The 51,912-nt window shown below is 38.2% G+C and carries 47 protein-coding genes and 2 pseudogenes; 30 read left to right on the forward strand and 19 right to left on the reverse strand.

Annotation, left to right across the window (positions count from 1 at the left end; translation table 11 throughout):
• Positions 1-343: 343 nt before the first annotated feature.
• Positions 344-895, reverse strand: a complete 552-nt coding sequence (locus ACLBWE_RS18570; RefSeq protein ID WP_348951893.1) for a peptidylprolyl isomerase — start codon at positions 893-895, stop codon at positions 344-346.
• A 157-nt stretch (positions 896-1,052) separates the two neighbouring features.
• Positions 1,053-2,123, reverse strand: coding sequence for an alpha/beta hydrolase (locus ACLBWE_RS18575; RefSeq protein ID WP_348951891.1), 1,071 nt, complete (start codon positions 2,121-2,123; stop codon positions 1,053-1,055).
• Positions 2,124-2,334: 211 nt separating this feature from the next.
• Here ACLBWE_RS18575 and ACLBWE_RS18580 point away from each other — a divergent pair, with 211 nt between their 5' ends.
• Entirely contained in the window at positions 2,335-2,697 is a 363-nt protein-coding gene (locus ACLBWE_RS18580; RefSeq protein ID WP_133748114.1) for a hypothetical protein, read from the forward strand.
• Positions 2,698-2,863: 166 nt separating this feature from the next.
• Here ACLBWE_RS18580 and ACLBWE_RS18585 read toward each other — a convergent pair whose 3' ends face one another.
• Complete coding sequence (locus ACLBWE_RS18585) at positions 2,864-3,094, reverse strand: hypothetical protein (protein ID WP_000733015.1); 231 nt, start codon at positions 3,092-3,094, stop codon at positions 2,864-2,866.
• 392 nt (positions 3,095-3,486) lie between these two features.
• Positions 3,487-4,353, reverse strand: coding sequence for an MBL fold metallo-hydrolase (locus tag ACLBWE_RS18590; RefSeq protein WP_348951889.1), 867 nt, complete (start codon positions 4,351-4,353; stop codon positions 3,487-3,489).
• Between the two features lie 107 nt (positions 4,354-4,460).
• Between ACLBWE_RS18590 and ACLBWE_RS18595 the strand changes: the two are divergent.
• The 7 genes and pseudogenes from ACLBWE_RS18595 to ACLBWE_RS18625 all read left to right on the forward strand — a co-directional run bounded on the left by ACLBWE_RS18595 (position 4,461) and on the right by ACLBWE_RS18625 (position 11,734).
• Positions 4,461-5,389, forward strand: a pseudogene (locus ACLBWE_RS18595) (LysR family transcriptional regulator).
• A 128-nt stretch (positions 5,390-5,517) separates the two neighbouring features.
• The gene (gene grpE, locus ACLBWE_RS18600) at positions 5,518-6,072 is read left to right on the forward strand and encodes a nucleotide exchange factor GrpE (RefSeq protein ID WP_003656003.1); all 555 of its coding nucleotides are present in this window, start codon (positions 5,518-5,520) and stop codon (positions 6,070-6,072) included.
• Positions 6,073-6,190: 118 nt separating this feature from the next.
• Positions 6,191-8,131, forward strand: a complete 1,941-nt coding sequence (gene dnaK, locus ACLBWE_RS18605; protein ID WP_017387642.1) for a molecular chaperone DnaK — start codon at positions 6,191-6,193, stop codon at positions 8,129-8,131.
• 342 nt (positions 8,132-8,473) lie between these two features.
• Entirely contained in the window at positions 8,474-8,917 is a 444-nt protein-coding gene (locus ACLBWE_RS18610; RefSeq protein ID WP_005037720.1) for a hypothetical protein, read from the forward strand.
• A gap of 330 nt (positions 8,918-9,247) precedes the next feature.
• Positions 9,248-10,165, forward strand: a complete 918-nt coding sequence (locus tag ACLBWE_RS18615; protein ID WP_447604239.1) for a matrixin family metalloprotease — start codon at positions 9,248-9,250, stop codon at positions 10,163-10,165.
• 111 nt (positions 10,166-10,276) lie between these two features.
• Positions 10,277-11,258 (forward strand): annotated as a pseudogene (locus ACLBWE_RS18620) (M57 family metalloprotease).
• 101 nt (positions 11,259-11,359) lie between these two features.
• Positions 11,360-11,734, forward strand: a complete 375-nt coding sequence (locus ACLBWE_RS18625; RefSeq protein WP_003656007.1) for a hypothetical protein — start codon at positions 11,360-11,362, stop codon at positions 11,732-11,734.
• A gap of 62 nt (positions 11,735-11,796) precedes the next feature.
• Here ACLBWE_RS18625 and ACLBWE_RS18630 read toward each other — a convergent pair whose 3' ends face one another.
• From ACLBWE_RS18630 to purE, 3 genes are all read right to left on the reverse strand, one after another.
• Positions 11,797-13,089: a lytic murein transglycosylase gene (locus tag ACLBWE_RS18630; protein ID WP_311085397.1), complete on the reverse strand. Its 1,293-nt coding sequence runs from the start codon at positions 13,087-13,089 to the stop codon at positions 11,797-11,799.
• Between the two features lie 711 nt (positions 13,090-13,800).
• Positions 13,801-14,922: a 5-(carboxyamino)imidazole ribonucleotide synthase gene (locus tag ACLBWE_RS18635; RefSeq protein WP_447604240.1), complete on the reverse strand. Its 1,122-nt coding sequence runs from the start codon at positions 14,920-14,922 to the stop codon at positions 13,801-13,803.
• A 9-nt stretch (positions 14,923-14,931) separates the two neighbouring features.
• A complete protein-coding gene (gene purE, locus ACLBWE_RS18640; RefSeq protein ID WP_002115451.1) occupies positions 14,932-15,447 on the reverse strand; it encodes a 5-(carboxyamino)imidazole ribonucleotide mutase in 516 nt (171 codons plus the stop codon).
• 228 nt (positions 15,448-15,675) lie between these two features.
• On the opposite strand from purE, the gene ACLBWE_RS18645 reads away from it, so the two are divergent.
• Positions 15,676-16,134: a hypothetical protein gene (locus ACLBWE_RS18645; RefSeq protein ID WP_132068660.1), complete on the forward strand. Its 459-nt coding sequence runs from the start codon at positions 15,676-15,678 to the stop codon at positions 16,132-16,134.
• A gap of 61 nt (positions 16,135-16,195) precedes the next feature.
• Here the strand turns inward: ACLBWE_RS18645 and ACLBWE_RS18650 are convergent, their stop codons facing one another.
• Positions 16,196-16,558: a DMT family protein gene (locus ACLBWE_RS18650; protein ID WP_080547845.1), complete on the reverse strand. Its 363-nt coding sequence runs from the start codon at positions 16,556-16,558 to the stop codon at positions 16,196-16,198.
• A gap of 238 nt (positions 16,559-16,796) precedes the next feature.
• Here ACLBWE_RS18650 and mpl point away from each other — a divergent pair, with 238 nt between their 5' ends.
• A complete protein-coding gene (mpl, locus tag ACLBWE_RS18655) occupies positions 16,797-18,170 on the forward strand; it encodes a UDP-N-acetylmuramate:L-alanyl-gamma-D-glutamyl-meso-diaminopimelate ligase (protein ID WP_447604241.1) in 1,374 nt (457 codons plus the stop codon).
• Between the two features lie 68 nt (positions 18,171-18,238).
• On the opposite strand, the gene ACLBWE_RS18660 is transcribed toward mpl, so the two are convergent.
• A complete protein-coding gene (locus tag ACLBWE_RS18660) occupies positions 18,239-19,489 on the reverse strand; it encodes a low temperature requirement protein A (protein WP_427962812.1) in 1,251 nt (416 codons plus the stop codon).
• A 135-nt stretch (positions 19,490-19,624) separates the two neighbouring features.
• On the opposite strand from ACLBWE_RS18660, the gene ACLBWE_RS18665 reads away from it, so the two are divergent.
• The 8 genes from ACLBWE_RS18665 to ACLBWE_RS18700 all read left to right on the forward strand — a co-directional run bounded on the left by ACLBWE_RS18665 (position 19,625) and on the right by ACLBWE_RS18700 (position 27,125).
• Positions 19,625-20,221: a phosphatase PAP2 family protein gene (locus tag ACLBWE_RS18665; protein ID WP_045437741.1), complete on the forward strand. Its 597-nt coding sequence runs from the start codon at positions 19,625-19,627 to the stop codon at positions 20,219-20,221.
• A gap of 318 nt (positions 20,222-20,539) precedes the next feature.
• Positions 20,540-21,496: a TerC family protein gene (locus ACLBWE_RS18670; RefSeq protein WP_447604242.1), complete on the forward strand. Its 957-nt coding sequence runs from the start codon at positions 20,540-20,542 to the stop codon at positions 21,494-21,496.
• Between the two features lie 188 nt (positions 21,497-21,684).
• The gene (locus ACLBWE_RS18675; protein ID WP_056484376.1) at positions 21,685-22,044 is read left to right on the forward strand and encodes a hypothetical protein; all 360 of its coding nucleotides are present in this window, start codon (positions 21,685-21,687) and stop codon (positions 22,042-22,044) included.
• A 22-nt stretch (positions 22,045-22,066) separates the two neighbouring features.
• The gene (locus tag ACLBWE_RS18680) at positions 22,067-23,227 is read left to right on the forward strand and encodes a glutathionylspermidine synthase family protein (protein ID WP_447604243.1); all 1,161 of its coding nucleotides are present in this window, start codon (positions 22,067-22,069) and stop codon (positions 23,225-23,227) included.
• A 294-nt stretch (positions 23,228-23,521) separates the two neighbouring features.
• Complete coding sequence (locus ACLBWE_RS18685; RefSeq protein WP_348951871.1) at positions 23,522-24,577, forward strand: aromatic ring-hydroxylating dioxygenase subunit alpha; 1,056 nt, start codon at positions 23,522-23,524, stop codon at positions 24,575-24,577.
• 56 nt (positions 24,578-24,633) lie between these two features.
• Positions 24,634-25,956: a guanine deaminase gene (guaD, locus tag ACLBWE_RS18690; RefSeq protein WP_348951869.1), complete on the forward strand. Its 1,323-nt coding sequence runs from the start codon at positions 24,634-24,636 to the stop codon at positions 25,954-25,956.
• Between the two features lie 217 nt (positions 25,957-26,173).
• A complete protein-coding gene (gene hpt / locus ACLBWE_RS18695; RefSeq protein WP_004640259.1) occupies positions 26,174-26,701 on the forward strand; it encodes a hypoxanthine phosphoribosyltransferase in 528 nt (175 codons plus the stop codon).
• Between the two features lie 172 nt (positions 26,702-26,873).
• Complete coding sequence (locus ACLBWE_RS18700) at positions 26,874-27,125, forward strand: GlsB/YeaQ/YmgE family stress response membrane protein (protein WP_045437771.1); 252 nt, start codon at positions 26,874-26,876, stop codon at positions 27,123-27,125.
• A 48-nt stretch (positions 27,126-27,173) separates the two neighbouring features.
• Here ACLBWE_RS18700 and ACLBWE_RS18705 read toward each other — a convergent pair whose 3' ends face one another.
• Together ACLBWE_RS18705 and dmeF are read right to left on the reverse strand one after the other, a co-directional pair.
• The gene (locus ACLBWE_RS18705; RefSeq protein WP_447604244.1) at positions 27,174-27,872 is read right to left on the reverse strand and encodes a DsbC family protein; all 699 of its coding nucleotides are present in this window, start codon (positions 27,870-27,872) and stop codon (positions 27,174-27,176) included.
• A 95-nt stretch (positions 27,873-27,967) separates the two neighbouring features.
• Positions 27,968-28,972: a CDF family Co(II)/Ni(II) efflux transporter DmeF gene (gene dmeF / locus ACLBWE_RS18710; protein ID WP_447604245.1), complete on the reverse strand. Its 1,005-nt coding sequence runs from the start codon at positions 28,970-28,972 to the stop codon at positions 27,968-27,970.
• Between the two features lie 57 nt (positions 28,973-29,029).
• On the opposite strand from dmeF, the gene ACLBWE_RS18715 reads away from it, so the two are divergent.
• Positions 29,030-29,293, forward strand: a complete 264-nt coding sequence (locus ACLBWE_RS18715) for a metal/formaldehyde-sensitive transcriptional repressor (protein ID WP_003656024.1) — start codon at positions 29,030-29,032, stop codon at positions 29,291-29,293.
• A gap of 49 nt (positions 29,294-29,342) precedes the next feature.
• Here the strand turns inward: ACLBWE_RS18715 and mnmE are convergent, their stop codons facing one another.
• The 5 genes from mnmE to rpmH all read right to left on the reverse strand — a co-directional run bounded on the left by mnmE (position 29,343) and on the right by rpmH (position 33,443).
• A complete protein-coding gene (mnmE, locus tag ACLBWE_RS18720) occupies positions 29,343-30,698 on the reverse strand; it encodes a tRNA uridine-5-carboxymethylaminomethyl(34) synthesis GTPase MnmE (protein WP_127494847.1) in 1,356 nt (451 codons plus the stop codon).
• A 90-nt stretch (positions 30,699-30,788) separates the two neighbouring features.
• Positions 30,789-32,549, reverse strand: coding sequence for a membrane protein insertase YidC (gene yidC / locus ACLBWE_RS18725; RefSeq protein ID WP_005037757.1), 1,761 nt, complete (start codon positions 32,547-32,549; stop codon positions 30,789-30,791).
• Between the two features lie 5 nt (positions 32,550-32,554).
• Positions 32,555-32,875 carry a membrane protein insertion efficiency factor YidD gene (gene yidD / locus ACLBWE_RS18730; RefSeq protein ID WP_045437783.1) on the reverse strand — a complete coding sequence of 107 codons (321 nt, stop codon included), beginning with the start codon at positions 32,873-32,875 and terminating at the stop codon, positions 32,555-32,557.
• Between the two features lie 10 nt (positions 32,876-32,885).
• Positions 32,886-33,278 (reverse strand): ribonuclease P protein component, encoded by a 393-nt coding sequence (rnpA, locus tag ACLBWE_RS18735; protein WP_004640245.1) that lies wholly within the window; start codon positions 33,276-33,278, stop codon positions 32,886-32,888.
• 30 nt (positions 33,279-33,308) lie between these two features.
• Positions 33,309-33,443, reverse strand: coding sequence for a 50S ribosomal protein L34 (rpmH, locus tag ACLBWE_RS18740; RefSeq protein WP_000831329.1), 135 nt, complete (start codon positions 33,441-33,443; stop codon positions 33,309-33,311).
• A gap of 682 nt (positions 33,444-34,125) precedes the next feature.
• On the opposite strand from rpmH, the gene dnaA reads away from it, so the two are divergent.
• The 6 genes from dnaA (at position 34,126) to ACLBWE_RS18770 (ending at position 41,879) form a co-directional block, all read left to right on the forward strand.
• Complete coding sequence (dnaA, locus tag ACLBWE_RS18745; RefSeq protein ID WP_004640242.1) at positions 34,126-35,532, forward strand: chromosomal replication initiator protein DnaA; 1,407 nt, start codon at positions 34,126-34,128, stop codon at positions 35,530-35,532.
• 97 nt (positions 35,533-35,629) lie between these two features.
• Positions 35,630-36,778, forward strand: a complete 1,149-nt coding sequence (gene dnaN / locus ACLBWE_RS18750; RefSeq protein ID WP_003656033.1) for a DNA polymerase III subunit beta — start codon at positions 35,630-35,632, stop codon at positions 36,776-36,778.
• A gap of 14 nt (positions 36,779-36,792) precedes the next feature.
• Entirely contained in the window at positions 36,793-37,875 is a 1,083-nt protein-coding gene (gene recF / locus ACLBWE_RS18755; RefSeq protein WP_003656036.1) for a DNA replication/repair protein RecF, read from the forward strand.
• 52 nt (positions 37,876-37,927) lie between these two features.
• Complete coding sequence (gene gyrB / locus ACLBWE_RS18760; RefSeq protein ID WP_447604246.1) at positions 37,928-40,396, forward strand: DNA topoisomerase (ATP-hydrolyzing) subunit B; 2,469 nt, start codon at positions 37,928-37,930, stop codon at positions 40,394-40,396.
• A 37-nt stretch (positions 40,397-40,433) separates the two neighbouring features.
• Positions 40,434-40,826, forward strand: a complete 393-nt coding sequence (cybC, locus tag ACLBWE_RS18765; RefSeq protein WP_045437788.1) for a cytochrome b562 — start codon at positions 40,434-40,436, stop codon at positions 40,824-40,826.
• Positions 40,827-40,952: 126 nt separating this feature from the next.
• Positions 40,953-41,879, forward strand: a complete 927-nt coding sequence (locus tag ACLBWE_RS18770; RefSeq protein WP_004640235.1) for a hypothetical protein — start codon at positions 40,953-40,955, stop codon at positions 41,877-41,879.
• Between the two features lie 50 nt (positions 41,880-41,929).
• Here the strand turns inward: ACLBWE_RS18770 and ACLBWE_RS18775 are convergent, their stop codons facing one another.
• Entirely contained in the window at positions 41,930-43,858 is a 1,929-nt protein-coding gene (locus ACLBWE_RS18775; RefSeq protein ID WP_447604247.1) for an ATP-binding cassette domain-containing protein, read from the reverse strand.
• A 253-nt stretch (positions 43,859-44,111) separates the two neighbouring features.
• On the opposite strand from ACLBWE_RS18775, the gene ACLBWE_RS18780 reads away from it, so the two are divergent.
• The 4 genes from ACLBWE_RS18780 to erpA all read left to right on the forward strand — a co-directional run bounded on the left by ACLBWE_RS18780 (position 44,112) and on the right by erpA (position 48,194).
• Positions 44,112-45,116, forward strand: coding sequence for a putative solute-binding protein (locus ACLBWE_RS18780; RefSeq protein WP_447604248.1), 1,005 nt, complete (start codon positions 44,112-44,114; stop codon positions 45,114-45,116).
• A gap of 254 nt (positions 45,117-45,370) precedes the next feature.
• Positions 45,371-46,378 carry a putative solute-binding protein gene (locus ACLBWE_RS18785; RefSeq protein ID WP_003656045.1) on the forward strand — a complete coding sequence of 336 codons (1,008 nt, stop codon included), beginning with the start codon at positions 45,371-45,373 and terminating at the stop codon, positions 46,376-46,378.
• A 351-nt stretch (positions 46,379-46,729) separates the two neighbouring features.
• On the forward strand, positions 46,730-47,734 hold the full coding sequence (locus ACLBWE_RS18790; RefSeq protein ID WP_045437800.1) for a putative solute-binding protein: 1,005 nt from the start codon (positions 46,730-46,732) through the stop codon (positions 47,732-47,734).
• Positions 47,735-47,858: 124 nt separating this feature from the next.
• Positions 47,859-48,194, forward strand: coding sequence for an iron-sulfur cluster insertion protein ErpA (erpA, locus tag ACLBWE_RS18795; protein ID WP_003656048.1), 336 nt, complete (start codon positions 47,859-47,861; stop codon positions 48,192-48,194).
• A 59-nt stretch (positions 48,195-48,253) separates the two neighbouring features.
• On the opposite strand, the gene ACLBWE_RS18800 is transcribed toward erpA, so the two are convergent.
• Positions 48,254-49,096, reverse strand: coding sequence for an alpha/beta fold hydrolase (locus tag ACLBWE_RS18800; protein WP_447604249.1), 843 nt, complete (start codon positions 49,094-49,096; stop codon positions 48,254-48,256).
• 127 nt (positions 49,097-49,223) lie between these two features.
• Positions 49,224-50,351 carry an anhydro-N-acetylmuramic acid kinase gene (locus ACLBWE_RS18805; protein WP_004640222.1) on the reverse strand — a complete coding sequence of 376 codons (1,128 nt, stop codon included), beginning with the start codon at positions 50,349-50,351 and terminating at the stop codon, positions 49,224-49,226.
• Positions 50,352-50,412: 61 nt separating this feature from the next.
• Between ACLBWE_RS18805 and tyrS the strand changes: the two genes are divergently transcribed.
• Positions 50,413-51,645: a tyrosine--tRNA ligase gene (gene tyrS, locus ACLBWE_RS18810; protein ID WP_017387717.1), complete on the forward strand. Its 1,233-nt coding sequence runs from the start codon at positions 50,413-50,415 to the stop codon at positions 51,643-51,645.
• The last annotated feature ends 267 nt before the right edge of the window (positions 51,646-51,912 follow it).

Here is a 51,912-nt window from a genome sequence, read left to right on the forward strand (position 1 = left end):
ACTTCGAGTAATTTAAACCAATCAATCAATGATAATATTTCGATCAATCAATCAGTAAAAATCCACACAAGTTGTTCTTCATAATCTCTTAATGATCTTTCTGCTCTTCGTCAGAGACAGAATTCAACGCAATACTAAGCTTTTCATCTCAACCCTGTAAGCTAAGATATTCTCATGTATCGCGTCGGGATGAGTGCATTATAGGGGAAAAAAATTGGTACGCAAGCACTTTTCCAAATATATGTGTTTGATCGATTCTTTTTCACCCAACCAAAATCAAAAAAAGAAAGAAAATCACATCAAACTATTGATAATAAACAATAAATATTAAAATCTTTTATTTTCATTCTTTTTTGATTTTCATTTCTATTATCTTAATAGGTTGTTTAGGAACGTTCTGATGCATTCCATCAGTGATTGTCGGTACTTTTACAATACGGTCAACCACATCCATCCCTTTAATCACTTTTCCGAAAACTGCATAACCAGCATTACCAGCAGAGCGATTTAGAAAACTATTATCTGCGACATTAATAAAGAACTGGTTAGTAGCAGAGTCAGGATTTGCGGTACGAGCCATCGCTAAGGTTCCGCGTGTGTTAGCAATCCCATTTCCAGCTTCATTTTTGATTGGTGCTCGAGTGGTCTTTTCCTGCATATTTGCAGTAAGCCCACCACCCTGTACCATGAAACCAGGAATTACGCGATGGAATATCGTATCTTTATAAAAGTTCGACTTTATATAGCTTTTAAAATTCTTGACGCTGATTGGGGCTTTCTCATCATAAAGTTGTATTTCTATGTTGCCTAAATTTGTTTGCATTTCAACTAAAGTGTCAGCCCAGACTGAATGACTGCTTAAACCCAAGCAACATAGCATTAATAATTTTTTCATATCTTCCTACAGTAAAATGCAAAACTTAATAAAGGTTAAATTTAATCGTCTATATAAAAGAATTCTAGTGAGTATCTATTATCTTTTATTTAAAGCCTTATATTTTAGATTTGAGTATGAGTCCACGTTCCACGTGAAACATGGACCAAACTTTTATTTAGCTATTTTTATCCCAAAATTTTCTAAAGTTTTTACTGAACTCAATGGTGTTACGTTTGGCCTTTTTAGAAATAGGCGTCAAATTTATAAAACCATGCGTTTGATCTGAATATTCTTCATAATGCATTTTGACGCCATTTTGGCGTAGCTTATAGCTATAGATTTTCCCTTCATCATGTAATACGTCATGCCCAGCAGTAATCACAAAAGCCGGTGGATTCTTCTTCAAGTTTCCATAGGTTGGAGAAATAATAGGATCATCTAATTCTACGTTATGCTGGGTTGCATAATATTGAGTGACATTATTGATATCTTTATCTGTCAAAACCAATCCTTCGTTATAGGCATAGAAGGATGGATGTCGACTCTTGAAATCGACTGCAGGGTAAATAAGAAGTTGGGCCTGTGGAGCATAAGGCTTATTTACTGATCTTTGAGCCACGACTGTACTAATGTTTCCACCTGCACTATCACCCGCTACCGCAATTCGACCTTTTAATATTTTTAATTGTCTACGATTTTGATATACCCAAGCCAAAGCATCTTCACAAGACTGGATTAAATGTTGAGGAGAAACCTCAGGCGCAAGAGGATAATCAATACTGAGTACTTGTACTTTTGCATATTTTGCCAATATACGACACGCCTCATCATGAGTATCTAATCCACCCACAACAAATCCCCCTCCGTGATAAAAAACAAGAAGAGGTAATTTTTTATTAGATGCGGGATGATAGTGTCTCGCGAAAACGGTTCCACTTTGAAGAGGTAAACGAATATCTTCTACTGAATCAATCTCTGTTGATTTCTGGCGTATAGCCAACATTTGCGTATCAAACTGCCTTCTGGATTCAATTGGATCTGGACCAATAAAACCGATACGCCCCTGCTTAATTTGTACAGCCATCAGACATTTAGTAAATGAGTCCAAGTCAGGATATTGGTAAGAATACCCAAGAATTTTGGCAAGTGATTCTTGAGCTAATCGAGGTAACTTATCAAGAGCTCGAGCAGCGGGCCCTTGGCCCTTATCTAGCAATGTTTGAATTTTTTGATTAAATGCTGTCATGCCTATCTCCATGAATTCCTCTTATCCTTCATATTTTCTACAGAATTCTGTTGCTGTTTGACTATATTCGCATACAACTCATGTAATCAAGATACAAAGGTAAAAACTAAATTACGCTAATCTGATTTAAAGCAAATGTCATTAACAAATCTGTCGTTTCAAGCAGGAGTTTTTTGCCAATTATTGTTAACAGACAAAAAGAGGTAAGATTATGTCAACAAAACTAGTTGTTACTTTATTAGCAACCAGTCTCTTAACTGTAGGCTGTGTTGCTTATACGGATGACCCTTCTTATCGTGGTGGGTATGGTTACCCAGATACTAATCGCTATGATCGCAATGATGGACGTCGATATAATGATTGGGAACGAAAACGCTGGGAAGAACGTCAAAGAATATATGAACAACAACGAAGAGTTGCTCGCGAACAAGATCGAAACCGTCATGAATGGGATAAAAGACGCCATGACGAGGATAAAAAACACCGTGATGACGATAAAAGACGCCACGAGTGGGATAAAAAACGGGTAGAAGATCGTGATCATAATCGTCGAGATTCTCGTCATGATGACTAAATTCATTACTATATAAAAAGCCCCAATAAGCTACGTCTTTTGGGGCTTTTTTGAGAATTCTAAACTCTCTTAATTATAGAGTAATGAGTAGCAGCTCACTTCATACATAAATCGGCATCTTAAATATATGACTCTATAACCTTTTAACTGTTCTTATCGCTAAGAATTACTGAGCTGTTGCAGAACCTGAAACAGAACCAGAAGCACCAGCATCAACTTGACCTGGTTGTGCTTGACCAGAAACGCCAGCATCTACACCTACACCTGCTTGTACGCCAGATGGGCTAGCACTTGTTTGAGCAGAACCTGATGCGTTTAAACCAGCTTCAGATGCACAACCAACAGCTGTAAAAGCAACACCAGCAAGTACTACAGAGATAAGACCTAATTTTTTCATAATCGCTTTCCTTTCATTACGACAAACACTTAAATGCAAAGTTCATCTTCGCGCTGCCTATAATTCACAATTTTTTTTTCTGGCGTGCGTATCATTGGTTGTCTTTTGTAGTAATAGAAGTACAAATTGTGCAATTTTTTATTAAATTCTCTTCCTTAGCTTCATCTCTATCTTTTATATAAAAGTAGCAACTTAAGCTTTTGTTTAATTTTATCAATTTTTAATTTTTATCTGAGCCTTTTGCTCTACTCAAAAAAATTCTCTTTATAGAAACACTATATAAGGTGCGTAGAATGTTACAGAGGTTTTTTTGATTAAAAATTCCTTTTCGCATTAAAAAAGCCGGGTATAGACCACGGCTTCTCTAAAAAATTATTATATTCCGATTTAAATTACGGCCATTGCATCTCGCCTTTTACAACTTTTGCACCTAGCTCTAGGCTATCCACACTTTTTAATGTTGGATATTGTTTTTGCATGAGCTGACTCAATTCGCTAGCATTTTTACTTACTTTAGCCGCTTTCTCATAGCTCTTGAGATAGTCGATCGAAAAGTTAACCGCATCCAAACCTTGTGGAGCTCCCTCAACCATATGTGCTGGAACAACTGTTTGAGGCTGTAGTGCTTTAATGCTTTCTAAAGTTTGAATTACTTCATTGCGATCTTTAACTTTTGGTGTATCTGCCATCCATAAATGAATACCTGAAGATACAGGAATACCACCTACTACTGCTTTTGAAGAAGGAATCCATAAATAAGTGAGTTCTTTCTTACCTTTAATTTCGATTGACTCATTCTCTAACTTTAAAGTTTTAGCAGTATAAGCTTGAGGCAAAATAATTTGGCTAGGAGCATTTGCACCCATTTGTGGACCCCAATACTTCACTTTAAGGGCTTGAGTATCTTGAATATGTTTAACAGTTTCCGGCGTTGCGATGATTTGTACATTTGGGAAGTACTGTTTAAATACATCTAAACCAAAGTAATAGTCCGGATCACCATAACTTACGAAAATTGTCTTTAGCGTTTTACCGCTATCGAGAATATCGGCAGCAATACGTAATGCTTCAGATTTTGAGAATTGCGCATTAACCAATAGAACTTCTTTATCACCTTCAATTAAAGTAGAAGTCACCCCAAAATGTTCTGGTTTAGCCAGAAAACTTTGGATTTTTAGATCTTGTGCAAAAGTTGAGGAAGCCATCGTCAAAGCTGTAGCAGTTGCTAGAGCCGAAGCAGTTAATTTAAAAAATTTCATTATGTATTCTCCAATTTCATAAGGAATACTTTAAATTGCAATTTCTGTAAGGTAAATGCACTAAACTAAGATAAACTGTTGCATAAATTGTAATAATGATAAAGCATATGGACACATTAAAAGCCATACAAGTCTTTGTTTCTATTGCTCAGCATGGCAATTTAACCAAAGCAGCAGAACATCTTAATTATTCCCGTGCCATGGTTTCTCGCTATCTTGAACACCTAGAGCATACATTCTCAACTCGACTATTTCAGCGGAATACCCGAAAAATATCTCTCACTCCAGCAGGTGAAAAAGCTCTACTCTACTGCGAAAATATTTTACAACAACAACAACTTTTACAAGAGCTAGCAGCACCCGAACAACATAACGGTACGATTCGTTTTACTTGTGGTTTATTTTTATTTCAATTAGGTGTTGGCGAATGTATTCGTCAATTTAAAAAGCAACATCCACATATTCAATTTGATGTATATCTTACTGAAAATACAATTGACTTGATTGATGCACAAGTCGATTTAGCTTTGCGTATAACCCAAAAAGTTGCAGATGGATTAATTGCAAGGCCAGTTTGTCAGATCGAATCGGTATTTTGTGCTCATCCAGACTATTTAAAACAGCACAGCCCTCTCTCTCACCCAAGACAACTTATTCAATACGAATGTTTAGCTCACCATAGCCAGCATCAATACTGGACTCTTTTTGATGAAGAGCAACAACCACAGAATTATCCTTTAAACGTTACCTTTAAAAGTAATGATGTAAATGCTGTTTATGATATGTGTCTACATGCTCAGGGTGTAGCTATGTTGCCTTCACTATTAGTTAAAAAAGATTTAAAAGAAAAACGACTAGTTCCTTTATTTAAAAACTTTTCAGCTCCGGAATTAAGTCTGTCAGTGGTATATGCATCTAGGCAGCATTTACCCAAAATAACTCAGGAATTTATTGCTTTTATGATCGAAAATTTAGATTTTTACTTAAAACCGCAAAATTAAAAGCTTTAAATTGTCGTGTACGCTTGAATTTTTAGGCAGTGCCCATACTTCATACCTATTAATGAATTACAGCATATGCATGGCAGTTCAGATTTTACACAGTAAATACTGATGCCAAAAAGGACTGTACATGTTTAAAAACCCATTTAAACGGAGATCATCAATGGCTAATGAGCAAAACGAGCAAGCTCAAGACATTCAACACGAGCAAGCAGAGCAATCTAATGAGCAAACTCAGGCTGAAGGTGGAGAGCAAGCAAACGACGTTACCGTTGAATCTTTACAAGCGCAAATCACTAAATTAGAAGAAAGCCTTAAACTTGAAAAAGCACGTACAGCGAATGCTGTTTACGAAGCACAAAAAAGTGTAGAGCGTATTCAACGTGAGTCTGAGAAGCATAAGGAAACTGTGCTTGAAAAATTTGCAAAAGAATTGCTGGATTCTGTAGACAATCTAGAGCGTGCAATTCAAGCAGCGGGTGATGAAGAAACTCCTGTACTTGAGGGTATTAAGTTAACCTTGAAGTCACTATTAACTACACTGGAAAAATTTGGTGTTGTAGAAGCTGACACTCAAAATGGTTTCAACGCAGATTTACATCAAGCAGTGGGCATTGCCCCAGACGCTAAAGCGAATGAAATCGGTACCGTTTTACAAAAAGGCTATACCTTAAATGGTCGCTTATTGCGCCCTGCTATGGTTATGGTTGGTCAATAAATAAAAAATTGAGAGTTTTTAGATTTTTTTTCGCTAAAACGCTTGAAAAAAATAGATTCACTCTCATATCGGATAACAAGCAAAAACATTGCAAAAGAATTTTTGAGGAAAACGTCACATGGCAAAAATTATTGGTATTGACTTAGGTACTACCAACTCATGCGTTGCTGTACTTGAAGGCGATAAAGTAAAAGTAATCGAAAACGCTGAAGGCACACGTACAACTCCATCGATCATTGCTTATAAAGATGGCGAGATCTTAGTGGGTCAAAGTGCTAAGCGTCAGGCAGTAACTAACCCGAAAAATACATTATTCGCTATTAAGCGTTTAATTGGTCGTCGTTATGAAGATCAAGCGGTACAAAAAGACATCGGCCTTGTACCTTATAAAATCATCAAAGCTGACAATGGTGATGCTTGGGTAGAAGTAAACGATAAAAAATTAGCACCTCAACAGATCTCTGCTGAAATCTTGAAAAAGATGAAGAAAACTGCAGAAGACTATTTAGGTGAAACAGTTACAGAAGCAGTTATTACTGTTCCTGCTTACTTTAACGATGCTCAACGTCAAGCAACTAAAGATGCGGGTAAAATCGCTGGTTTAGACGTTAAACGTATCATTAACGAACCAACTGCTGCTGCACTTGCGTTCGGTATGGACAAAAAAGAAGGCGATCGTAAAATTGCTGTTTACGACTTAGGTGGTGGTACTTTTGACGTATCAATCATTGAAATCGCAGACCTTGATGGCGACCAACAAATCGAAGTGTTATCAACAAATGGTGATACTTTCCTTGGTGGTGAAGACTTTGATAACGCGTTAATTGAATTCTTGGTTGAAGAATTTAAGAAAGAACAAAGTGTGAACTTGAAAAATGACCCACTTGCGTTACAACGTTTGAAAGAAGCTGCTGAAAAAGCAAAAATCGAGCTTTCTTCATCAAATGCAACTGAAATCAACCTTCCATACATCACTGCTGATGCAACTGGTCCTAAACACTTAGTGATCAATGTAACACGTGCAAAACTTGAAGGTTTAGTTGCTGATTTAGTTGCTCGTACAATTGAGCCTTGCCGTATCGCGCTTAAAGATGCTGGTCTTTCGACTTCTGACATCTCTGACGTGATCTTGGTTGGTGGTCAGTCTCGTATGCCACTTGTACAACAAAAAGTACAAGAATTCTTTGGTAAAGAGCCACGTAAAGACGTGAACCCTGATGAAGCAGTTGCAATTGGTGCTGCGATTCAAGGTGCGGTATTGTCTGGTGACAAAACTGACGTTCTTTTATTAGACGTAACACCATTAACTTTAGGTATTGAAACAATGGGTGGTGTATTAACACCAATCATTGAGAAAAACACGACGATTCCTGCGAAGAAATCACAAGTGTTCTCTACTGCTGCTGACAACCAGCCTGCTGTAGACATTTCTGTTTACCAAGGTGAACGTAAGATGGCTCAACAAAACAAATTGTTGGGTAACTTCCAATTAGGCGACATTCCACCTGCTCCACGTGGTGTGCCACAAATTGAAGTATCTTTCGACATCAATGCTGATGGTATCTTGAAAGTATCTGCTAAAGATAAGAGCACTGGTAAAGAGCAATCAATCCAGATTAAAGCAAACTCAGGTTTGTCTGATGCTGAAATCGAAGCAATGATTAAAGATGCTGAAGCGAATGCTGAAGAAGATCGTAAGTTTGAAGAACTTGCAAAAGCTCGTAACGAAGCTGATGCATTAATTTCAAGCTCGAACAAAGCTGTAAAAGATCTTGGTGATAAAGTTACTGAAGATGAAAAAACAGCTGTAAGTACTGCGGTTTCTGAACTTGAAGCAGCAACAAAAGAAAATGATGTTGAAGATATCAAAGCTAAAACTGAGGCTTTACAAAACATCTTAATGCCTATCACTCAACGTGCTTATGAACAAGCACAGCAAGCTGGTGGTGCAGAAGGCTTTGATCCAAATGCATTCCAAGGTGGCGATGCAGGTCAACAAAAAGCAGATGATGGCGTTGTAGATGCTGAATTCACAGAAGTAAAAGATGACAAAAAATAATTTGTCGCTTTAAAAAAGACCGCGCGAAAGCGCGGTTTTTTTTAAGATAAATCCTGTTATTCTCAAGTATTGGATTTTTAAATTTTGCCTCAGATGATGAAATTGTACTCCATGCTGAATGAGATGCTTCAAGTAAGTATTTTCGGCGTGTAACTTCCTTCACATTTTATTTATCGGTAATCATTTTATTTCAGTATCTTAACTACTGCAGCTGTATACATTGTTGACAAGTAATTGCTAGGATTATGTACATTCAACTTTAGCCAATCAGACTACATCAATTTGATACAGATACAATATTATATATATAATCTAAAACATTAAAATATCACGCTATAAAAAATGAAAATCGAACCAATTATCACAAAAACCAAATTTAGATTAATGCTTATTTTTTCTCTACTCTTCGCCATTTTTAGTGCAACATTTGATGCCTATGATGAAACGTTTATCTCAATCAATGAGACGTTATCAATAGATCCCCAAAACTGGGAATTAGCCATTACTTGTCTTCTTTCAATTATTTTTTTGATCATATTCATTGGTTTGCTTCTATTCAAAGAATGGGCGAGGAAACTATATATTTATACTTTTTTCCCAATTTTACTCATTTATTTATTACCGAGTTACTATTGGACATTAATGTCTGGTCTAAGTGCTATTTTTTATGAGCTAGGCAATATTCTCTCTACACTAATTTGGGGCATTTTAGTTGTACCTAGCCTCTACCAACCTTTATTTAAAAAAGATGCTGAATTCACTGAAGTTAAAGATGACAAAAAATAATTTGTTTCTTTGATAAAAAACCGCGCTTAGGCGCGGTTTTTTATTGGTTACAAAAAATAACAATAGCTTGTTAAAGGAGATTTTTAATTATCTTAATGTCAAAAAGATCAATGATAAAAACTAATCTATTAATTATAAAAAAGATTTTATAAACTAAAAGACATTGTTACTTATTACATTAATTATTCCATTATTGCCAAGTCTAAAAACATCTTTTTAAATTTTTATAGCCAGATCACAAATTCTCCCACTCTCCTGCATTTTTTATCATTTTGACGAAATTAATTAAGTAGCTAACAATAAGATTTTATTTATATTTTTTATTTTGCCATGAAAAAATTTCTATGGTGGGGACTTAGCTTGTGTTTATGCATAGGCTTACAAACGACGAGCTTTGCTCAAAGTAATCTATCAATTGCTTCGTCTAATCAACCGTTAAAGTATCGAATTGCTTTTATTGACCCACGGTTTCAGCTCACTAAAGAACAACTTATTGAAGTAAGCCAACAAGCTGCTGAAATCTGGCACAAAGAGACGGGAAAAACCTATTTTTCTTATGATTCAGAAGCGCAGTTAACAATTAACTTAATTTATGATGATCATCAAATTATTAAAAGTGAACAGCAAGAAAATTTAAATGCTCTTTCACAAAAGCAGGAACAATGGCGCATTAAAAATGAAGAGATTATTTTAAACAAACAAGAAATTGATCAGCTATCATCTGATTTGAACAAAAAAAAGATCAGTCTAAAAGCTGAATTTGAACACTATCAACGAGACGTAACACACTTTAACCAAGGGGAACATCGATACTCTCTTGCCGATGAATTAAAAGAGCGGCAAAACCAACTACAGCAAATATCTGGAAATTTGCAAAATGAATCAAATAATTTAAATTTTAGAATTCAAATGCTTAACAAAAAAATTAAAGAACTAAATCAAGAGCAAAGCGATTTAACAACGTTAATGACACAATTTAAGCTAGAACAAAAAACCAGTATTCAGACCTTTCTTAAAGGCTTATTCAGTCAAAACCAAATTCAAATTTACGGTTATGCTTCTTTAAATGATTTACGTTTGACCCTTGCTCATGAGTTTGGCCATGCTTTAGGACTAAAACATACTACTGATCCCAAATCTTTAATGTACCCCCGTTTAAAAGAGCAAGATATTCATAATTTCAAATTAACAAATTCAGATTTAGAGTTATTAAGCTCAATTTATAGTTCAATTAAGGAAAATCATTAAAGTTAAATAATTAAAAAAACTAAATAAAACTAAACATATTGAATTTTATCTAAAAAATAATTTTGCATTTGGTAAAAACTAATGAGACTAAAGTCGCATTTATTTATCTGAATTGTATGTTTTTTGATTGATTTTTCACTTTATATTCTTATAATACGTTTTTTTTAAAATCTCCCCCTCTTCTATTATGCGTTTAACATCTTTGTTACTAGGCGTAGCCTTTGCTTTTTCTAATTTTCAGGCTAATGCTAATCTTGCCACTCCAGCTCATACTCAAATTCAGCAAAAAGCGGGTCAGCACCTGACTTATAAAATTGCTGAAATTGATCCACGTTTTGGTTTGAGCCAAGATCAATTGATTCAGATTAGCCAACAAGCTGCGGATATTTGGAAACAAGGCACTGGGCAGGATTATTTTACTTATGATCCAAATGCAAAGTTAGAAATTCGTCTAGTTTACGATAATGGTCAAAGTCGTTCTGAACAGCGTCAAAAAATTGCAGCTCAGTTCCAGCAAGAACAGCAACGTGTAATTGATGAACAGCAACAAATTAAGCAATTGAAGCAAACCCTTGGTCAAACTCAATCTGACCTTGAAAATAAAAAGCAGATTTTGAATGGCAAATTGAAAAATCTTGACCAGCAAATGATGCAACTTAACCAAGGCAAATTAGCACCTGAATATAGTGCTAAATCTTTGGCTAAAACCCAGAAAGATTTGCAAAAGCAAACTGTTGCTTTAAAGAAAGAAATTGCTGCATATAATGAGCAAGCTAAAGATTTAAATGTCAAAGTTACTCATTTTAATCAGATTAATAATGAGTTTAATAATTCATTAAACGAATTTAAGCAAAATGCTCAAGCAGATGTCTTTAAAAAAGGTATCTACAACGGCAAACAAATTGTGATTTATGAGTTCAAGTCTATTGATGATTTACGTTTGACGATTGCTCATGAGTTAGGACATGCACTTGGTTTAAAACACAGTGATCAGCCAAATGCATTGATGTACTCAGTTCGTAAAGATGGTGACAGAAAAATCACTGGCCTTACCGATGCTGATCGTGATCTATTGAGTGCTTTACCTCAATAATTAATAACTTGATATAAAATGATGTATCTATTTCTAGATAGATACATCGAAATTCATATCAAAGTCATGTTATTGTGGTCATAAGAGCTAACGAAAATAGAATGGAGATCAAGATGAGTTACTATCATATCCTGATTGAAGTAAATGATCATATCAGCACAATTGAACAAACACGCGATATTGAACTGTTTGATATTATTGAAATCAAACCGTATCTTCATTCTATTCTAATCCCCTTTTTCAATGAGCATGAAATCGAGCTTGAAGATGAAAATATTGAATACAAAGATATTTTGCATCTTGAAGTGAAACAGACTCTGCTACCGATTGAACATTTAATTGAAGAAGAACAAAAGCAATTACCAAGTGATACAGATGTTACGATCACTGCGTATGAAATCTTTAATGATCGAGATTTAAGCCAAGATGTCACTTCAGTTATTTTTGATATATTGGAAGCAGTTAAATTAGATTAGCAATCTTATACAAGTGCTTATAAAAAAGGTCTGCATGCGCAGACCTTTTTATTATTTTCAGTTTATTGCATCATTTTTTGGGCTTGTTCTTGACGGAATGCGCGTAAGATTTGTTGCCCTGCTCGTCCGCTTGGATTTAAACCTAAACGAGTTTGCTCTTGACGAATAGCCACACGGGTTTTATCCCCAATAAGACCATCAACCGCACCAATATCGTAGCCGCGATTAATCAAAAACTGTTGGATTTCACGACGTTCTGCTCGTGAAGTTCCTGGATCATCAGTTGGCCAAGATGTCGCAAAAGGACGAGCGCCTTTTAAACGATCAGATAGATGAGCAATTGCAAGACCATAACTTTCCGCAGCGTTATAACTATAGATAGCATCAAAATTCTTAAATACTAAGAATACTGGACCATTTACGCCTGCTGGTGCCATTAAACCTGCCGAAGTACTACTAGATAAAGCTCCTTGAACAAGTGGAGAGCCATCAATTCGAGTAACACCTCGCGCACTCCAGCTACTCAAAGCTTTCTTTGAGCGTCGCCCTTCTCCATCAATTGACATACCTTGGGGAACTTTTACTTCGAAACCCCATGGCATTCCTGCTTGCCAACCTGCTTTATTTAAGAAATTAGCCGTTGAAGCCAATGCATCAACTGTACTAGACACTAAGTCTCGACGACCATCTCCATCAAAATCAACAGCTAAACGTTCATAGGTCGATGGCATAAATTGGGTATGACCAAATGCACCAGCCCATGAACCTTTCAGTTGATCTTCGGTTAAGTCACCACGCTGTAAAATACGCATGGTGGCAAAAAATTCAGTACGGAAATAACTTTGTCGGCGACCTTCACAACTTAAAGTTCCGAGTGCTTGTAATAAAGGATATTTTCCAGAAATATCACCAAAATTACTTTCAACACCCCACACTGCCACAATTGTTTCTGGTGGTACGCCGTAGGTTTGAGAAGCACGATTTAAAACATCGCGATATTGCGCCAACTTTTGTTTTCCAAGCTCAACACGCTCTTCATCGACTAAGCCAGAAAGATAATCCCAAATAGGCGTCGAAAATTCTGGTTGATAATTTAATTTATCAATAACCGAATAATCTGGAGTTAAGTTTTGAGTATAACGATCATAGGTTGTACCAGAGACTCCAGCAGCAACCGCTTGAGAGCGTAAATTTGCCAAACAACTTTGGAAATTATTATTAGGCGTATAATTTTCGTTAGTCACTGCCGGAACAGTGGCACTGCTAGATATTGTAGAACCATTAATTACGAGCTCTGCTTGAGCCTGAGTCATTGCTAAAAATACAGAGCCAACAATACAAGAAAAACGTCGCATATTATCCCAGTTTCAATTTTTGAATTTAAATTTTTAAGTACCATACCATTATGAGTCTAAAATTTCAGAGAGAAAACGTAAATTTGAATTCATAATCTCTTCTTTAAATTCATTTCCATTGTTTTAAATTCAAATTTTCCACTTTATTTTGAATTTAAAACTTCGACCAGTGTGCACCACCAGTTTTGAATTCAAAATAATAGCGTATAGTTTAAATTCAAAAACCTTATTTTAAATTTAAACTATAAAACAGGTATTTCTGTGGATAAACTTATCCACAACCAAGCAAAAACAGTACTATTTATTGATTCTACTCTATATTTCATCATTCTTTATGACACGGCAAATCCAATCAACCGAACAATCTGTATTTTTAAATTCAAAAATCAGCCCATGTTTTAAATTCAAACTCGCCACGTTATTTTAAATTTAAAACATTTCAACAAACACCATTAGTTTTGAATTCAAAAAATATAGCACTAACCATCTGTTATAAATCAAACTCTCTTGTAGATAACTAACTTTAAATTCAAAACAATGTAAAAAACTTGCTTTCACTTTTTTAAATTTAAAAACACCACCAATATTTAAATTCAAAAATTCACGTAAAAAGTTATCCACAAACCCCAAATACTTATGATTTATTATTTTTTAAATTTAAAAGATAAAAAAAGCGATCCGAAGATCGCTTTTTTGCAAAATCAAAAGTATTTAGAGGGTCATATCTGCTGTTAGAGCGAGTGGTTCTGGCAAAATTTTCGCCAATTGACGGCATAACGTCGTCAATTCATTACTATCCACAGGCATTAAAGTGATATGACCTAACTTACGACCAGCACGTTCTGACTTGTTATAAAGATGTAGATGAGCACCATTTAAGGCAAGTACATCTTCAGTTTTAGGATGCTGACCAATAATATTGATCATGACCGTTGGACGAACAACGTCTGTTGAACCTAATGGAAGACCTGTAACAGCTCGAATATGGTTTTCAAACTGAGAACAGACAGCGCCTTCAATTGACCAGTGACCTGAGTTATGCACACGTGGTGCCATCTCATTTGCACACAAACCTTGTTCTGTCACAAACAGCTCTAGAGTCAACACACCAACATAGTTGAGGTGATTCAACAACCGTGTAATGTAGTCTTGAGCAACAGGCTGTAAAGCTTCACTATTCGGTGCTGGAACAATTGAATGCGATAAAATGCCATTATGGTGGTGATTTTCAGCCAATGGCCAAGTTTTTACTTCACCATTTTGGCCGCGCACCGCAATAATTGAAACTTCGCGAGAGAATTTAACAAAGCTTTCGGCAACTAGACTTTTTGCAGGACCAAGTTCAGCCCACGCGGTGTCAATCTGGTCTTCTGAACGAAGTACAAACTGACCTTTACCATCATATCCACCAGTTGCAGTCTTAAGCACAATCGGCAAACCAAGCTCAGCAACAGCCTTTTTCAAACTTTCTAAGCTATCTACAGCACGATACGGCGCAACAGGAATAGTAAGTTCATCAAACAATGCTTTTTCTGACAAGCGATTTTGCGCAGTCGCTAAAGCAACACGGGGAGGGTGCAATGCTTTGGTTTGTGTTAAAACATCAACATCTTCAACTGGTGTATTTTCAAACTCAAGACTAAAAACATCAGCACTTTCAATAAACTGCTTTAAACCTTGCTCATCTTGGCTAGAAAAGACTTGGCCTAAAACACCTGCTGGACAATCTGTATTTGCTTCAAAAAAAGTACACTGAATATTTAATGGTAACGCCGCTTGAGCCATCATTCGACCCAGTTGCCCACCACCAAAAATACCGATAGTTTTATCCATCTCAGCCTCTTACACCTGACCCGGAATATTTTTGCTTGCAACTTTATCAGTTTGCGCAGCACGGAAATCAGCAACATTTTTTGCGATTTCAGGACGAGTTAAACCTAAGATTTGTGCCGCCATAATTGCTGCATTCGTCGCACCTGCTGGACCAATCGCTAAAGTACCTACTGCGATACCAGCTGGCATTTGTACGATTGAAAGCAAAGAATCTACGCCATTTAAAATTGATGATTTAACTGGCACACCTAAAACTGGTAAATCAGTTTTTGCGGCACACATTCCAGGTAAATGCGCTGCACCACCAGCACCAGCAATAATCACTTGAATACCACGATCACGCGCAGTTTCTGCATATTCAAATAAACGATCTGGAGTACGATGAGCAGATACCACTTCCGCTTCAAATGGGACACCAAGCTGTTTAAGCATATTGGCTGTGTTTTCGAGAGTTGCCCAATCAGATTGAGAACCCATAATAATTCCAACGAGAGGTTGAGCGTCTTGTGCTGCGGCCGCATTCATTGCTAATGTTCCAGAGACAAAAGTAAAAGAAGATAAATCTCGACGAGAGCCAAGTTTTAAATGGTTCGGAAGCCCATTATTATAGACTGATTTTTCATCTCACGAAAATTTAACTGACCAGCTCTGCGAATATTTTTAATCTCATAAAAAAATGTCATGGTTTAACAGTGACACATTCTCAAATTTTATTAATATAACGCGCTTAATGAAATCAATAAGAGCTTAATAATGAAAAAATTTCTTGGAGTCGTAACACTCACACTTTGCACAACAACGAGTTACGCGGCCTTAGTAAATTTAAACATCGGTGAATTTCAAAAAACCATTAAAACTTTAAATAAAGAAAAAGGTTATAACGGAGAAATCAAAAGTGGAGCATTAACTGGCAAAGTCCAAGAGAAATTTATCGTCACGGGAACATCTGCTACTGATGAGAGAGAACCAGTTCTTATGACTGGTTATTATCTTGGTGCAACTGAGGCAGGAAATGTATATTCAATTACTGAATATCGAATTTACTGTGACGATCAGACCTATGGTTATGCCATGTCTAATTTTGAGCCGGACGGCGCTTTGAGTACAACCACAACAGACAGTAATTATGCTTTTGACTATGAAGATCCAACGCCAAGAGATCAACAATTTTCTAAAATTCTAAAAAAAGCGTGTAAACACCCAGCAAGATAATCAGGTATTTAGAAAATAATGGCTTGTATAGAATCAATTATTCAATACAAGCCATTGCAAATTATTGGCTTCTAAATACGAAATAAACACAGCCAAATAGACATAACATCGCCCACAAGTAATCCAGTTTAAATGGTTGTTTAAACAAGAAAATCATAAACGGTACAAACACAATCAGCGTAACCACTTCCTGCGTGATCTTCATTTCACCGAGTAACCAGCCTTGAGCACTCAGCATACGAGTAGCAGGAATCATAAAACTGTATTCAAGCAAGGCAATAATCCAACCGAATAAGATCGCTTGCCAGAGTGGGGCATGGTGCAAAAATTTGAGGTGCCCATACCATGCAAGTGTCATAAAACAGTTAGAAATAATTAATAGCGTAAAAGCTAAAACCGTTGGGCTCAAAGGCACATCCCTCATCATCACGATGATTTAAGTATTATTAAAGATACAAAACATTATAAAAGATAAAACTGTAATTCAGCTTAAATACAAAAAATAAAGCTGTACTTTTATAAGGGCCTCAAACACATAGAACAACAACGATTTTTGACTATCTTTTCCCGTTTAGCCTTGCTATCGTTGCTGCCAAATTTATCAATAATGAACGCGCAGACACTTGACGTGCTGTGTATAGAAGCAGTGGAGAAGGCGAGCAATGCATCTGCATATCTTGGGTATTTGTGGCACTTTTATGGGCTCTTTAGCACTTTTAGCTCGTGATTTAGGGCATAAGGTAACCGGTTCCGACTTAAACGTTTACCCGCCAATGTCTACCCAGTTAGAAAATGCAGGTATTACCCTCATGCAAGGCTATGACCGTAGTCATTTGCAGCCTCATCCAGATTTAGTGATTGTTGGAAATGCCATGAAACGTGGTATTGATGCTGTGGAATATATGCTTAACGAAGGTCTGCCATATATTTCTGGTCCACAGTTCCTTGCTGACCATGTTTTACAAGGTAAACATGTAATTGGTGTAGCTGGTACTCACGGTAAAACCACGACTACAACCATGCTGGCTTGGGTACTTGATCAGGCGGGTTTAAACCCAGGCTTTTTAATTGGTGGTGTTCCACTTGGTTTTAGTGAAAGCGCTCGTTTAGGTGGCGGCAAATACTTCTGCGTTGAAGCCGATGAATATGACTCAGCTTTCTTTGATAAGCGCTCTAAGTTTGTTCACTATCACCCAAAAACGGCGATTTTAAACAACCTTGAATTTGACCACGCCGATATTTTTGATGACCTAGCAGCTATTCAAAAGCAGTTCCATCATCTTGTTCGTACCATTCCAAGTGAAGGCCGTATTATTGCGCCAATTACTGAAACTCATATTGATGAAGTACTTGAAATGGGCTGCTGGACACCAGTCATTCGTACAAGTCTAGAAGCAAATGAAAAAGCCGCCTTATCTGCCGAACTCATTTCAATTGATGGCAGCCATTTTAAAGTATTAGAAAATGGCAATATCGTTGGCGAAGTGAAATGGAGCATGACAGGGCAACATAGCGTAGCTAATGCTTTGGCAACGATTGCAGCCGCTCAGCATGTGGGTGTGGCGCTTGAACAAGCTTGTGAAGCTTTGTCTAACTTTGGCGGTGTGAAACGTCGTATGGAGTTGCTTGGCACAGTCAATGATATTGAGGTTTATGATGACTTTGCTCACCATCCAACTGCAATTGACACGACTTTAGATGGTGCACGTAAACGCTTAGGTGAACGCCGTTTATGGGCCATTATCGAACCACGTTCAAACACAATGCGTATGGGGAGCCATAAAGATGGCTTAGCACACTCAGCACGCTTAGCAGACGAAGTCATCTGGTATCAACCAGAAGGTTTAGATTGGGATTTACAACCCGTGATTGAAGCTGCGTCTAACCATGCTCAAGTTAGCCGTTCACTTGATGAAATTATTGAACGTATTGTCAATGAAGCAGGTGAGGGCGATGCCGTCGTGATTATGTCTAATGGTGGCTTTGGTGGATTACATCAAAAATTAATGAATGCATTAAAAGCAAAAGCTGCTTAACTTTTGCTTTTAATTATTCAATAAAAAAACGGGTTTCAAATTGAAACCCGTTTTTTTATTCAGCCGTTTTAAACCTTCTCTGGCTCTATATTTTCTATAAATTTATTAGAAACCATTAAACGTAAACTATAGACAATACCCATCGCAAAAACGCTATATCCCACGTTATTACAAATAAACGGAATACATAAAATGATGAGGGCCGTAATAGGGTAAAACCATTTGCTGATTCCCTCTAAACATTCAAATTCATATAGCACCCAAATGCAGGTGGTATAGAGCACTACACTCACCGCAACGACTATTCCCATATATAAATCGGAAATATGTGCATGATGGGTTGTGACATCCACAGCAGCAGCAAGCGCAGCACCCACCGTAGCAATACTCACAAAAATAAAGTAATGACCATATCCCCATACAAACGGGCGCACACCTTTCAAATGGTGATGCTGTTCACTACGGTCAAAATAAGCCCACCACATCGCGAACATAAGCATTAACCCACCGATCATTAAGAAAACGGCAGGAATATTAATAGATTGAGCAGTCAGCGCATCGCGGATCGCATTAAAGCTACCAATAATTGACTCACCCAACACAATAATCGTAAGCAGGGCATAACGCTCTACAATATGATGTGGATGCCACGGCGTAGGTGAATATTTTTCTGCATAGTAGGGAACAAATAGCTCCATCGCAGCCAGAAATAAAAATAAAGGGGCCGAAAGTACATGGGTAAAATTGGCAACTAACCAACCAATCTGTACCAGTACAATCCCTATTGCATAACGATAAGCCGTAATACGTCGAGCAGGATCGTATTTTGCTGCACGCAACCACTGGGTAACGAGTGCCATTCGCATGATGACATAACCGATGATCATTACGTCAAAATCCTGACTATGAAATACATCGGGAATGCCTGCTGCCATCACCAATGAACCCACAATTTGTACAAAGGTGAGGCATCGATACAACGCATCGTCGTTATCGTAAGCTGAAGCAAACCATGAAAAATTCATCCATGCCCACCACAGCGCAAAAAATACCATCAAGTAGCTTGGTAACGCATGCCATAGATGATTTTCAATAATGGCGTGGTGTAACTGCTGACCTGCTGTTGCAATCGCGACCACAAAAATTAAATCGAACAATAATTCGAGGGGAGTCGCTGCTCTATGCGGCTGTTCTGGATCTCTTGGAGATAAAGGCCTCAAACTTAATTTTTTCTGTTTTTCTTGAGTAGTCATAAAATAACGTTCTCGAATAAAATGCCAACACGTTAGCACTTTAATATCAACGCCCAGATCACGCATTAAAAATTATCGTTCTAAGCTGTTTAATCTTTACTCACAAACAAACTATATTTCATTTTTGTGACAATTCTTTATCAAGACATTAAGCTTAATTCTTTATCATAGCTCACGTTTTTGTTCTCATTTGGAATATGAATGTCTTTAGAAACACTCAACCTTAGCTTATTCCATGTTATTAATGGGGCTCAGGATGCGAGTCAATTTATCATTCGTCTTGCTATCTTTTTTGCTAATGATCTCCTATATATTCTTTTATTCATCCTTACATTTTTATGGTTCTATGGCGACCAAGATTTAAAAAATAGGGTTGTTAAATCTGTCTTTTTGACCTGCGTGTCGCTTTTAGTGGGCTATGTTATTTCTCTGTTTTACCATCACGCAAGACCGTTTGTGATGGGTGTTGGTACTACTTTTATTGAACATGCACCAACGGCATCTTTTCCAAGTAATCATATGCTGATTTTCAGCACTATCGCCCTGTCTTATTTATTTGCTCAGCGCAAACTGATTGGAATAATTCTTCTATCCTTGTCATTTGTCGTGGCATGGTCACGTATTTATTTAGGTGTGCATTTCCCTTTAGATATGTTGGGCGCTTTTATTGTAGCGCTATTGGTAAATACAGCCGGATATTACTTCTGGAATGCCTACGGCACGCGCTTAACCGCATTCTTTATTCACCTTTACCAGATCATATGTAAACCGCTTTTAGATCGAGGTTTAATTAAATAACCCCTAGAACCCTTTTAGTGTTAAAAACCACGAAATTAAGTTCAGTTGCGTAATACTAAAAAATCTGCCATTCTATACGTAGTTGGATATGTTTTATCCAAAACAGAATTTAGTTTGACAAGGGGAGTAGCCTCCTCCAAACATAACAGCAATGTTATGTGTCAGATATCGTCAATACACTTTTATTAAAAAGTCGGTATCTGAGCATCATGAAATTCATGATGTAGGCAAGACCTTGATCATGTTGGCACAGATGTTTAATTCATCTGGCAACGGGTCAAGGTTTTTTTATGCCCAATTGCCGGATGTGGAGGTTTTATGGAATCGATCGGCAATTTATGGCTGTATGTAGCATTCTTTGGCATTGTCATTATCATGCTCCTGATTGACTTTTTAGGCTTTAAGCAAAAGCAAGGTCAGGATGTTTCAATTAAGCAAGCTGCTTACTGGAGCGTGGCGTGGGTGAGTGTCGCAGCGTTATTTGGTGGTGGTTTATGGCTGCATCTACAGCAAACTGCTGGTGTGACCTTAGCAAATCAAAAAACAATGGAATACTTTGCAGGTTACTTGCTTGAAAAGTCGCTCGCAATTGACAACGTTTTCGTCTGGTTAATGATTTTCGCAGCGTTTGCTATCCCAGCTGCACTACAACGTAAAATTTTGCTCTACGGCGTATTAGGCGCAATCGTACTGCGTACTCTCTTTATCTTTATTGGTGCATGGTTTGTTCAAGAATTCTCTTGGGTGCTTTATATCTTCGGTGCATTCTTGGTATACACAGGCTTTAAGTTCTTAAAAGGTCAAGAAGAAGAAACCAATATTGAAGATATCAAAGTTTTAAAATGGTTACGTAAGCACATGCGTATTACTCCGCAGCTTGAAGGTGACAAATTCTTTGTACGTCAAAATGGTTTATTGTGGGCAACGCCGTTATTTCTAGTTTTGATTTTGGTTGAAGCTTCTGACGTTATTTTCGCGGTAGATTCTATTCCAGCTATTTTTGCGGTAACTAGCGATCCGTTTATTGTTTTAACAGCGAACTTAATGGCAATTTTAGGTTTACGCGCAATGTTCTTCTTGCTTGCTGGCGCTGCAACCAAACTGCATTACTTACCATACGGCTTAGGCATCATTTTATTGTTCATTGGTGCAAAAATGTTGTTGCTTGATGTATTCCACATGCCAATCTGGATCTCGTTAAGCTTTATCGTAATAGTGTTAGCAATTACTGCTTATCTATCCTTACGACACAACAAAAAGCAGTTACAGTCTTAATTCATCAAAACAAGGCATCTACAAGCGAGATGCCTTGTGCTTTAAATTTTAAAAATAAGCTGTACTTTAAAAAAACAGATTAATATTATATGCCAACTTAAAATTTATCTTTCCTAATCAGAAACATAATAGACAATATCTAGTCGACATTGTATGTCGAACATACTTATTAAAATGTGTGGGGGCTCATGCGTTCTAAAAAAATTAATCTTGTCGTGGTGCCTTTATTGCTCACGGCATGTAGTCATAATGATGGTCCTTTAGTACAAGATGTATATAACAACCAATATGACTGTGCTCGCGACTGGAATACTGAAACTTGTGAAGAAGAAAATAGCTCAAGTGGACATAGTTCTGGTTCAGGCCATTATTTAGGACCTGCGTATTATCGAAATAACCGAGAAGTTTCTTATCACGGCAATACCTTACACCCTTATAGCAACTTGAGTGCTGGTCGCCCCATCATTTCAACCACGGCGAAAAGCTCGTCTTTTTCATCGCCAATTCGAGGTGGTTTTGGCCGTAGCGGTTTTTCTTTCGGCGGCTAAGTCATTCAGGCATTAACATAAGATGAAAAGAAAAATCTTTACTCCACGCCCAGACTGGCAAGTGGAGCATCAAAATATTGGTTTTGATTACTTTAATTTACCTTCTCTCGATGGCTCAATTTACTGGTCTGAAGGAGTTGCTTACGAGTTTACCCTTAAGCAGATTGAACAACTTGAAGATGCAGCAAATGAACTGCATCAAATGTGTTTATCTGTTGTAGGAGAACTCATTCAACGGGGTGACTATCCTGCTTATTTTCAAATTCCCGAAGTAGCCTTAAGCCATATTGAAAGCTCATGGAAACAAAATGCACCAATGCTCTATGGTCGCTTTGATTTCGCCTACGATGGGCGAAATATCAAAATGCTGGAATACAACGCCGATACACCTACCGGCTTACTAGAAGCATCTGTAGCGCAGTGGCTGTGGATAGAACAAGTCTCAGGCATTGCGAACCGAGACCAGTTCAATAGCATTCATGAAGACCTGATTAAACGCTGGAAGACGATTTTACCGCGCGGTAGTCATGTGCATTTTGCTGCCTGTCAGGAAGCTGGACGGGAAGACTGGGGCAATTTAGAGTATTTGATGGATACAGCCTACCAAGCTCATCTACAAGTTTCTGAACTCTCTATGGAAAATATTGGCTGGAATGGACAAGATTTTGTTGATCTTAATAATCGCACCATTCAAAACCTGTTCAAGCTCTATCCATGGGAATGGATCTGGGAAGAAGCATTTTCTCAATATATCCACCCACAAACCCAGTGGATTGAACCTTGTTGGAAAATGCTACTTTCAAATAAAGCAATTCTGGTTGAGCTTTGGAAACGTTATCCCAACCATCCTTTATTGGTCGAAACTCATACTTATGACCCACAGCAAACATTGGCTGGCAAATGGGTGAAAAAACCGATTTTGGCAAGGGAAGGGGCTAATATTCGGGTTTTACAAGATGGCCATGACCAAGGTGCAGCTTCTGGTAGTTTCTATTTTGATGACTATGACAAATATGGGTATGTCGTACAAAAATGGGTAGATACCCCTTTATTTTCAGGACAACTCCCTACACTTGGATTATGGATGGTCGGTCATCAATGCGCAGGTATGTCTATTCGTGAAGATTGCTACGACATTATCGGTAATGATGCTCACTTTGCAGCGCACTACTTTGTAGAGTAATCACCCCCCATTAAACATATATAAAAGAGCTCTTAAATAGAGCTTTTTTAATGTGCCTCATTTGCTCTCATAGAGTGCGTTTTAGGTTCATCTTGAAAAACCAATTCAAGCTTCTAAAGATAAATTAGAACAAATATTCAAAAATATAGTCTTTCAACCTTATGTAATTTAAAAATTTTATTCAATTTTTTATATTAAAAACTCATATTGGCAAGCTCTTTGCATCTCCTAAAAAGAAAAAAGCCTAGATTTTAAGGGCTCGTGAGAGCCCTAATTTTTTTAAGGAGTAATGCCATGAATGCTATCCCAACTTTAACGCCACTTGCTATGCCATGTAACAGCAGTTTTGATGCAAAAGATTGGGAAATTTTATCTACTCACTGGTATCCGGTTGCTCGTATTCAAGACGTCTCTACTGCACCCCAGCGAGTGACACTATTAGACGTGAATATGGCCCTGTATGAGACAGAAAGTGGTGAAATTCATCTGGTCCGAGATATTTGCCCCCATCGTGGTGTGCCTTTAACCAAAGGATGGGTAGACGGTGAGGAAATTGTTTGTCCTTATCATGGTCTACGCTATAACACTGAAGGGAAATGTACCCAAATACCAGCTCAACCCGAACTAACCAAGATCTCTGATCGTTTTTCTCTGACCAAATTTCCAGTTATTCAACGTTATGGCCTTATTTGGACCAGTATTCATGGTCATGATGTTGCACAAGCCAATATTCCAGTATTAGATACTTGGAATCAGACAGAGCATCAAACAATTTTGCCACCATTTGTCGATATTGGCGGTTCTAGCGGACGTCAACTTGAAGGTTTTATCGATGTCGCTCATTTTGCTTGGGTACATCACAATGCCTTTGCAAATCGCGATAATCCCATCGTCCCTAAATATCATACTGAACGTACCAACTACGGCTTAAAAACGGTCTATATCAGTAATGTTAGTAACTATCCGCATGAATTAAAACATCTCGAACCAGAAGGCTTTTTGTGGAAACGCACCTTTGATGTTTATCCACCTTTTTCAGCCGTGCTTACGGTCGATTTTCCAGAAGGCGGTGTTTTAAAAATCTTGAACGCCTGTTGTCCTATCTCAAGTAATAAAACTCGTTTATTTGTTCCCTTAACCCGTAACTTTGATCAAACAGGTGATTTAGAAAAAGTATATGCATTTAATGCCCAAATTTTTGCTGAAGACCAAGACATGGTCGAATCACAAAAACCAGAAGAACTCCCGCTAGATTTAATGATGGAAGCTCATTTTGAAGCTGACCGTTCATCAACGACTTATCGTCGGATCTTGGCTGAATGGGGACTAAGTAAACGTTATACCGTTTAAATCTTGGTTAACTGGGGTACAATCAACCGAAAAAAGTGAAAATATAAAGGCTTTCCATGTCATTGATCGCAAATACCACCGTTGTGCGTGGTCGTTTTTTAGATATTCAGCAAACTGTCTCTGAGCCAACTGATATTCCAAATCAAGTACGTTATTTGGAAGATGGTGTATTGATTAGTGAACATGGAAAAATCAAATGGTTTGGTTCATGGGATGAAGCTCAAGAGCATCTTCCTGCTGGGGTTGAAGTTCAACATTACCCAGAACAATTGATTGTACCCGGCTTTATTGATACCCATATCCACTTCCCGCAAACCGAAATGGTTGGAGCATACGGCGAACAACTTTTAAGCTGGCTCAATACCTATACATTTCCAACTGAAATCCAGTTTCAGGACAAAGCATATGCAAGTGAAATTGCCCAGTTCTTTGTTCAAGAACTCTTAAAACACGGTACAACCACCGCTCTCGTTTTCTGTACAGTTCACCCTGAGTCTGTTGATGCTTTATTTGAAGCCGCAGAACACGTTCAGATGCGTTTAATTGCCGGTAAGGTTCTCATGGACCGTCATGCACCTGAAGCACTGTGTGACACACCAGAAACAGCTTACAGCGACACAAAAGCACTCATTGAAAAATGGCATGGCAAGGGTCGTGCACTTTATGCGATTACACCACGTTTTGCACCAACCTCTACACCTGAGCAATTAGAAAGAGCAGGGCAGTTAAAGCAAGAATTTCCTGATGTTTATGTACATACACATTTAAGCGAAAACAAAGATGAAATTGATTGGGTGAAATCTTTATTTCCAGAACAGACTGGTTATTTAGATGTTTATCAACATTATGGCCTTACTGGTAAGCGCTCCGTGTTTGCTCATTGCGTTCACCTAGAAGACGAAGAATGGCAATGCATGCATGATACACAATCCGCTATCGCATTTTGTCCAACTTCAAACCTGTTCTTAGGTAGTGGTTTATTTCCATTGAAAAAAACATGGGAAAAACAAGTGAAAGTTGGCTTAGGTACAGATATCGGTGCAGGTACATCATTTAGTTTGCTTCAAACAGTTAACGAAGCCTATAAGGTTCAGCAATTACAAGGCGATAAACTTTCAGCTTATGAAGCGCTCTATCATGCAACTTTAGGTGGAGCAAAAGCGCTTGACCTGCAAGATCAACTAGGAAACTTCAACATCGGTAAAGAAGCAGATTTTGTTGTCTTGAATCTTAAGCCAACAGCATTACAGCAACTGCGCCAGTCTAAATCCAAATCTGTTGAAGATTCCCTGTTTGCATTATTCACGTTAGGTGATGACCGAAATATTGAGGCGACTTATATTTATGGAAAACGTGCTTATCAAAAAGAAACAGCCTAAACAAAATCGTGCTGTTAAGTTTTTGTTATTATTTGGAATATGCGCACTAGCATTAAAGCGTGATCGACATATTGCTCAAAATGATAAAATTTCTGACTTATCAAAGGGTGCATGAAAAGTCATTTTGCTTTAAAATTTTACCATTAACTCAGATTTTAGAGGTGTTGCAGGTCAACACCTTTTTTATTTTTTCTTTTATATCTTGTAGGAATCTGACATGACTGTTGCAATGAGCATCATGATTTCAACCGAAGAAATTCAAGCAAAAGTCAAAGAGCTCGGCGAGCAAATTAACGCTCACTATGCAAATAGTGACAAAGAGTTGGTCCTGATTGGGCTACTGCGTGGTTCTGTTATTTTCATGGCAGACTTATGCCGCACGATTACCAAACCGCATGAACTCGACTTTATGACAGTGTCTAGCTACGGCGGCGGTACAACTTCAAGTCGAGATGTTAAAATCTTAAAAGATCTTGATGGTGAAATTCGCGGTAAAGATGTGTTGGTAGTTGAAGATATTATCGACTCAGGTAATACCTTAAGCAAAGTTATGGAAATGTTGCAAACTCGAGATCCAAATTCAATTCAATTGTGCACATTGGTGAGTAAACCATCTCGCCGTGAAATTGATCTTGAAGTTAAATTTTTAGGTTTTGAAGTTGAAGATAAGTTTATTGTTGGTTACGGCTTAGACTACGACCAAAAATATCGCCACTTACCATTTATTGGTGAAATTGGTTTATAAATTTCAAAAAAATAGCACTGAAAGGTGCTATTTTTTTATATAACGTTTTAGTTTTGAACAAAAAAGACACAAAAATTCGCAATCTGCTACAGACAAACTAGCAGGCTCTGAAGCACGATAGAATATGAAGCAAAATCATTAACTTCACCAAAAAAACAACTGGAGAACAAATATGTGGTCACTTATTGTTGCTATTGTGGTTGGTTTCTTTGCTGGTTTAATCGCTCGTGCCTTACATCCTGGCGATGATAAAGCAGGTTTTATCGTAACAACCCTCATCGGTATTGCAGGTTCACTTCTAGCTACCTATGGCGGACGATTACTGGGGCTTTACGGAGAAAATTCAGCGGCGGGCTTTATCGCATCTGTTATTGGCGCAGTGCTTATTCTCTTTATTTACAATTTAATTGCACGGAAAAGTTAATTCGTTTTAGGCAATAAAAAAGCACCGAATGGTGCTTTTTTATCTATTTTATAAACCTAACTCTTTCCAAACGGCTTGAATTTCTTCTGCAGAACGAGCACCTACCAGTTTAAAACCATTTGCAAAAATCAGGGTAGGGGTGCCATTAAAACCTAATCTCTTTCCAAGCTCTAAATTACGGTCAATTGGATTAGCGCAGCTCGTAACTGTGGGTTTACCCCCTTGCTGAATCAGTTTTTTCCAAGAGTATGATTGGTTCGGCGCACACCATACTTGTCTAGAAACCACAATAGACTGCGGTTTTAAAGGATAAATAAACGTATAAATTGTCGCATCTTTCAGCTTATCGAGTTCAGGTTCAAGCTGTTTACAATAAGGACAGTTGGGGTCAGAAAATACTGCTAAAACATGCTGTCCATTACCTTTAACCGTTTTAATCGCATCTTTTAAAGGCAGTTGTTTCCAATCAATTGAGTTCTGCCCTAGAACTAGATCTTTAGTCAAATTCTTCTGATCTTTTAACCGGATCATAGAACCAACAAACATATGCTGACCATCTTCGCCCACATAGATGATTTGTTGATCCAGATTAGCGCTATATAAACCTTGCATTTCGGTTTTCTGAATATTGCTAATTTTTAAATTAGGATATTGTTTTTTAATATTTTCTCTGACTGAGTCCACATTAGCGAAACTCAAACTCGCCGTTAAGCTAAATAATGCCAATATTCCTAATTTTTTAAGCATAAAACCAACTCATAGGTAGGAGAGAAGCTCATTTTAATCAGTTCAGCTCATGAAAACAGAACTGCTTACCGAGTTATAACCAAAATCCCACTTAGTTATGCCAATGTTTCACGTGGAACATAAGCAGGTTTTAAATCGTTAATTTCTACCGAAATATGGACGATTTCATCATGAATCGATAAAGCATGACGGATCTGGTCTGCTGTTAAGGAAACATCATCAGTTTCGAGCGCCAAAATACAAGAAAACTTGCCTTTTGCGACTTTCCAGACATGAATATCTGTAATTTCGATGTGTTTAGGAAATTCAGCAATCACTTCACGAATTTCTTCAACCACAGGATGATCCATTTCTGCATCCAGAAGGGTTTTTCCTGTCTCTTTGATTAACCCAAGAGACCATTTTGCAACCAAAATAGCACCTAAAATTCCTAAAAGTGCATCTAAAAAGTCCCAGCCAAAATATTTACCCGCACAAAGCGCAATAATTGCAAAAACGGAGGTCACAGCATCTGCAACCACATGTAAAAATGCGGCTTTTTGGTTTAAATCGTGGTGGTGATCCCCATGCTCGTGATGGTGATGGTGATGGTGATGGTGATGGTGATGGTGATGGTGATGGTGATGGTGATGGTGATGGTGATGGTGACCATTATCATGAAGTAACCACGCACAAATCAAGTTAATTACTAAACCTAAAATTGCAATCGGAATAGCTTCATTATAAAAAATCTCAACCGGATTAAATAAACGCTGAACCGACTGAAATGCCATAAAAATAGCCACAACCATAAGCAAAATTGCGCTGCTATAACCCGCTAAAATCTCGATTTTCCAGGTTCCAAAGCTAAAACGGTGATCTTTTGAATAATGACGGGCCGCACGATAGGCAAAGTAGGCTAAACCGAGTGCCAACATGTGCGAACTCATATGCCAACCATCAGCTAATAATGCCATTGAGTTAAAGAACCACCCACCAAATACTTCTAACACCATCATGGACGCCGTTAAAATGGTTGCAATCAAAATACGTTTTTGTGCAAGTGGATTTCCCTCATCAAACTGATGTTGATGATGACGTGATACACTATGATCCTGCATAAAATTTAAACCCAATATACTCCCTACCAGTATATTGAATTATACAAGAGAACACAGATGAGTCACATTGGTCAGGATAAAAAAATACTTAATCGTGTAAAACGACTAAAAGGACAAATTAACAGTATCGAGCATGCCGTTGAACAGTCGGATCTTTCATGCATAGAAATACTGCAACAAGTTGCCGCAATTAAAGGTGCGATAAACGGTTTGATGAGTGAATTGATGGAACAGCATTTACATCATCATGTGCTCAAAGAAGCACAAGTTGATCAGAATGAATTAGATGAGTTTTTAAAGGTTCTAAAAAGATACGGTTAACGAGGTTACTGAATGACACACTCCTGTGCATCATTCAGAATTTTTTTAATTATTTTCCAATACAAAATGAACCAAAGATTTTGCCTAACAGGTCATCGGCGCTAAAGTCACCTGTAATTTCACCTAAAGCATTCTGAGCAAGACGTAATGATTCAGCAACGAGTTCACCTGCATTAAATACCACAAGTTGCTCATGTGCCTCTGAGAGGTAGAGCTGTGTGCGCTTCATTGCGTCTAAATGACGCGTTCTCGCAATAAAGGTGTCTTCCTCAGGATGAAAGCCTGCATGCGCTGTAATCGCCTCTACGAGGCCTTGTACACCCATCTCTTGTTTTGCAGAAACGGTAATATGACGGAATCCTTGAAAATCACTTATTTCAGCTAATTGACCAGTTAAATCGCATTTATTACCAATTAACATCAAGCGACGCGGCTCAATATGTTCAGCAAAATATTCTTGAGCGAGTTTTAATGGATCATCACCTTGATTTAAGTCATAAACCAACAATAACAAATCAGCTTGTTCAATTTCCTTAATCGCACGTCGAATCCCTTCTTTTTCAACGATATCACCCGTTTCACGAAGGCCCGCAGTGTCTGTTAAGGTGATTGGTAAGCCATTTAAACTAATTTTTTCATGCAAAACATCGCGGGTTGTACCAGCAATGTCCGTCACAATAGCTCGCTCAACGCCAGCAAGCGCATTCAACAAGCTCGATTTACCCGCATTTGGTTTACCGGCAATAACGACTTGTAAACCTTCACGTAATAATTGACCTTGTCGTGCAGATGTTTGAACGGCATGTACCGACTGCTGAACATTTTCAAGTAAAGCTAAAATTTTACCATCTGCCAAGAAATCGATTTCTTCTTCAGGAAAATCAATTGCTGCTTCCACATGTAAGCGTAAATGGATTAGTTTTTCTAAAACGGTATTAATTTTGGTCGAAAAAGCGCCTTGTAAAGAGCGAACAGCAGAACGTGCAGCAGCTTGCGATGTTGCATCAATCAAATCGGCAATGGCTTCTGCTTGAACCAAGTCCATCTTGCCATTTTCAAAAGCGCGCATGGAGAATTCACCAGCTTTTGCAGCAATTGCACCAAGCTCAAATAGACGACCAAGTAAGGCATTCTGAATGACTGGACCGCCATGCCCTTGTAGCTCTACAACATCTTCACCTGTAAACGAATGAGGATTTGGAAAACATAAAACAATCCCTTCATCCATAATGCTTCCATCAGCATCATAAAACTTACGAAAACCAGCCATACGTGCTTCAGGTAAGTTTTTTTGTGTCAGGTTTTGAGCAATTTCATAAGCCTTAGGTCCCGATAGGCGAATCACGCCCACACCACCACGCCCTGGTGGCGTTGCAATTGCGGCAATCGTGGTTTGACTTTGCATATTATTCACCTAAAAACCTAAAATCCAGCCAAAGAAAAATCCGCCTAAGATTACCATCTTAAGCGGATTTATTCAGCAAAAGTTCAACGATTAAGATGCTGATTCAGTCTTACTTAAACGACTTTTCTCAACGCTCTTATTAATAAACGACTGCTGTAAAATAGTAATACTGTTGTTCACAATCCAGTACAACACGAGACCTGCAGGGAAGAACAGCATAAATACCGTGAACATAATCGGCATAATGCGGAACACTTTTGCCTGCATTGGGTCAGCTGGTTGTGGGTTCAACATTTGCTGTGCAAACATGGTAGCACCCATGATTAATGGCAAGATGAACCAAGGATCCATTGCTGACAAGTCTTGAATCCAGCCTAACCATGGTGCATGACGTAATTCCACACTTTCCATGAGTACCCAGTACAAGGCAAGGAAAATTGGCATTTGTAGCAACAATGGTAAACAACCTGAAAGCGGATTCACTTGTTCACGTTTGTATAAAGCCATCATTTCTTGCGAGAAGCGCATACGGTCTTCACCGAACTCTTCTTTCATGCGTTGCATTTCTGGTGCAATCACACGCATTTTCGCCATAGAACGATAACTTTTTGAAGATAAAGGCCACAAAATCATCTTCACCATAACGGTAAGTAAGATGATTGACCATCCCCAGTTGCCCACAATGCTATGGAAGAATTGAAGACCTAAGAACAATAACTTGGCAATCGGCCATAACCAGCCATAATCAACAGTCTGATTCAAACCAACCGCTAAATCTTTTAATTCAGCTTGAACTTTAGGACCTGAATAAAGTTTTGCGTCCACTTCCATTGAAGTGCCTGCTGGAACATTAATCACTGGTGAGGTAAAACCAATGATATTCATATGATCAGCAGATTGACGAGATTCAAGTTTAGCTACATAAGGCTGACCATTCGCTTGAGTCAGTTTAAGATTCCCAGGAATCCAAGCACTTACAAAATAATGCTGAACAATCGCAACCCATCCACCTTTAGCTTCAGTGCTTACTTTTTCTTCTGAGAAATTAGCAAACTTCAGCTTATTGTAATGTGACTCAGGCGTCCCCCAAGCTCCACCTAAGAAAGTTCCTAGAGTGAAAATACCTTGAGAAGATTTACCAGGATCGTCAGAGTTATCACGCTTTAATTGTCCAAACATCTGACCTTGCCAGCTTTGTTGGCTACGGTTAATAACTTGATGTCTTACAACAATTGGATATTGCCCTTGGGTAAAAGTAAAAGTTTTAATAATTTCAACGCCTTCCGGTGTTTTAAATACCATCGGAACGTTTAAAACTTTTTCAGATTGACCCTTTTGATCCTGTACACCCTTAGCATCAGCCAAAGTATATGATGTTTTTTCAACAGCATATAATGGACGACCACCACGACTACTATCTGGTCCATTCAAACCAATTAAGCCAGATTGAGCAACATAAGTACGCTTAGAATCATTTTCAAGCATAACAAATGGCTGATCGCTGTCTTTGCTTTTGTCGTGTGAGAGTAATTCAATACGAACAATATCACCACCTTTTGGATTGATCCAAATATGGTAAAGGTCAGTTTGTACTGAAATAAGCTGTTGATTCACAGGTGCAGTTGCATCTGTGGTTTGTGACTGCGCAATATTTGCTTGTGGCACATCGGAAGCCACTGTTGCATTTTTAGCATTTGGCAAATCAGCAGATACTTCATGTGAACTTACAGCCGCCGCTTGTTTTTGCGGTGCAGTTGCAGCATTTCCATAATCTTTTTGCCAAGCCAAAATGAGCAAATATGCGGTGACAAACATGGCCCCGAGAATTGCAAACCTGGCCCATTGTTGCATATCTATTACCCCAAATGGTTAGAGAGATTTTGCTTCAGTAAACGATCACGAAAGGGTACAGCAACATGATGCGTTTGAGAATCTATTTGATGAAACGAAATAAAACGAATTGCTTTTGGCGGTACCGGATCATATCCAGATCCTCCCCACGGATGACAACGACAAATCCGTTTAGAAGATAGCCAAACGCCTTTTATCGCACCATGAGTTTGCAATGCTTCTATCGCATATTGGGAACAAGTCGGGATATAACGACAACGGGGTCCAAGAAGCGGACTAATCGCAATTTGATACAGTCGAATCAACCAACGTAGAAAACTAACCATTGGCTATCTCTTAATTCTGCGAGGTTGTGCCAACTTTAGAATGTTTTTTTGCTAAGCGCTGTAATTTTTGCCAAGCAAAATCTAATTGTTGATATAGCTCAGCATTCGTAATCGTTTCTATACCAACTTTTGGCATTACCACAATATCTATGTCTGATCCAAAATTCGGCTGATGTAGACGAAAGCTCTCACGAGCAAGACGTTTTATTCGATTTCTTTCATGTGCACGGCGCACTTTTTTCTTAGCAACAACAATACCCAAACGGCTATTAGGCTGTTCGGTTAATTTTGCAAGAAATAAAAAATGGGGTTGATGCACTTTAAAAAGCGCACCATCGAATACACTTTTATAATCTGCAGCACAGCGTATTCGCACATCTGTGCTAAAATTGTAAAGTGTCATCACACCCAAGTCTGGTCAGCGTAACAGTAATTAAACAGTTAAGCTATGACGACCTTTTGCACGACGACGAGCTAATACTTGACGACCAGCTTTAGTTGCCATACGAGCGCGGAAGCCATGAACGCGTTTACGCTTTAATTCAGATGGCTGGAAAGTACGTTTCATATCGAAACTCCCAAAAATGATCTTTCTATAAAGGTCCGCGATTTTATTGTGCAATGTTTACGCTGTCAATGAAAAACCAAGAAAGTTTTGTATTTAACCCAAATTTTTAATCTCTCTACTTCTTTTTTATGATTTTCATAATTCAGTGCAATATATAGTTTTTAAAGTTATACACAAAGTAATTGTCTATTTTTATTAGAGCTTTTATTATATACACACCTTATATACATACTTATCAACAAAACAAGATATCATCTTGGCTTTGATTTGCTGCATTTGAATTTAAATTCATATTTTGTAGTTATCCACAAAAGATCACACCCCTATTAAATAAATTCAAATTTTAAAATTTATATTTATTCTTATTAGGAGCTACTTTTTCTGTGGATTTCGCACTTTTAAATTTAAAAAACATGTATTTGGGTTGTTGATAACTCTGTTTCTATTATATTTATGGATTGTGGATAAGTTTATGTGATAATTTATCCACAGGTTGTGCAAAAAGTTATACACAAGTGGTTTTGAATTTAAATTTATTCACAAGAGATTTCTTTTTAGGCAAAATCAGTCGAATTCGTCATGACAGATGTGGATAACTTGGTTAGAATGGCGACCCCTTCTTATCAGGAAGGGTTAATCTTTAGATTATTTGAATTTAAAAATGCAGAAATAGGGGATACACATGCTTTGGACAGACTGCTTAACTCGCTTGCGACAAGAGCTCTCTGATAACGTCTTTGCGATGTGGATTCGCCCATTAGTTGCTGAAGAAGTAGAAGGAATACTACGTCTCTATGCTCCTAACCCTTATTGGACGCGTTACATTCAAGAGAACCATTTAGAATTAATTTCTATATTGGCTGAGCAGTTGTCAGAAGGGCGTGTCCGTCAGGTTGAGATTTTAGTTGATTCTCGTCCTGGGAGTATTTTGTCATCTGCTGAACAACCAGCAACCACTACTGCTGCTTTGCAATCTGCGCCACCACAAAGTATTAAAGTAAAAAAAGAGCCCGAGTCTGTTTCTAGTCCTCATACGAATAGTGTGGTCAACCCTAAAACAGCGAAAAAAAAGCTACTCAATCCTCAGTTTACTTTTTCTTTATTTGTTGAAGGCCGTTCGAACCAGATGGCTGCTGAAACATGTAGAAAAGTATTAACTCAATTAGGCGCTTCACAGCATAACCCTTTGTTTTTATATGGCCCCACAGGGCTAGGTAAGACTCACTTAATGCAGGCAGTTGGCAATGCTTTACTACAAGCCAAACCTAATGCCCGTGTGATGTATATGACTTCTGAGAGTTTTGTTCAGGATTTTGTGAGTTCTTTACAAAAAGGCAAAGTAGAAGAGTTTAAGAAAAACTGCCGTTCTTTAGATTTATTATTGGTCGATGATATTCATCTCTTAGCAGGTAAAGAGGCGAGTTTAGTTGAATTCTTCTATACATTTAATGCTTTACTTGATGAATCTAAACAAATTATTTTAACTTCAGACCGTTATCCAAAAGAGTTAACAGAGTTAGATCCGCGTTTGGTTTCCCGTTTTTCTTGGGGACTTTCAGTAGGTGTTGAACCACCAGATATTGAAACTCGTATCGAAATTTTATTAAAGAAAGCGGAAAATAGCGGCGTTGATTTACCTCGAAATTGTGCATTATTTATTGCACAACAAGTTGTTGCGAACGTGCGTGAACTTGAAGGGGCACTTAATAAAGTTGTTGCAATTTCCCGTTTTAAAGGTGCACCAATCGATCTTGATGTGGTTCGTGAGTCTTTAAAAGATGTGTTGGCGATCCGTGCACGAACAATTAGTGTAGAAAATATCCAGCGTGTGGTTAGTGAATATTTCCGTATCCCATTAAAAGAATTAGTGGGGCCAAAACGTACACGAATTTATGCTCGACCACGTCAATTGGCAATGGGACTTGCTCGTGAGTTGACCGGTGATAGTTTTCCAGAAATTGGAATGGCTTTTGGTGGACGAGACCACAGTACAGTGATGCACGCTTGTGAAAAAGTAGCAAGCCTGCGAGAAGAAGATCCAATTTTTGATGAAGATTATAAAAATCTACTGCGTCTACTTCAGAGTTAATGAAATGATAAGACCTTGTTGCAAAGTCTACGTAAGTGCAGCATAGTACACAGCTAAAAAATGAAATATTTGCTCCAAGTTGCTAGAGGAATGAATCGTGCGTTTGAAAATCGCTAAAGAAAGTTTACTCAATGTTTTATCGCATGTTGTCGGTGCGGTAGAACGTCGTCATACATTGAATATTCTTTCAAACGTCAAAATTCAGACTAATGCTCAGGCGCTCACCATTACTGGTTCTGATCTAGAAGTCGAGCTGGTTGCGAGCACTGTTTTATCAGAAGGGGCATGCCTTGAAGCAGGGGAAACAACAGTCCCTGCTCGTAAGTTAATGGAAATTTGTAAATCATTGCCTACAGCTGCATTAATTGATTTACAAATTACTGAAGATCAAAGATGTATCTTAAAGTCTGGTAATAGCCGTTTTGTATTAGGGACTTTACCCGCAGAAGATTATCCATTATTGACGACTGAAAATAGTCAGGGTACTCAAGTACAAGTAACCCAACGTGAGTTAAAGCGTTTATTTGAAAAAACTGCTTTTGCGATGGCTGTACAAGATGTACGTTTTTATTTAACGGGTACTTTATTGGAAATTGATGAAAATCAATTACGTGCAGTAACAACAGATGGTCACCGTTTAGCACTTTGTGAAATTACAGCGTCTTCTACATCAGCTCAATTGGTGCAGGCTATTGTACCTCGTAAAGCTGTTGGTGAATTACAGCGTTTACTGAGTATTGAAGATGAACAATTAACTTTGTTGATTGGTCGTGAATTGTTAAATGTAACCATCAATACACCAAGTCGTGATAAAGAACAGGGCAATATTACTGTTCGTTTTACTACAAAATTGATTGATGGCAAATTCCCTGATTATCGTCGTGTGATTCCACGTGGTGGCGATAAACATGTCTTAATTAGCCATGATGTATTTAAGCAATCATTACAACGTGTCGCAATTTTGAGTAATGAAAAGTTGCGTGGTGTTTTCTTGAATTTTAATCAGGATTCTTTACAGCTTCGTGCAAATAACCCTGAGCAAGATGAGGCTATTGAAGATTTAGCTATTCAATATCAAAATATACCACTCGAAATGTCATTTAATGCGCAATATTTACTTGAAGTATTGGGTGTACTTGATGGCGATGACGTAAATATGAGTATGAGTGAGGCGAATCAGTCTGTTTTGGTTCAAGATCCGGCGCATAGTGATCAAACTTATGTAGTTATGCCGATGCGTGTATAGTCTGGCTATCTAATATGCATCTTACGCGCTTAAATATTGAACGTGTGCGTAATTTAAAAACGGTTGCACTCCAAGGGTTGCAACCGTTTAATATATTTTATGGCGCTAATGGTTCAGGAAAAACCTCAATTCTGGAAGCAATTCATTTGCTTGCAACAGGGCGATCGTTCCGCACTCATATTCCTAAAAATTATATTCAGTATGCTGCCGAAGATGCGATTGTCTTTGCACAGTCTAGTACTGAGAAAATTGGTATGCAAAAGTTGGCATCTGGTGAGCAGTTGATGAAGGTCAATGGCGATACCGTGGCTACCCAAGGCCAACTTGCTAAATTACTTCCTTTGCAGCATCTTGATCCACAAAGTACAGACATTATTGACCATGGTGCAAAACCACGACGCCAACTTTTAGATTGGCTGATGTTCCACGTGGAACCTGAGTTTTATTTTGCGTGGCAATACTATTCGCGTGCATTAAAACAACGTAATACTTTACTTAAAACCCGACGGAATTTGTCTTTGGCTGATTTAGAGCCTTGGAACAAAATGCTGAGTGACTATGGCGAAATTTTGCACTCTCAGCGGTTGGGTATTGTGGAACAATGGAATGTCTTTTTTCAAAATGATTTGAGGCAATTACTCCCTGATCTTGAAATAGAACTGGAATACAGTCCTGGTTTTCATACAGAGCAGGGACTCATGCAAGACCTGCTTAATCAACACCAAAAAGACATCGAACGACGTTATACCGAATATGGTCCACATCGAGCCGATTTGCGCTTAAAAACCCCTTATGGACATGCTGATGTGGTTTTATCAAGAGGTCAGAAAAAACTGCTGATTATTGCTTTAAAACTGTCACAAATTGCAATGTTGCATGCGAGTAATAAGGAAACTGTGGTATTATTAGATGATCTGACAGCAGAATTAGACTTAACCGCACAACAACGTTTAATTGAACGATTAAGCCAACTTGGTAGCCAGGTTTTTATGACAACTTTAGATCATGCATCGGTAAAAAAACATTTACATGATTTGTCTATTTCATATCAATTATTCAATGTTGAATCCGGTCAAGTTAGTCTTGCTTCACCATAATTTTTTGATGTTACCCATCTTTGAATAAACCTATATTTGCTAGGGAGAAACCATGAGTTCAGAGTCTCAATCAGCCTCTCAAACAGAACAAACCAATGAAAAGGCTTATGATTCCTCTAGTATTAAAGTATTACGTGGATTAGATGCAGTTCGTAAACGTCCGGGTATGTATATTGGGGATACAGACGACGGTACCGGTTTACACCATATGGTATTCGAGGTAGTCGATAACGCAATCGATGAAGCTTTAGCTGGACATTGTGATGAAATTATTGTCACTATTCATGAAGATGAATCGGTGAGTGTTTCTGATAATGGTCGTGGTATTCCAACCGATATTCACCCTGAAGAAGGTGTTTCTGCAGCGGAAGTAATTCTTACCATTCTGCACGCTGGCGGTAAGTTTGATGACAACAGCTATAAGGTTTCAGGTGGTTTACACGGCGTAGGTGTTTCTGTAGTAAATGCACTTTCGAGTAAATTACATTTAATGATTTCTCGTGCTGGTCAAGTGCATGAGCAAGAATATCAACACGGTGATCCGCAATATCCATTACGTGTGATTGGTGAAACGGATAAGAGTGGTACAACAGTACGTTTTTGGCCAAGTGAATTAACATTTACCCAAACCATTTTTAACGTAGAAATTCTAGCACGCCGTTTACGTGAGCTTTCATTCTTAAACGCGGGCGTACGTATTGTATTACGTGATGAACGTATTAACCTTGAACATGTATATGACTATGAAGGTGGGTTATCTGAGTTTGTAAAATACATTAACGAAGGTAAAACTCATCTAAATGAGATTTTCCATTTTACTGCGGATACAGATAACGGTATTGGTGTAGAAGTAGCCTTGCAGTGGAATGAAAGTTATCAAGAAAACGTTCGTTGCTTTACCAATAACATTCCTCAAAAAGATGGCGGTAGCCATTTAGCTGGTTTCCGTGCAGCTTTGACGCGTGGTTTAAACCAATATCTTGAAAATGAAAATATTCTCAAGAAAGAAAAAGTCAATGTAACGGGCGACGATGCACGTGAAGGTTTAACCGCTATTATTTCGGTAAAAGTACCTGATCCAAAATTTTCATCTCAAACCAAAGAAAAACTGGTATCGAGTGAAGTAAAACCTGCTGTTGAGCAAGCAATGAACAAAGAGTTCTCTGCTTACTTACTTGAAAACCCGCAAGCTGCAAAGTCAATTGCTGGTAAGATTATTGATGCTGCACGTGCGCGTGATGCTGCACGTAAAGCGCGTGAAATGACGCGTCGTAAGAGCGCACTTGATATTGCTGGTTTACCAGGAAAATTGGCAGATTGTCAGGAAAAAGATCCAGCACTTTCTGAATTATATCTTGTCGAGGGTGACTCTGCGGGTGGTAGTGCCAAGCAAGGCCGTAACCGTAAAATGCAGGCTATTTTGCCGTTAAAAGGTAAAATCCTGAACGTTGAACGTGCACGCTTTGACAAAATGATTTCTAGTCAGGAAGTAGGTACTTTAATTACTGCTCTCGGCTGTGGTATTGGTCGTGAAGAATATAATCCTGACAAGCTACGCTATCATAAAATCATTATCATGACCGATGCCGACGTTGATGGTTCGCATATTCGAACCTTGTTGTTAACGTTCTTCTTCCGTCAAATGCCAGAATTGGTTGAGCGTGGGTATATCTATATTGCACAGCCACCTTTATACAAATTGAAAAAAGGTAAGCAGGAACAATACATCAAAGATAATGATGCATTGGAAAATTATTTAATTTCAAATGCGATTGATGAGCTATCTTTGCATACCAATGCCGAAGCACCATCAATTACAGGTGAAGCACTTGCTAAAGTCATTCAGGATTATCAAGTTTCGCAAAAGAGCTTACAGCGCTTAACGTTACGTTACCCAGCTAGCTTACTAGATGCTTTACTTGAAATAGAGGCATTCAAGAGCGATCAAAACCATGATCAGGCTTATGTACAACAATGGGCTGATCAAGTAAAAGATATCATTACAAGATTACAGCCAAGTTTACGTCCGGAAATTACGCTAGAGTCATTTGAGCGTGAAAATGCTCAGGGTGAAAAATCTGCGCATTATTGGCCGCGTATTACTGTATATGTTCATAACTTGCCACATGCATATTTGCTTGATGCAGGTTTATTGAACTCAGCTGAGTATGCTCGTTTGCTGAAAAACTCGAAGAGTTGGTTCAGTTTGCTTGAAGATGGTGCTTATTTACAAAAAGGTGATCGCCGTATTCAAGTGGCTAACTTCCATCAAGTTTGGCAGCATATTTTGCAAGATTCGCGCCGCGGTATGATGATCCAACGCTATAAAGGTCTTGGTGAAATGAATGCTGAACAGCTTTGGGAAACGACAATGGACCCTGAAAACCGTCATATGTTACAGGTAACCATTGACGATGCGATTGAAGCAGATCGTATGTTCTCTTGCTTAATGGGTGATGATGTGGAACCACGTCGTGCATTCATTGAAGAGAATGCTTTAAATGCTGATATTGATGCTTAATTCATAACACGATTCTAAATCAGTCTAGGGAGAGAAGATGATGGGTCAGAAATTGTTAGCTAGCTTGTTAATCTCATGTGTTTTTTTAGGAAGCTCTGCTGTTTGGGCGGCTGATTTAGAAACGAATATGAAAACTTTAGCTAAGAGCACTAAAGCATTTGCTGAAGCGAAAGATGCTGCTAATGCGAAACAACAGCTTGTTGTAATGCGTGAAGCAGCAGTTTCTTCTAAGCAATATTTGCCGCATAAACTCGAAGGTTTACCTTCAGGAAATGTGGAGGTAAAAGAGTACCAAGCTGGTTTAGATCAGCTTGTTGCTGAGATTGATAAAGTAACTGCATTGGTTGAGCACGGACAGTTAGATCAAGCAAAAACTGAAGCAATGAATTTAGTTAAAATTCGAAATGAAAATCATAAAAAATTCAGATAATTCTTTTTATGATGAGTTAATAAAAGGCTTTGTTTAATTTTAGACAAAGTCTTTTGTTTTATAAGAAAAATAAATTTGTAAACTGCTATTCTCTTGGATACTCATTTATTACAAGAGAATATAATTTTGAAAAACACACAAAAACTTTTATACATTGTAATCTTATTTTTTAATTGCTTATTTCAACTGCATGCTGCCACAGCCCCCACTTTTTACGGAAAATTAGTATTTCATCGTTATAGTGATTATGACGCATGGGACAGTAAGCTTTATCTTTATAATTTCACAACGCAACAAACCACATTACTCGGCACAAACTGGAAAATTGACCACATGATGAATGGTCATTTTTCTCCAGATGGAAAATGGCTCACTTTTATGGGAGTTAATTCTGGACAGCATTATGGAGATGCATGGGATGTTTATGCTTGGAGAGTTGGGAGCACAGAATTACCAATCAATTTAACCCAAGGGAATAACAAGCGGGATGAAGATCCTAAATTTATAGATAATCAGCGTATTATTTTTAAGCAAAATGGCGATTTAAAAATTGTTAAAATGACTGATCGCACGATTACTTCTGTCACTCAAAATGGTTGGGATATCGAAGAGTCAATGCCTTATCCAATGGTCAATACTACGCAAATCTTATATGCCAAAGGTGCAAGTAGTAATTCTAGAATTTTTAGTATTGATCAGTCGGGTGCATATGATACACAGCTAACCAATATTGCCTCATATTATCCAGTATGGTGGAAGGGAAGCCAGTTTTTATATGTGCGTTGGTATAGTCCAACAAATGCTCATGATCAGATCTATGTTTATGATACAACCACCAAACAAACCACCCGTTTGCCTTTTAATAGTACAGTCGTAAATACATCAGATCCGGCACCTTTAGACCAGCGGTATATGGTGGTTTCTCTAGCGGGGCAGACTGGAAGTCGTGGCGGTTATGATTTATATATTGCAGATAGTTTATCAAGCAATGTTTGGCCTTTGCCAATCAATACTAATTTAAATGAATTAGGGGCTTTTTATACCCCTTATTAATTAATAAAAAAGCCGATTAAGAAATCGGCTTTTTTATTTTGAAAAATAGATTAATCAAAAGAGGCTTCCATCTCTTCTAATTCCATCATAAGTTCTAAAAGCTGTTCTTCATATTGCTCAAGTTTAGCTTTCAGCTCAGTCTGTTCATTCATAAGCTTGAGTAGATCATCCTTACGTGCTGCATCATATAAAGATGTATCTGCTAAAGACTCTTCAATTTTGGCAAGTTGTGGTTGAAGTTTCTCAATTTGAGACTCAATTTTTTCGATATTTTTACGAATAGGTCTGGTTTGTTCACGACGGCGAGCTGCTTCTTTACGCTGTGCTTCTTTATCGACTTTAGTGGGAGTAGGAGCGGCAGAGGAAGAATTATTCTGTGCTACAGCAGTCTGAGCATTGATGAGTTGCTGACGTGCTTCACGTAGCCATTTTGCATAATCCTGTAAATCACCCTCAAACTCGGTACATTTACCGCCGTGTACCAAAAGAAGCTCGTCACAAACACTTGCAATGAGTTGACGTTCGTGGGAAACCAGCACGACAGCGCCTTCAAAATCTTGTAATGCCATGCTTAGTGCATGACGCATATCAAGATCTAAATGGTTCGTCGGTTCATCCAGAATCAAAACATTTGGACGCTGCCATACAATCAGCGCGAGGGCCAAACGAGCGCGCTCTCCACCAGAAAAGGTTTCACATGGCGTATCCATGCGTTCACCACTAAAGCCAAAACTACCTAAAAAAGAACGTAAAGTCGCTTCACTAATTTGTTTACCTGCTAAACGGACAATTTGTAACATTGGAGTAGCATGGCCATCTAAAGCATCCATTTGGTGCTGTGCAAAGTAACCAATATTAAGTAACTCTGACGCCTTGCGTTCACCAGCTAACAGCGGTAAATCACCCACTAAGCTCTTAATTAAGGTCGATTTACCTGCGCCGTTCATTCCAAGTAAACCAATACGAGAGGTTGGTGTAATTTGTAATCTGATTTTTTCGGCGATTTGTTTATCGCCATAACCAATGCTGGCATTGTCTAAAGTCAGTAACGGCGAACTCATTTTGGTTGGTTCACGGAAACTAAAAGTAAAAGGTGTATCAATATGAGCTGGAGCGAGTTCTTGCATGCGCTCAAGTTGTTTAATTCGACTTTGTGCCTGACGAGCTTTAGTCGCTTTTGCTTTAAAACGGTCAATAAATTTTTGTAGGTGAGCACGTGTTTCTTGTTGCTTCTCAAAAGCTTGTTGCTGCTGAGCAAGACGTTCACTACGCGTGGTTTCAAATGTAGAGTAATTTCCGGTGTAAAGGGTGAGCTCCTGATTTTCTATATGCAGAATATGATCTGTAATCGCATCTAAAAAATCGCGGTCATGCGAAATTAGGATGAGTGTACCTTCATAGGCTTTAAGCCAATCTTCTAACCACAAAATTGCATCTAAGTCTAAGTGGTTTGTTGGTTCATCCAGTAATAATAAATCTGAACGGCTCATTAGGGTACGCGCCAAATTTAAACGCATACGCCATCCACCTGAGAAACTCTCAACGTTTAAACGCAATTGATTTTCTAGAAAACCAAGACCAGCCATAAGCTGAGCTGCTTTAGATGGTGCTGAATAACCATGAATTTCATCAAAGCGGCCATGCAATTTAGTCAATTCGAAGTCACTCAGTTGATCTGGTTGAGCAAGCTTATTTTGAATATCCCAAAACTCTTCATCACCTGAGAGAACGAAATCAATTGCAGGCATGTCTAGTGCTTTTATTTCTTGCGCCATATGCGCCACGATCCAGCCTGAAGGACGAGTAAGTGAACCTTCATCTGCACCTAAGCTACCTAGTAACGCTGCAAATAAGGTTGATTTACCTGCACCATTGACCCCAGTCAGACCAATTTTCCAACCTGGGTGTAATTGCATAGACGCTTTTTGAAATAGAATACGTCCACCGCGGCGTAAAGAAACTTGGTCAAATTGAATCATCTTATTGTATCGAGGTGAGTGAGGAATGCCGTATTTTAAAGAGAACTGCCGATGAAAACAAAACTTTCCGGATTTTAGTTAGAAGCAGACAATAATTGTATACATCGAAATATTCTAGGTTCAGCTATTCATCCGAAATGTCTTCAATATTGAACAAGATAGAACACTTTTTAAAAAAAATGACTAAAATAAAAACAGTTTAAAGTTTGGTTGATTAATGAGCTACTAATAAAACTAGACTAAGGAAAGTCAAATGAAAAAAAGATTGGGGATAATTAGTGCAGTATTTTGCTGTGCTATGGGAACAGCACATGCGGGACAAAATGTGTGTGTATTTGATTTATTAGGAAAGTCAGGTGAATCTTATAAAATGATGGAAGAGTGGGCGCTTGCAGCAAAGGACTGGCAAGCTGATATCACCTTAATTCCATTTCAAGATGAAGCTCTGGTGGACCGTAGGCTTCGTGAAGGCAAATGTGATGCTGCTTATATGACCTCCATGCGGGCACGAAATTATAATAAATTTGTGGGTTCTATCGATGCGATTGGTGGGGTAACCAGTAATGCTATTGCGCAAAAAGCGATTAGCTACGTTTTAGATAAGCGTAATAAACATCGTATGGTGACTGCTCAGAATGGAACAAATTATGAGGTTGTCGGTATTGTTCAGATTGGTCTGGCATATTTATTTGTAAGAGATAAAAATCTGAATTCCATTGAAAAAGTTCGCGGTAAAAAATTCGCTATTTTACATTATGACATTGCTCAAAAAATTATGGTAGAAAGTGTGGGGGCGCAGCCTATTCCTTCTGAAATTAATGATTTTGTGAAAAAGTTTAATAGTGGACAAGTCGATGCAATTGCTGCGCCTGCTTATGCTTATAAACCACTAGAGATTGGCAAAGGTATAGGCACTAAAGGGGCCATGTTTAATTTTCCAGTGGTGAATGTTACTGGAGATTTAATTGCGAGAACTGATAAGTTTCCTACAGATTTTGGCATAAAATCACGTGATTGGTTTATACAAAAATTACCTCAAAACTTTGCCATGATAAAGCGGTTAGAAATGGGCGTACCGTCAAAAATTAGAATGAATTTTTCAGCAGAAGATAAAACCAAATATCAAAAACTTTTACGAGAGGGGCGTCTCAACTTAACCAAACAGGGTGTATATGATGCGATCATGATGAGTGTACTTAAGCGTGCTCGCTGTACAGTCGAACGGACAAATTTTGAATGTACGCTTAATGGAGAGTAGATTATTTTTTCATCACAAAAACCCTACATATATTTCCATACTGAATATAGGTATGAAAATTGTGAATATAAAAAGTAACTTACGGAAACTTAGTGATTTTTACTACTAATAAATAATTTAAATTGAACAAACAATGGTTCAATCAGATAAAAAAATTGAGTAAATGCTCTATTTTTTTCTAAAAAACATGATTAATATCTGTCTTTGAAAGGAAACTTCAAACAAAAAATCTGTTCCGTGGAAGGATGAAGAAAATGAAAAAAATCGTACTTGCTATGGCTGCCGCTTCTGTTGTTGGTTTTTCTGCTTCAGCGCAAGCAGCGAGTACCGTGTGTGTATTCGACCTCTTAGGAAAAGCAGGCGACTCATATAAAATGATGGAAGAATGGGCTCTAGCTGCAAAAGGCTGGGGTACTGAAATTAACTTGGTACCTCGTCAGGACGAGGCTGTTGCTGATAATGATTTTAAAGCGGGTAAATGTGATGCTGTAGCAATGACAGCAATGCGTGCACGCCAATATAACAAATTCGCAGGATCTATCGACTCACTTGGCGGTGTTCCAAATAACCAAATCGCTCAACGTGCAATTACCTATGTATTAGATGCGCGTAATGCAGCAAAAATGACCACCAATATGGGTGGTAAAAAATACGAAGTCGCTGGTATTTCTCCGCTAGGTTCAGCGTTCATTTTCGTACGTGACAAAAACATTAACTCTGTTGAAAAAGCTGCGGGTAAAAAATTCGCTGTATTGGGTTATGACGATGCACAAAAAATTATGGTGCAGCGTGTAGGTGCTCAAGCAGTTCTTTCTGATATTTCAAACTTTGCTGCGAAATTTAATAATGGCCAAGTAGATATGGTAGGTGCGCCTGCTTATGCTTACAAACCATTAGAATTAAATAAAGGTTTGGGTGCAAACGGTGTAATGTGGAACTTCCCTGTATTACACGTTACAGCTGATCTAGTATTACGTTCTGATAAATTCCCAGCTGGTTTTGGTCAAAAATCTCGTGACTGGTTTGTTAAACAGTTGCCTAAGAACTTTGCTATGATCAACCGTTTAGAAGCTCAGATTCCTGGCAAATACAAAATGAATTTAAGTGCAGAAGATAAACTTAAATATCAAAAAATGTTGCGTGATGGCCGTATGGACTTAACTAAACGTGGTGTTTACGATGCAGGAATGATGTCTGTATTGAAAAAAGCACGTTGTTCTGTAGACAAGGCTAACTTTGAATGTTCAATGCCTGGTGAATAATCTTAATTTTTCTCAGAAAGCCTAGACTTAGTTCTAGGCTTTTTGTTTTGTATATGCTGTCAATTCTGCCATTGTGGATAACTAGAAAGACGTTAAGCTAAATTTAGATAAAAACTTCATAAGGAAACATGAAGGTATAAAAATGGATCAAGGACTTGAGTGATTAAAATAATTGCTAATAGATAGACGACTATCTATTTTTGATGGAAATAAAATCATAAAAGCAAAATGGATCCGTAAAAATATCTTCAACATGATTTTTTATATGAAGCCTATCCGACTCATACCATATAGGTGTGAAATTTCTTGGTATCGAAAAACAAAAAACTCCACAAGGAAAGGAAAAAGAATATGCAATTTTCCAAAATGCTATTACTTGCGATGGGACTGACCACAGTTTCTTTTGCAGCTCAGGCTAAACAAACAGTATGTGTTTTTGACTTCGTTGGTAAAAATGGTGATGTCTATGCGCTGATGAAGGATTATCAACTTGCAGCAAAAAACTGGGGAGCTGATATCGAACTGAAAGTAAACCAGAATGAAGCCGTTATTGCTGAAGATTTTAAAGCAGGCAAATGTGATGGCATTAGTGTGTCAGGCATGCGTGGTCGCCAATTTAACTCGTTTACAGGGTCATTAGACGCAATTGGCGCCATTCCTGATCTCAAGCTTGCTGTAAAGGTAATGCAGGGTTTAGCGAGTCCGACTTTTAGTAAATATATGGTTAACGGCCGCTATGAGGTTGTAGGTGTTATTCCAGTTGGCGATGCTTATCTTTTAGTAAATGATCGCAGCATCAATACAGTAGCGAAAGCTGCAGGTAAAAAAATTGCTGTACTTGACTATGATGAAGCTCAAAAAATTATGGTTCAGCAGGTAGGCGCGCAAGCTGTTAGTGCCGATATAACAAATTTCGGTGCTAAATTTAATAACCATCAGGTAGACATTATTGGTGCACCTGCGGCAGCATTTAAACCTTTAGAACTACAAAAAGGTTTAGGAACAAAAGGGGCGATCGTGAACTATCCGATCTTACAGGTGACAGGAAATATTATTATACGTCCTGATAAGTTCCCAGCAGGTTTTGGTCAGAAATCTAGAGAGTGGGTTTCGGGTCAGTTACCACGTGCCTTTACGATCTTGGGTAAAATGAAAGCTGATATCCCACAAAAATACTGGATGGATGTTCCACCAGCAGATAAACCGGGTTACCAAAAGCTCATGCGTGAGTCACGAATTAGCCTTACACAACGTGGTGTATACGATAAACGTATGATGAAACTATTATGGCAATTCCGTTGTAAGCAAGATGCTAAAAACTTCGAATGTGGCTTACAAGACGAGAATTACAAATAATCTTGATAAAAATACTCAAGATTCGCTTTAAACTTCGAAGACAGACCCTATATTGATTATGCTATACTCAATATAGGGTCTTTTTTATTTTGAAAGGCACAGCAAAATCCGAGGAACAATCATCATGAATGCCCAAGCTCTAGTTTTGACAGATAATGCTGCCAATAAGGTACGCCAACTCCGTGATAGTGAAGGGAATGACGATCTCATGTTACGTGTATATGTAACGGGAGGCGGGTGTTCAGGGTTTTCATATGGCTTTAATTTTGCTGAAAGCGTAAATGAAGATGATGCAGAATTTGTTAATGGCGATGTAAAAATGCTTGTTGACTCACTCAGCTATCAGTATTTAATTGGCTCAGTGGTTGATTATGTAGAAGGCCTTGAAGGTTCGCGTTTTATCATTCAAAACCCGAATGCAACAACAACATGCGGTTGTGGTTCTTCATTCTCGATTTAAAAAGAATTTTAAAATTTAAAAACCTCTCTATCTTGAGAGGTTTTTTATTGTTCAGATCATTACTTTTCACGGATAGATTCTAAAAAGTATTGCACAAGTTCGGGTGCATTCTGATATGGAATCCAATGCGAAGCATCCATAAAAACTGCACGATAATTATTTTTAAAATAACCAGAGTTTAACTTGGCACTTTTTTCTGTAACGGCAATATCATGTTTACCCCAAATAAAAAGAGTAGGAACATCTATTGCTTTAAATGGATTTTGAGGCTTGTCCCAAAAAAAGCCACGATACCAATTCAACGCCGTACCTAATCTATTTTCTTCTATAAACTCAGCCTCGAATATCGCAATTTGTTGCTCAGTCATACCTGATGACTTAAGAAATTTACGACCTAATTTAGGTATCTTTTTAAACAAAAGCTCGGGCAGAATCGGTAGCTGAAAAATTGCAAAATAATAAGATTTAAAAAGTTGTCTACTGCTTAAACAAGCTTTTAAAAAAGCAGCTTGGTGGGGGACAGAAACTAAAGTGAGATGTTGAATATATTGTGGATATTTCATTGCAACGCCCGAAGCGATTGCCGATCCCCAGTCGTGCCCTATTAAATAGACTGGTTGACCCAGTTGCTTAATAAAAATTGCAACGTCTTCTACCAGTTCACTCAATGAATATTGAAATCGGCTTTGAGGCCTAGCATTTAAACTATAACCCCGTTGATGAATTGCAAGCGTTCTAAATTGGTGCTGATGCAATAATTCCGAGGTTTGCTCCCAACTATGAGCAGTTTCTGGAAAACCATGCAATAAAACAACGAGTGGGCCATCAATAGGTCCTGAATCAATCACATCGAATGTCCAGTCGCCACGCGTGTACTGATGGATACGTTTGGTCAGATCCATGAAAACATGCCTCAAATTATTTTTGTTGGCACTTATCATGAGTTTTTATGCTCATTTAAATAACAGCATTTCGGGTCAGTAAATGTGCTATGAGGTCGAATCTGACCAATCAAATCGATATGAAGCTTTATACCGCCGTGATCGTACCTAGAATTCTGAAATCTGAAGCACCTGTTACTGCTGGTAAATTGCCACTTAAACCGTTTACAAAACGCATTGCTAACCATGCAAATGCTGTAGCCTCGACCCAAGTAGGGGAGAGTCCTAAAACATCTGTAGGTTGAACTGACCAATTGTGTTTACGTAAACGCCAACGCAATTGCTCTAATAAATAAGAGTTATAAGCACCACCACCACAAACATATACTTCACCTGTTTCCATCTCTGAGCGATAAATCGCTTTTTGAATAGCACGCACAGTGAGTTTTAATAAGGTGGCTTGAACGTTTTCAGGTGTGTCTTCTAACTCATCATAAGTTAAATCGTTTCGCCAATCGATTAACTGATCATCTAACCAGTCAATATTGAAATCTTCACGTCCTGTACTTTTTGGTGGTTCTTTAGAAAAATATTCATGTGCATGAAGACGGTCGAGTAAAGAGCGGATAGGGTGCCCATAAGCTGCCCAATCACCATTTTCATCATATGGATGACCAGTATGACGATGACACCACGCATCCATCAAAATATTTGCAGGACCCGTATCAAAACCAAATACGCCGTCTGCATTGTTGGCAGGCAGCATACTCACATTAGCAATACCACCCAAATTTAAAATCACACGATGAATACTTGGATGTTGAAATAAGGCCTGATGGAAAGCAGGCACTAATGGCGCACCTTGACCACCTGCAGCCATATCTCTACGACGGAAATCTGAAACAACCGGAATTTGAGTGATTTCGGTAATGATATTGGGATCGCCAATTTGTAGCGTAAACCCATGTTCTGGACGGTGACGAATTGTCTGCCCATGCGAACCAATCGCTTTAATTTGACTACGATCTAATTGATGCTTTTCAATGAGAGTATTAATCCCGTGACCAATCATTTGGGCCAGAGCAACATCAGCTTTACCCATGCGGTCAATTTCATTGTCATCAGGTAAAGTTAATGCCATAAGCTCATCACGTAACTCGGGTTCAAATGGAACTGTAAGAGTGGCATGAAGCTGTAGTGGCTCAAATGAAGCCGCAACAATATCCACACCATCCATACTAGTGCCAGTCATTACGCCGATATAGATTGCGCTCATATGCAACTTCCCCTGCAAGACGCTGAAAAAATGTTAGTATATCGCACAAATTGAATAACTGATGTGTTTAGGTTTTGTGATGTCAAATTTCTTGCCCGCCGAAGAACAGCTTGCCCTCATCCAACGAGGCACGCACGAAATTATTTCAGAAGAAGATTTACTGAAAAAGCTCAAAGAGAACCGTCCTCTTAAAATTAAAGCTGGTTTTGACCCTACAGCACCAGATTTACATTTAGGACATACTGTTCTTATTAATAAATTAAAAACGTTCCAAGATTTGGGTCATGAAGTGACCTTCTTGATTGGTGACTATACTGCCATGATTGGCGACCCAACTGGTAAAAGTGCAACTCGTCCGCCGTTGTCACGTGAACAAGTAGAAGCCAACGCTAAAACTTATCAAGAACAAGTTTTCAAAATATTAGATCCGAATAAAACAAAAGTACGTTTTAACTCAGAATGGTTTAATCAAAAGTCTGCTGCTGACCTTATTCAATTAGCAAGTCAGCAAACCGTATCTCGCATGTTAGAGCGTGACGACTTTACAAAGCGTTATAGCAACCATCAGCCAATTGCAATTCATGAGTTTTTATATCCTCTAGTTCAAGGCTATGACTCAATTGCGCTTGAAGCTGACGTTGAGTTGGGCGGTACAGACCAGACCTTTAACTTACTTATGGGCCGTACTTTACAAAGTCGTTATGGCCAAGAATCACAAGTGTGTATCACTGTACCGATTCTAGAAGGTTTAGATGGCGTAAATAAAATGTCTAAATCTTTAGGTAACTATATTGGTGTATTTGATACACCAGGGGCAATGTACCAAAAAGTTTTATCAATGCCTGATTCTTTAATTGAACGCTATTTCGATTTACTCAGCTTTAAATCTCTAGATGAGATCAAAACTTTATTAGATGAAATTGCTGCTGGCCGTAATCCACAAGAAGTAAAACGTATTCTTGCACTTGAACTGGTTGAACGTTTCCATGATGCAGAAGCTGCAGCTAATGCACATAAAAGTGCTGGTAACCTTATTACAGAAGGTGAAGTACCCGAAGACACTCCAGAGGTGACTATTTCACGTGGTGAGTTTGGTGGAGAAATCTTTATTGCTACGATTCTACGTTTAGCTGGCCTAAATCCGAATGCAGCAGCTGCAAAAGATGCTGTAGCTCGCGGAGCAGTAAAAGTTGACTGGAATGCTGTTGATGCAAGTTTCTCTGTAAAAGAAAACGGTACTTTCATTATTCAGTCAGGTAAGAAAGCAATTGCTCGTGTAACGTTCACTGACTAAGAAAGTTGTGTAGTGATAAAAAGCAGGAGTAATCCTGCTTTTTTTATTTAAGGATCATAAAAACAATTCAGCGTTCCACGTGGAACAATCTAAAGATCAGTAATTCAGTAATAATAAAAGAAGTAAATTAAAAAGAAGAAGAAATATAGAGTGGGGTAGAGTATTTGCTCTATTATTTCTTTGGAATCTTTGGAATCTTTGGAATCTTTGGAATCTTTGGAATCTTTGGAATCTTTGGAATCTTTGGAATCTTTGGAATCTTTGGAA

The sequence above is a fragment of the Acinetobacter sp. M5A5_2a genome (genome assembly GCF_053345265.1).

Bases quoted from the DNA above. Each gene is read 5' to 3' on its own strand.
- ACLBWE_RS18570 (WP_348951893.1), bottom strand. From the start codon at position 895: ATGAAAAAATTATTAATGCTATGTTGCTTGGGTTTAAGCAGTCATTCA.
- ACLBWE_RS18575 (WP_348951891.1), bottom strand. From the start codon at position 2,123: ATGACAGCATTTAATCAAAAAATTCAAACATTGCTAGATAAGGGCCAA.
- ACLBWE_RS18580 (WP_133748114.1), top strand. From the start codon at position 2,335: ATGTCAACAAAACTAGTTGTTACTTTATTAGCAACCAGTCTCTTAACT.
- ACLBWE_RS18585 (WP_000733015.1), bottom strand. From the start codon at position 3,094: ATGAAAAAATTAGGTCTTATCTCTGTAGTACTTGCTGGTGTTGCTTTT.
- ACLBWE_RS18590 (WP_348951889.1), bottom strand. From the start codon at position 4,353: ATGAAATTTTTTAAATTAACTGCTTCGGCTCTAGCAACTGCTACAGCT.
- grpE (WP_003656003.1), top strand. From the start codon at position 5,518: ATGGCTAATGAGCAAAACGAGCAAGCTCAAGACATTCAACACGAGCAA.
- dnaK (WP_017387642.1), top strand. From the start codon at position 6,191: ATGGCAAAAATTATTGGTATTGACTTAGGTACTACCAACTCATGCGTT.
- ACLBWE_RS18610 (WP_005037720.1), top strand. From the start codon at position 8,474: ATGAAAATCGAACCAATTATCACAAAAACCAAATTTAGATTAATGCTT.
- ACLBWE_RS18615 (WP_447604239.1), top strand. From the start codon at position 9,248: ATGAAAAAATTTCTATGGTGGGGACTTAGCTTGTGTTTATGCATAGGC.
- ACLBWE_RS18625 (WP_003656007.1), top strand. From the start codon at position 11,360: ATGGAGATCAAGATGAGTTACTATCATATCCTGATTGAAGTAAATGAT.
- ACLBWE_RS18630 (WP_311085397.1), bottom strand. From the start codon at position 13,089: ATGCGACGTTTTTCTTGTATTGTTGGCTCTGTATTTTTAGCAATGACT.
- ACLBWE_RS18635 (WP_447604240.1), bottom strand. From the start codon at position 14,922: ATGGATAAAACTATCGGTATTTTTGGTGGTGGGCAACTGGGTCGAATG.
- purE (WP_002115451.1), bottom strand. From the start codon at position 15,447: ATGAATGCGGCCGCAGCACAAGACGCTCAACCTCTCGTTGGAATTATT.
- ACLBWE_RS18645 (WP_132068660.1), top strand. From the start codon at position 15,676: ATGAAAAAATTTCTTGGAGTCGTAACACTCACACTTTGCACAACAACG.
- ACLBWE_RS18650 (WP_080547845.1), bottom strand. From the start codon at position 16,558: ATGAGGGATGTGCCTTTGAGCCCAACGGTTTTAGCTTTTACGCTATTA.
- mpl (WP_447604241.1), top strand. From the start codon at position 16,797: ATGCATCTGCATATCTTGGGTATTTGTGGCACTTTTATGGGCTCTTTA.
- ACLBWE_RS18660 (WP_427962812.1), bottom strand. From the start codon at position 19,489: ATGCGTGATCTGGGCGTTGATATTAAAGTGCTAACGTGTTGGCATTTT.
- ACLBWE_RS18665 (WP_045437741.1), top strand. From the start codon at position 19,625: ATGTCTTTAGAAACACTCAACCTTAGCTTATTCCATGTTATTAATGGG.
- ACLBWE_RS18670 (WP_447604242.1), top strand. From the start codon at position 20,540: ATGGAATCGATCGGCAATTTATGGCTGTATGTAGCATTCTTTGGCATT.
- ACLBWE_RS18675 (WP_056484376.1), top strand. From the start codon at position 21,685: ATGCGTTCTAAAAAAATTAATCTTGTCGTGGTGCCTTTATTGCTCACG.
- ACLBWE_RS18680 (WP_447604243.1), top strand. From the start codon at position 22,067: ATGAAAAGAAAAATCTTTACTCCACGCCCAGACTGGCAAGTGGAGCAT.
- ACLBWE_RS18685 (WP_348951871.1), top strand. From the start codon at position 23,522: ATGAATGCTATCCCAACTTTAACGCCACTTGCTATGCCATGTAACAGC.
- guaD (WP_348951869.1), top strand. From the start codon at position 24,634: ATGTCATTGATCGCAAATACCACCGTTGTGCGTGGTCGTTTTTTAGAT.
- hpt (WP_004640259.1), top strand. From the start codon at position 26,174: ATGACTGTTGCAATGAGCATCATGATTTCAACCGAAGAAATTCAAGCA.
- ACLBWE_RS18700 (WP_045437771.1), top strand. From the start codon at position 26,874: ATGTGGTCACTTATTGTTGCTATTGTGGTTGGTTTCTTTGCTGGTTTA.
- ACLBWE_RS18705 (WP_447604244.1), bottom strand. From the start codon at position 27,872: ATGCTTAAAAAATTAGGAATATTGGCATTATTTAGCTTAACGGCGAGT.
- dmeF (WP_447604245.1), bottom strand. From the start codon at position 28,972: ATGCAGGATCATAGTGTATCACGTCATCATCAACATCAGTTTGATGAG.
- ACLBWE_RS18715 (WP_003656024.1), top strand. From the start codon at position 29,030: ATGAGTCACATTGGTCAGGATAAAAAAATACTTAATCGTGTAAAACGA.
- mnmE (WP_127494847.1), bottom strand. From the start codon at position 30,698: ATGCAAAGTCAAACCACGATTGCCGCAATTGCAACGCCACCAGGGCGT.
- yidC (WP_005037757.1), bottom strand. From the start codon at position 32,549: ATGCAACAATGGGCCAGGTTTGCAATTCTCGGGGCCATGTTTGTCACC.
- yidD (WP_045437783.1), bottom strand. From the start codon at position 32,875: ATGGTTAGTTTTCTACGTTGGTTGATTCGACTGTATCAAATTGCGATT.
- rnpA (WP_004640245.1), bottom strand. From the start codon at position 33,278: ATGACACTTTACAATTTTAGCACAGATGTGCGAATACGCTGTGCTGCA.
- rpmH (WP_000831329.1), bottom strand. From the start codon at position 33,443: ATGAAACGTACTTTCCAGCCATCTGAATTAAAGCGTAAACGCGTTCAT.
- dnaA (WP_004640242.1), top strand. From the start codon at position 34,126: ATGCTTTGGACAGACTGCTTAACTCGCTTGCGACAAGAGCTCTCTGAT.
- recF (WP_003656036.1), top strand. From the start codon at position 36,793: ATGCATCTTACGCGCTTAAATATTGAACGTGTGCGTAATTTAAAAACG.
- gyrB (WP_447604246.1), top strand. From the start codon at position 37,928: ATGAGTTCAGAGTCTCAATCAGCCTCTCAAACAGAACAAACCAATGAA.
- cybC (WP_045437788.1), top strand. From the start codon at position 40,434: ATGATGGGTCAGAAATTGTTAGCTAGCTTGTTAATCTCATGTGTTTTT.
- ACLBWE_RS18775 (WP_447604247.1), bottom strand. From the start codon at position 43,858: ATGATTCAATTTGACCAAGTTTCTTTACGCCGCGGTGGACGTATTCTA.
- ACLBWE_RS18780 (WP_447604248.1), top strand. From the start codon at position 44,112: ATGAAAAAAAGATTGGGGATAATTAGTGCAGTATTTTGCTGTGCTATG.
- ACLBWE_RS18785 (WP_003656045.1), top strand. From the start codon at position 45,371: ATGAAAAAAATCGTACTTGCTATGGCTGCCGCTTCTGTTGTTGGTTTT.
- ACLBWE_RS18790 (WP_045437800.1), top strand. From the start codon at position 46,730: ATGCAATTTTCCAAAATGCTATTACTTGCGATGGGACTGACCACAGTT.
- erpA (WP_003656048.1), top strand. From the start codon at position 47,859: ATGAATGCCCAAGCTCTAGTTTTGACAGATAATGCTGCCAATAAGGTA.
- ACLBWE_RS18800 (WP_447604249.1), bottom strand. From the start codon at position 49,096: ATGGATCTGACCAAACGTATCCATCAGTACACGCGTGGCGACTGGACA.
- ACLBWE_RS18805 (WP_004640222.1), bottom strand. From the start codon at position 50,351: ATGAGCGCAATCTATATCGGCGTAATGACTGGCACTAGTATGGATGGT.
- tyrS (WP_017387717.1), top strand. From the start codon at position 50,413: ATGTGTTTAGGTTTTGTGATGTCAAATTTCTTGCCCGCCGAAGAACAG.